We start from the raw sequence: 57,671 nt of genomic DNA on the forward strand, positions 1-57,671 counted from the left end.
CAGCAGGAAGAAGCGTTTGGCCGCGCCGCCGTCTTCACTCATCAGGTACTCGACCGCAGGGATGGCCTGCTGGTTAGGCGCTGCACCGGTGTAGAACACGTTTGGCGACATTTCTTCGCCTTCATACTGCACAGGGTAGAACAGCAGGCCATTGAGTTCTTCGAACACCGGCAGGACTGATTTGCGCGATACCGACGTCCAGCAGCCGAACACTACGGCGACCTTGTCCTGGGTCAGCAATTGACGGCCCTTTTCGGCGAACAGCGGCCAGTTGGAGGCCGGGTCGACTACCACAGGCTCAAGCATCTTGCCGTTGACGCCGCCCTTGGCGTTGATCTCGTCGATGGTCATCAGGGCCATGTCCTTGAGCGATGTCTCGGAAATGGCCATGGTCCCGGAAAGCGAATGCAGAATGCCGACCTTGATGGTCTCGGCAGCTTGAACGGTCCATGTAAGGCCCATGGCGGCGATGGACGCGGACAGGGTGAAAGCTTTGATCAGACTGCGACGCTTCATTGGGCTTGCTCCATTCTTGGATTTAGACAAGGCGTACTGGGAAACTCATCTCTCCCTGATCTTTAGCAAAGGCTGGGCCAACGGAAGAAAAGTCGTTGTAGAGCAGTAAGTTGACTGATCAGGCAGGATATATCGCACCAAGGTGGGACTTGGGTGTGGTGCATGGATGTTAGAGCGCGCTCCGATGGTGCGTCGGGGGGGCTGGCTTTAGCCGGGAAAGCGTATTCCCGGCTAAAGCCGGTCCCACAGGGTTCAAGTTTTACCGTTTGCGCATCAACCCGATAAAAAACAACCCGCCAATCGCCGCCGTAGCCACGCCTATGGGCAGGTCTTCCGGCGCTATCAGAGTGCGGGCGGCGACGTCGACCCAGATCAGGAACAGGCTGCCCAATAGCACGCACACCGGCAGTAGACGCCGATGCTCGGCCCCGACCAGGCGCCGGGCGATGTGCGGGACCATCAGGCCGACAAAACCGATGGAGCCGCTGATTGCCACCATGACCCCCGTCATCAGCGAGGCAATCAGGAACACCTTGATGCGTACATGACGGGCGTTCAGGCCCAGGGTCACGGCGGTCTGCTCGCCCGCCATCAGGGCATTCAAGGCCCGGGCCATGGCCAGCAGCAGGATCAGGCCGAGCAACACGCTGATGGCCGGAATGCCCAGCAGCTCCCAGCGGGCCAGACCGAGGCCGCCGAGCATCCAGAACATCACAGCTGAGCTTGCGCGATGGTCACCCAGAAACAGTAACAGGTTGGCCAGAGCCATCATCACGAAGGACACGGCGATACCGCACAGCAACAGGCGGTCACTGTCCAGGCGCCCGCTACGGCTGGCGATCAGCAACACCATGAACATGCTCAACATCGCGCCGATGAACGCCGCCAGGGGCAGAGTCAGCACGCCGATGATTTCACCGACATGCAGCACTACGATCACTGCGCCCAGGGTCGCGCCGGAGGTCACGCCCAGCAGATGCGGGTCGGCCAAAGGGTTGCGGGTCACCGCTTGCAGCACCGCGCCGGTCAACGCCAGCCCGGCTCCGACCAATGCACCGAGGAGCATGCGCGGGATGCGGATCAGCCAGACAATATGCTCCTGCCCGGCTGTCCAGGTCGGGGTGTCCGGACCGAGGCCGAACAGCTTGTGCAGCAGGATCTGCCCGACCACCTGGGCCGGCACCGGCGCCGGGCCAAAACCCAGAGACAGCACGCAGGATAGCAACAAGGCGGTGAGCAGGGCCAGGAGCAGCAGGCGGTAGCGGTTAACAACGCTCATATCAAACACAGCAAAACCTTAGGCTTGGAATTAAATCTTCCTGCAGGTCCGTGTTTGCTCCACGGCAAAGTTCCTCGGGGATTTGTGTCTGTCACCGTTGCGCTCCGTGAAACCCGGCCGCCAGGGTCTCAATGGCATCGATATTGTCGATTCCCGGCGTTGCCGCTACGTACGGGATGACGACAAAGCGCTTGTTGCGAATCGCGTCCACTGACTGCAGCGCCGGGTTGTTGAGCAGGAATTGCTCTTTCTGCTCGGCGGTGACTTCGCCGTAATCGACGATGACGATCACCTCGGGATTGCGCTCCACCACGCTTTCCCAGTTGACCCGGGTCCAGCTGGCTTCGATGTCGTCCAGCACATTGCGCCCGCCCGCTGCGCTGATCAGCGCCTGGGGCATGGCCAGGCGGCCCGAGGTCATGGCGCGGTCTTCGCCGCTGTCGTAAAGGAACACCCGTGGCCGGGTGGCGGGCAGGGCGGCGGTGATTTTCGCCACGCGCTGCTGCATGCCGGCGATCAACTGCTCGGCACGATCCTGTACGTCGAAGATCTGCCCCAGGTTGCGCAGGTCACCGTACATCATGTCCAGGCTGGCAGGCGGGCGTTTCATCACGAAGGCGCATGACTCGGTCAGCTCAAGGACCTTGATCCCCAGAGGCGCCAGAGTCTGCGGGGTCAGCTCGCCGCCAACGCGCATGCCGTAATCCCAGCCAGCAAAGAAGAAATCGACGTTGGCATTGAGCAGGGTTTCCACCGAGGGATATTTGCTCGCCAGTTCCGGCAGGCCGTCGAGGTCATGGAGCATTGTCGGCGGCAGGGTTTTCCAGCCGCTGATGCCACTGAAGCCGACCATGCGCGAGCGCAGCCCAAGGGCCAGCATCATCTGGGTCATGTTGATGTCATGGCTGACAGCGTGGCTGGGTGCATGATCAAAAGTCACCTGGCGGTCGCAGCTCTGCACGGTGACCGGGTAATGAGTGGCTTCGGCCATGGCCTGACCGGTCAGGCCCAGCAGGCTGAAAAATAAAACCGCGCGTAATGGTGCAGGCAGAATCATGGGCGGGTAATCCAGGTAATACGTGGGTAACCGGAAATCGGGTGATCGTCGACCAGGGCTTCGACGCCAAATACTTCGCGCAGCAGCTCGACGGTCAAGACTTCGCGAGGGCTGCCACTGGCGATGATGCGTCCGCCATCTATGACGTACAGGCGGTCACAAAACGCGGCGGCGAGGTTGAGGTCATGAATGCTGGCCAGGGTGCCGATGCCCAGGCGCTTGACCTGTTGCAGCAGCTCCAGCTGATAGCGCGGGTCAAGATGGTTGGTCGGTTCGTCAAGGATTAACAGCTGCGGTTGCTGGGTCAGGGCTCGGGCCAGGATCACGCGCTGTTTTTCCCCACCGGACAGAGTCGCGAAGGCGTGATCTTCGAAACCCTGCATACCTACGGCGTGCAAGGCCTGGCAGGCGATCTCCCGGTCGGCTTGGGTGTCGCCGTCGAACAACGCCTTGTGCGGCGTGCGGCCCATGGCGACCACTTCATCGACATTGAGGCCAAAGGCGTCGGGGAACTCCTGCAGGACCACGGCGATGCGTTGTGCGGCCCAGCGTGGGGATTGGGTCCACAGATCGACGCCATCGAGCAAAACCTGCCCTACCGTTGGTCGGGTAAAACGATAGGCGCAGCGCAGCAGGCTGGTTTTGCCACTGCCATTGGGACCGATCAAGCCGACAAATTCGCCCGCTGCCACCCGCAGGCTGACATCGCGCAATTGGAACTGATGATGGCAATGATCCTTTTCCAGGGGCGACCAGCATAGATTGGAGAGTGTCAGAGAGCTCATTCGAGGGTGTTCTATTAGTCGCAATTAACAGCAGGACAGCATAGAGATGGCTCTATTTCGCGCATCTCGGCGTGCTCATACTGAACATGAAGTGGCTTCACGTCGGTCGGCCGGGAGGAGGAGACGGGGCCAGAAGCAAGCCGGGAGAGGAATTCATCACAAAACCAACCCATAGGCTTCTGGCCCCGCACCTCGCAATTTAGGCTTGCGCGGGAAATTTAGCAAAGCGCGAAAGGACTATACGATCGAGTAGTCCGACCACGATCAGCGACGCGCCCACCAATGGAAACGCTACCGCCAGGCCAAACATGATGACGATGGCGGTTTTCCAGCGCGGCAAATCATGGCGTAACGGCGGCACACCCAGGCCACCTTGCGGACGACGCTTCCACCAGATCACCAGGCCGCTGACCGAACCGAGCAGCACCATCAGGCACACCAGCAGGATCAGCAACTGATTGATCCAGCCGAAAAACTTGCCTTCATGCAGCATCACGCCGAGCTCGGTGGCGCGGGCGACCGTGTTGTAGTCCTGGAAGCGTACGTCGGCCAGGACTTTGCCGCTGTATTGGTCGATATGCAGGGTGGCGTCGTTGCGCGGGTCGTCGGCGAACACCGATACGGTGAATACGCCATCGGCGGTTTTGGGCGCAGTGATGCTGTAGCCGGGCTCGATGCGTCGCTCTTTGGCGATGTCTACCACCTGTTGCAGTGACAGCTTTGGCGCGGCGGGGGCGGTGGACATATTACCGTGGTGCATGTGCTCGGCGTGATCGCCGCCGGAGACGGGCATCGGCGTGTTTTCCATGGCCCAGGGCACGGTCTGCACGCTGGCGGTGTTCAGTTCACCGGCCTGTTTGTCGGATTGCGGGACGTTATCCCACATCGCCGCCGGAAAGGTATTCCACACCGCCGCGTATTGCTTGCCCCACATGCCGGTCCAGGTCATGCCGCTGATCAGCATGAACAGCAGCAATGCCGAGCCCCAGAAACCAGTCACTGCGTGCAAGTCACGCCACAGCAGCCGACCACGGCTGGTCAAGCGCGGCCAGAGCACCCCCGCCCCGGAGCGACCTCGTGGCCACCACAGGTACAGGCCGGAGACCACCAGCATCACGCCCCAGCCGGCGGCCAGTTCTACCAGTCGATCACCGACGGTGCCGATCAGCAGTTCGCCATGCAGGGCACGGGCGAGGGCCTGCAGGTTGTTCTTGGCGTCCTGAGTGCCAAGGAGCGAGCCGCGATAGGGGTCGAGATACACATTCACTTCGCGGCCGTCCTGCATCACCACGAACTGCGCGCTGCCTTCGGCATTGATCGGCGGCAGGTATTTTTTCACTGTGGCCTGCGGATAGGCCGTCAGCAGGCGGCGCTGCAATTCGTCAGCGCTCAGGGGCTGGGCCTGGGACGGTCGCACGCTCAGCAAGTCGCGATACATCAGGTTGTCGAGCTGGGGTTTGTACAGGTAGATGATCCCGGTGATCGACAGCAGGATCATGAACGGTGCGACGAACAGCCCGGCATAGAAATGCCAACGCCAGGCCAGGTTATAAAACGACACATTGGATTTGGACACGTGAAACGCTCCCCTGCGGGACAACACACGACAGCGCCCGCCCACAGCCGGGGCTGAGGCGGGGCACAGAAACAATCAGGTTTTATCGCGTGAGGGAGAGCGGCGGGGCACGGCTGCGGGCGTTGGCGAACACGCTTTGCCGGGCGTGGCCCTGTTGCGGGCTGGCGCTGAACAGGTCGGATTGACGCGGTGGCGCCGGGGCGAAAAAGGCCAGGGCCTTGGGCAGCGCCGGGCAACCGAACAGCAGGGTGCAATAACCGCACTTGGCCCACAGCACATGATCGGCTTTGCTGGCGCCGTCCTGCTGATCGGTACTGGCGTGGTGCATGTCCATGTCGGCGGACATCGACATGTCCATGGACATACCGGCGTGCTGATCCATCGGCATCGCCTGGGAAATCAGCGGACCGATAAAGATCATCAACATGGCGAACAGGCTTAGCCACGAGCCTGGGCGTCTAGCGTTCAAATGATTACTCGTTGGAGCGAGGCTTGCCCGCGAATAGGGCCGGGAAAGATGATACATATCCTGAGCCTGGTATATCGTTTTCGCGGGCAAGCCTCGCTCCAACGGTTACTTCATTTCGTGATTGGGCGCCTGTTTCAGCACCTGGACCTGCACAGTCACATCCCCGGCCTTCTCGAACTGCAGAGTCAGCGGGAAGTGCTGGCCTTGGACCAGCTGCGAGCGGTCTTTGAGGTCCAGCAGCATGACGTGATAGGCCATGGGGGCGAAGATTGCATCCTGGCCGGGGGCGATGTCTACCTCCGGCACCTGCTGCATTTTCATCAGACCGTCGACATGTTGGTGTTCATGCAGCTGCGCACTGCCTGCGACGGGGCTTTGTACGCTGAGCAGGCGATCCGGGGTCTGTCCAGCGTTGTGAATCACGAAGTAGGCGGCGACGGTTGGTGCATTGGGTGGCAGCTCCAGGGACCAGGGCGCCTTGATCTGCAACTGGCCTGCCTGATAGCTCATTTCGTGGGCGTGGCTAAAGGCGGCGGGCAGCAGCAAGGCAACCAGCATCAGCAGTTTCTTGAACATGACAAATCTCCAGACGATCCATTGACAGAGTTAGAAGGCGTGACCTGTCAGGCGTTTGGAGAGGCGCGGGGATTCAGGCTGGGCCAGTGCTGGCGTGGCGGGCCGTACAGCAGAAACCGTTGCGGTGCGAAGCGTTCCGGCTCGACCTGCACGAACAGGCCGCCATTGAGGCCGCTGGGCAGAATAACCACGACATGCCCGGAACAGCAGCCGCAATGCTGCATGGCGCCGTGTTCATCGTGGTCCGACGGGGCCTGTTTGACATCCTCGAGGACTATCGCCACCTGTCGAGTACCACTGCCAGTACAAAAACTGCCCCACAGCAGCCTCTCCCCCGATGCCTGAGAGGGCATGGGCGCAAGGGGCATGACCAGCAGGCTGAACAACACTGCAAAGCAGGCTATCCAGACAGCGGTGGGCCGGCGTGACGACATGGGCGATACCGTGATGAACAATGGTCGCTATTTAGCCTGAACAGGCTGCCGATGTAAAAAGCCGGTGCCGTGACGGGTTGTCGCGTGGCATTGAAAGATGCAGCTAGCCGGTCCCGGAAGCTTGCATTTATTCAGGTCTGATCGCGCAAGGCCGCCAATAAGTCCTCTACCGAAACGAATTCCCGATTCACGGCAGGCAACCCCGGTCGCTGCAATATCAGCACCGGGATTCCCCGCTCCCGCGCCACTTGCAGCTTGGGTTCGGTGGCGCCGCTGCCGCTGTTCTTGCTGACCAGCACGTCGATGCGGCGTTGCTCGAACAAGGCACGTTCATCTTGCAGATTGAAAGGGCCGCGGGCGCCGATTATTTCGCAGCGCGCGTTGCCCGGATAACTGTCCAGGGCGCGCAGAGTCCAGAACTGCTGCTCGGGGATTTCCTCCAGGTGCTGCAAGGGCTCGCGACCCAGGGTGAACAGCGGACGCTGAAAGGGCGCCAGGGCGTCGATCAGTTCGGCCCAGTCGCGCATTTCGCGCCAGTCATCATCCGGCCCGGCCTGCCACGCCGGTCGCCGCAAGGCCCAGCACGGCACGCCGCTCAGTTGTGCGGCAAGGGCCGCGTTCTGGCTGATCTGTGCGGCGTAGGGGTGAGTGGCGTCGAGCAGCAGGTCGATGCCTTGTTCGCGAATGAACGCGGCCAGTCCCTCGGCGCCGCCGTAGCCGCCGACCCGCACCTCACAAGTGAGATCGGTGGGCACCCGGCCAACGCCTGCCAGGCTGTAGATATGTTGCGGGCCGAGGGTGCGGGCGATGACCAGGGCTTCAGTGACGCCGCCGAGGAGCAGGATGCGGTTCATGCGATTTTATCCGTTGGTGGTTCCGATGCTGCGCTATGTGGGACCGGCTTTAGCCGGGAAGGGAATATGCCAGACAATAGAAACGTACCGGCCATACCTGCGTCTTCCCGGCTAAAGCCGGTCCCACACAATCGCGTCAGTTCAACTGATCAGGGTGTGTGCCAGATGCATGGCCGACAATCCCGCCCTGTCGATCAATCGCAAACACCTCGACCTCAATCTGCGCCGGAACCACGCTACGGGCAAAGTCCAGGGCATGCCAGCAGACGATATTGCCCAACTCAATACCCTGCGCCGCACTCAATGCCAGGGCCTGTTGGCTGGTATTGGCGTCGAGAATCGCCTGTTGCAGGACTTCGTCGGCGCCGCCATCGGCTGCCCAGCGAGCCAGTTGCGGCAGGTCGATGCTGGAGTGGCGGCTGTGCAGGTCCATATGCCCGGCCGCCAGTTTGCTGATCTTGCCGAAGCCGCCGCACAGGCTGAGTTTGGCCACAGGCACTTTGCGCAGATGCTTGAGTACCGCGCCGACGAAATCGCCCATTTCGATCAGGGCGATTTCCGGCAGGTTGTAGACCCGGCGCATGGTGTCTTCGCTGGCATTGCCGGTGCAGGCGGCGATATGGCTGTAGCCGTTGGTGCTGGCGACGTCGATGCCCTGATGGATCGAGGCGATGTAGGCCGCGCAGGAAAACGGCCGGACGATGCCGCTGGTGCCGAGGATCGACAGCCCGCCAAGAATGCCCAGGCGCGGGTTCATGGTTTTCAGCGCCAGGGCCTCGCCATCCTCGACGCTGATCGTGACCTCGAAACCACCGCTGTAGCCCTGATCGGCCGCCAGTTTGAGCAGGTGCTCGGTCATCATGCGGCGTGGCACCGGGTTGATCGCCGGTTCGCCGACATTCAGTACCAGGCCGGGGCGGGTGACTGTGCCGACGCCACGCCCGGCAATAAAACGCACGCCGGGCTGCCCGCTCAGGTGCACACGGGAAAACACCAGTGCGCCGTGGGTTACGTCGGGGTCGTCGCCGGCGTCCTTGAGGGTACCGGCTTCGGCGCCGCCGTCATGCAGGCGACAGAACTCCAGGCGCATCTGTACCTGCTTACCCTTGGGCAGGGTGATCTCTACCGCATCGCAGGCATCGCCGCCGAGCAACAGCCGCGCCGCCGCCAGACTGGTGGCAGTCGCGCAACTGCCGGTGGTCAAGCCACTGCGCAGCGGCGCTGGCTGTTCCGCGGTTTCGTCGCGCATCACGGCTTGATCACTTCCCACAAGGTGATGGGTAATGCCTGACGCCAGGTATCGAATTCACCTAAAGGTTTAGCGTGGGCGACCTGAATGCGGGTCAACTCGCCGCCGTGCTGTTCGCGCCAGGCCATGAGCGTCGTTTCACTTTGCAGGGTCACTGCATTGGCCACCAAACGACCGCCCGGGCGCAGTTGCTGCCAGCACTGTTCGAGTACGCCAGGGCGGGTCACGCCGCCACCGATAAAGATCGTGTCCGGCGTTTCCAGCCCGTTGAGGGCCTCGGGCGCACTGCCACGGATCAGTTGCAGGCCCGGTACGCCGAGGGTATCGCGGTTGAGTTCAATCAGTTGCTGACGGCCCTCGTCGGCTTCGATGGCCAACGCGCGGCAGGTCGGGTGGGCGCGCATCCACTCGATGCCGATCGACCCGCATCCGGCGCCGACATCCCACAGCAACTCGCCGGGCAGGGGCGCCAGGCGCGCCAGGGTGATGGCCCGGACATCGCGCTTGGTCAACTGGCCGTCATGCTTGAACGCGGTGTCCGGCAGGCCGGAAGCAGGCGACAGGCGCGGAGTGTCGGCATCGGCGCGGCAGTCGACAGCTACCAGATTCAGCGCAGCGATTTCGGCGTCGGTCCAGTCGCGGGCCAAACCATCTACGCGGCGTTCAGCCGTGCCGCCCAGATGCTCCAGTACAGTCATGGGGCTTGCACCAAAGCCGCGTTCACGCAGCAATTGGGCAATCGCCGCCGGGCTGCTGCCGTCGTTGCTGAGGATCAGAAGACGCACACCGTGATGCAAATGCAGGTTCAACGCCGCCAAAGGCCGTGCCACGACTGACAGTGTGACCACTTCCTGCAATGGCCAACCCAAACGCGCGGCCGCCAGGGAATACGAGGAAGGTGCTGGCAGAATCAGCATCTCGTCGTTGGCCACCACACGACTGAGGCTGGCGCCCACGCCGAACAGCATCGGATCGCCGCTGGCCAGTACACAGACTTCATCGCCGCGTTGTGCCAACACGGGCTCCAGGGAAAACGGGCTTGGCCAGGCCCGCCGCTCGGCATTGATGCATGGCGGCAGCAACGCCAACTGCCGCGCCCCGCCAAACACCTGGCTCGCCCGCAACAGCGCATGCCGGGCATTCCTGCCCAGCCCCTTGAAGCCGTCTTCACCGATTCCCACGACCGTCAGCCAGGGCGACATTTACTTACCTCGATCCGATCCGGGGAATAAAACGGCATGATACTGCGCTGTCGTGCAGCAAGCACGGAACGGAGCCGATTGTGGAGGCGAATTCTGTGGGAGATTCTATGTTTGCTGTAAAGCCAGAGCAGCCCCTTCGCGGATGAATCCGCTCCTACAGATCCGACGATATGCACGCGCTACCGTGGGAGCGAATTCATTCGCGAAAGCTTTATTCCGGACACCGCTAATGTGTTGGATGTACTGGCCCCTTCGCGGATGAATCCGCTCCCACAGAGCCGACGATATGCACGCGCTACCGTGGGAGCGAATTCATTCGCGAAAGCTTTATTTCGGACGCCGCCAATGTGTTGGATGTACTGGCCCCTTCGCGGATGAATCCGCTCCCACAGATTCGACGATATGCACGCGCTACTGTGGGAGCGAATTCATTCGCGAAAGCTTTATTTCGGACGCCGCTAATGTGTTGGATGTATTGGCCTCTTCACGGATGAATCCGCTCCCACAATTGGGCCCCATCGGTTTGAAGTCCGGCGACCGGGCAGGCCATCCGACAGAGCGTCTTTTCATGCCCACGGACAAAGCAGGCATAATGCCGTCCCACTACGCTATACATGCCGACCCCGTTGCCCGGTGATCCCTTGAACAAGTCGCTGTCTCATGCTGTTTCTGTACGCCCCTCGGCCTGTCCGGGGTTGTTGCGTATCGTCCCGGCGCTGGATGGCGGGATCTGTCGGATCAAGCTGGCAGGCGGGGTGATCAGCGCCAGGCAAGCCCGGGCAGTGGCTCGGGCGGCGCAGGATTATGCCGGGGGGGTGATCGAGGCGACCAATCGGGCCAATCTGCAGATTCGCGGCATTGGTGCTGAGCAGCAAGCGTTGATCGAGACGCTGCTGGCCGCAGGTCTCGGGCCGAACAATCCCGACAGCGACGATGTGCGCAACCTGATGCTCAGCCCCACTGCCGGGCTTGATCCCCGGATGCTGCTGGATGTGCGACCTTTAGCCGCGCAGATTCTTGGGGCTTTGGAAAACACCCCACGCTTCCACGAGCTGTCGCCCAAGTTCGCCCTGTCCCTGGATGGTGGCGAGGGACTGGTGATGCTCGATCATCCCCATGACCTGTGGCTGTCGGCATTGGAAGTGGACGGCGAAGTATTGCTGGCCTTCGGTTTGGCGGGCTGCCCGGCGCGGGACAAACCTCTGGCGGCGGTGCCGCTGGCATATGGCCTGGAATTGGTGCTGGGGGTGTTGAAGTGGTTTCTCGACACGGCGCGAGCTGATCAATCGCGTATGCGTCAGTTATTGGCCGAAGTACCTGCCGAACAACTGCTCACTGCTTTGGCATCGATTCCGTTGCGTACCGACGCAGACATCAGCGAGTGGCGTCGTCCGGCCACTGTCACCCACGGCCATATCGGTATTTATCCACAGGCTGAAACGGGTAAGGTCGCAGTCGGTGGCGTCACGCCTCTTGGGCGTCTCAATCCGGCAATGCTCAACACCATCGCCCGGCTGGCGGAGGCGTTCGGCGATGGCAGCCTGCGCCTGACCCCCTGGCAAAGCGTGCTGTTGCCTAATATTGCCGCCGCCGACGCACCCGCCGTGCTGGCAGGCCTGCAAGCCGCCGGCCTGCTCTGCTCGGCCGATCAGGCGTTGGCGCAGATTGTCGCCTGCACGGGTTCCAGCGATTGTGCCAAGGGCCTGGCCGACACCAAGGGCGATGCCCGTCTGCTGGCCGGTCAGTTGCAACGCAACGGCGTCAGCCGAGGGGTGCATCTGTCGGCCTGCCAGCGTTCCTGTGCAGCGGCGCACGTGGCCCCGGCGACCTTGCTGGCAGTGTCGCCCGGCCATTACGACCTTTATTTCCGCGATGCGGGCCAACCTGGTTTCGGTGCCCTGCAAGCGCGTGACCTCACTATTGAAGCAGCCGGCGCGTATCTGATCGCCGACTCACGGAGCAACACCCATGATTGATTACATCCGCGATGGTCAGGAGATTTATCGCAACTCCTTCTCGATCATTCGCGCCGAAGCGCGTCTGGACACCATCCCGGCGGACCTGGAAAAACTCGCCGTGCGGGTGATTCATGCCTGCGGCATGGTCGAGGTGATCGAGGACCTGCGCTTCTCCCCCGGTGCCGGCACTGCCGGACGCAATGCCCTGGCCGCCGGTGCGCCGATCCTGTGCGATGCACGGATGGTCTCCGAGGGCGTGACCCGCACCCGCCTGCCCGCCAACAATCAGGTGATCTGCACCCTCAAGGATGACGGCGTACCGGAGCTGGCCCGTGAGCTGGGCAACACCCGTTCCGCTGCTGCGCTTGAACTGTGGCGGCCGCATCTGGCAGGCAGCGTGGTAGTGATCGGCAATGCGCCGACGGCGCTGTTCTACCTGTTGGAAATGCTCGACGCAGGGGCACCAAAACCGGCGCTGATCCTCGGCTTCCCGGTGGGCTTCGTTGGCGCCGCGGAGTCCAAGGACATGCTTGCCGCTGACAGCCGCGGCGTGCCCTACGTGATCATGCGTGGTCGTCGCGGCGGCAGCGCCATGGCGGCAGCGGCGGTCAACGCTCTGGCCACGGAGATCGAATGATGCAGGCACGCGGTCGATTGATTGGCCTGGGCGTCGGCCCCGGCGACCCGGAACTGATTACGGTCAAGGCTCTGCGCCTGCTGCGCGAGTCGCCGGTGATCGCCTACTTTGTGGCCAAGGGCAAGAAAGGCAATGCCTTCGGCATCATTGAGGCCCATATACAGGACGCCCAGACTCTGATGCCGCTGGTCTATCCAGTGACTACCGAGGCGCTGCCCGCGCCGCTCTCTTACGAACAGGTGATCAGCGATTTCTACGATGCGTCGAGCGTCGATATCGCCGCGCAACTGGACGCTGGCCGTGATGTGGCGGTGATTTGCGAAGGTGACCCGTTCTTCTACGGCTCCTACATGTACCTGCATGACCGTCTGGCCGAGCGTTACGAGGCCGAAGTGATTCCGGGGGTCTGCTCGATGCTGGGCGGCGCTTCGGTGCTGGGTGCGCCGTTGGTGTATCGCAATCAGAGCCTGTCAGTGCTCTCGGGCGTACTGCCCCATGATGAACTCAAGCGCAAGCTGGCGGACGCTGATGCGGCGGTGGTCATGAAGCTGGGGCGCAATTTTCCCAAGGTGCGCCAGGTGCTGGAAGAACTCGGCCTTGCCGGGCGTGCGCTGTACGTCGAACGCGCCACCATGAGCAATCAGAAGATCGTGCCGCTGGCGCAAGTCGACCCGATGTCGTCGCCGTATTTCTCCCTGATCATCGTTCCCGGCGAAAGGTGGCAAGGCTGATGGCGCAACGTATTCCAGCCATTGTCATCCTCGGGCAGGGCAGCCTGTCGACGGCGCGGCGCATTCAGCAACTGTATCCGCACTCGCTGATCCACGGCCTCACCGGCCGAGTTGACGGGGCTGATCGTACCTACCATGCCTTCGGCGCGACCCTGCGCCAGCTCTATCAACAGGACACGCCGATCATCGCCCTGTGCGCGGCGGGCATCGTCATTCGCACCTTGGCGCCTCTGCTGCTGGAGAAGGGTGCCGAGCCTGCCGTGCTGGCCGTGGCCGAGGATGGCAGTGCAGTCGTGCCATTGCTCGGCGGCCTGGGCGGGGTAAATGTGATGGCACGGGAAATCGGCGCGGCATTGAATACCGAGGCGGCCATTACCACCACTGGCGAGCTGCGCTTCGGTACCTGCCTGCTCAACCCGCCGCCCGGCTATGCCCTGGGTGATCTGGAGCTGGGCAAGCGCTTCGTCTCCGACTTGCTGTCCGGCGAAAGCGTGCGCATTGAAGGTGCGGCTCCATGGTTGGCCGACGCACAACTGCCCGAGGCTGATGATGCTGCTCTGGCGATCCATGTGGGCTACGCCGAGCGTGATCCCTGTGTCAATGAACTGCTGATCTATCCACGCAATGTGTTGGTGGCCGTTAGCGCCATCGTGCCCGACCTGGCCAATAGCGTGAGGGTCGCGCTGCATGAGTCTCGTATCGCTCTGCAATCCCTGGCCTGTCTGTTGGCCAGCCACAACGATATGGCCGATCCGGCTTTGCACGATGCCGCTGAAATGCTGGGCGTGCCGTTGCGCTTTACCGCCGGTTCCTCGGCAGCCGAGATGGCGCAACAGGTCCTGCCGCAACTGCTGTCACCCATCACGCCAATGGACGGAATTGCCATCGCCGTCGCAGCCGAGCCATTGGATGTTGACCGCATAGGCCACAAGCGTGGACGCCTGGCGGTGATCGGCCTTGGCCCCGGCGCTGCCGAATTCATGATTCCTGCGGTGAAAGCTGAACTGGCCAGGGCCACCGATGTGCTGGGCTACGAAACCTATGTGCGCATGGCCGGGCCGTTCCATCCTGATCAGATGTTGCACTGCACCGATAACCGCGAAGAGATGCAGCGTGCCCGTCATGCCTTCGAACTGGCGGCCCAGGGGCGTTCGGTGGTGGTCGTATCATCGGGCGATCCGGGTGTCTTCGCCATGGCGTCGGCGGTTTTGGAGGCGTTGCATGAGTCAGTCAACCCCGAGTGGCATGCGGTCGAACTGGAGATCCTGCCGGGGGTTTCCGCTTCGCTGGCCACTGCGGCTCAGGCCGGCGCGCCGTTGGGCCATGACTTCTGCGTGATGTCGCTGTCGGACAACCTGAAACCGTGGGACGTGATCGAAAAACGTCTGGACCTGGCCTGTCAGGCTGATCTGGCCCTGGCGTTCTACAACCCGATCTCCCGTTCGCGCCCGTGGCAATTGGGCCGCGCCCTGGAAATCGTGCGTCAGCACCGCAGTCCGCAGACGCCAGTGACCCTGGGCCGGGATATCGGTCGTCCGGGCCAGACCCTTCGTGTGGTTCGTCTGGAAGAACTGACTCCGGAGCAGGTGGATATGCGCACCATGGTGCTTATCGGCTCCTCGACTACTTGCACCATTGCCCGGCCCGACGGCAGTGAGTGGGTTTATACGCCGCGCTGGTATCCAGCCAAGCCCTGAGTTGGCTTATAACGGGACATAAAGGTCATGTGCGCTCGTTGAGCGTACTGACCTTATATGTTTGTGTAGGTCAATGAGCATTATTTATGTAGCTGTTTTCCGGAAATCGTGTTGTTCATTGTGCGGGTGAAAAGAACTGACTAATGTCCTGTTTTTAAACTAACAAGATATACGAGTCATGACGGATTTTACCATTGATGCTTTGATCGCTGAAAATAATATGCTTGCATTTGGCCCGGAAGTCGTGGAGCAGGATCGTCAAGATATTGCCGATATGCTGATGTATGCTGACTTCTTCGCCAGCCAGAGTTATCCCATGCAGGACAGCTGGATGGGGTGGCTGGAGTACTATCGGAGCCAATTGATCAAGGCCGGATGCAAGTTGACGAGTCCACTGGTCAAAGAACCCATGTTTATCACCGATGCCCGTGAACTGGACACTATAGGTTTCGGTCTCAAAGGTGCAGTTCGCGCTGCCAACCTTATTGCACTGGCCCATCGTTCGCTCAAGGCGGCCCGGCTTAACGACTACGCCAGCCATTTCTTTCAGTACGCTACTGAGTCGGGGTCCCTTGGCCGCTTCCAGGTTCTGCCGTGCGAGGCCATTGCTGGCACGGATATAGTGCGCATCCTGCTGCTTGGCGTACATGTCAGCGCCACGCTGAACTCGGGGTGGGTAGGCGGGGACTGGCGCAAGAGCCGGGAAATGGTGGTTCGCCTTGGGGGCGGTCTTTATGAGTTCAATCGTTCTGCGTATGCCGCGCACCGGGCGCGTATTCGCGCGCGTTTAAGCGAGGTCAGCAACTTCAATATTCGTCGGGTTTCTATTTAGGCGAATACCTAAGTGGGAAAATTCTTCATGGTACTGCGGAATTTAATACGCGCCTTTTGTGAATAGTTCCGGATCGGCGTTGGATAGATGAAGTTGCTCTTTAAGAAAAATAAAGAGATTGAAATGCCGGCGTGGGGGAGTCCAATGTTTATTTGGGGTTTCTCGCGCTTTCAGGCGTTGATCGAGAGATCTTGTTGCGTTGCGAAAGGGTCTTTAGCTGAGTTGTCGCGTAGGTTTGCGGGGTGGAAGTAAATTACGGATAGGGCTAACGTGAAATCGGTCCATCAGGGGCTTGATTAAAAAAAACAAGGAATTCTCATGTTGTTGAAAAGTATTGAAGAGAGCCGTCTGGCTATTTCCGAGTGTGAGCTAGCGAACTGCGATCATGGTTCGCACTCGCTGAGTATGATGCAATCGCTCAAAAGCTTGGAGGTCGATGAGAAAAACAGGGAGGCAGTTGTTGCCAACGACGTGGTTGTTTCAATTGTCGCAGGGATGAGCAAGGAGAATAAACAGATTCTAAAAGATACCGTTCTATTGTCGTCGTTAGTTGCAAACAAAAGATTCCCCGGTGGTGGCGTGTCCTGGTACAACGAATTCCGAAGCATGATGAGCTACTGTGGTTGGGTATCGCAAACCCGGGATATGTCGAATTACAAGACCGATAACAGTAGCTTCACCATGGAGCAGGAAGGCATCAAGATTCTCGCCTCCGCAATTGCTGCCATGGCGGTGCCGACCAAGACCGCTGAGCTGATGCTGAAGGTCGCCAAGGATACCCTGGAGGTGCTGCAAGGCAGTGAAAAGCCGCTGCGCCTGTTCGAGTCCTCGAGCAAAACCCATGACGGTGCCAAGTTCGCTATCGCCTCAAGTGTGGAATCCCCTGACGGCGAGGTGCTGATCGGGCTCGGCGCAGTGGACTTCACAACCTCTCTGAAAGTCACCAATGTGCTGTTTTGGGAATGGAACAGCTCGTCGGTCGCCATCAAGCGCGCCGAGGGCCATATGTTCTTGAATCATCGGCATTTCAAGGAAATGGAGCCGGATATCATGAGCAAGCTGACGGAAGGGCCGCGTAAGGCGCTGATGGAGATCCCGGACTTATGAGTCATGTGGGTCGTGGCTCGCCGCGACCCGTTTTCTTTGAGACAGTGACAGGTGATGTATGCGCAAAGGAATGCAAAATTATATTAATGCAGGCAGTTTGTTCTTTTTTGCAGACGAAGTTGCACCCACATTCAGGGATGATGTCTTGGTGTGCATGTTGTCCGGTCAATTGGTGGCATCGGGCAAACATCAAAAAAATGAAGAGTACGCGGCCTGGTGCCAGACGTATCTCCACACCTTGACACGATTAAGGCTGGATACCGCGTATCGCAATGTTGCGAGTATCCCTGTCGAGACCGAGGGTTCGATCTGGACGGATGTCAGGCAAGCGTTGTTCAAACGTGTTTCGCCTGAACTGGTCACGCGAGCGAGCAACCTCCTTGAGGAATTTGCCACAAATACTCAAGACCAGGGAATTTCTGCACTATTGCATGAGCAGACTACCCGGCTGATTCGCCCGGCGCGCATGTCGGAGCCATCATCGCCTGATGATGCCCCCGATATCGAGATCCCCGCGCTATCGAACGTCGTGTTGCAGCTGGGTTTTATTGATGTGCAGCCGTTCGTTCATCTGATCCTGTTGTCTTTTGACAGCCACCAGCCCTGCAACATGCTGCCATTTTCCCAGTTGTTCACCCAGGTTGATCGGCCAGGGAATCTGGAGTTGACGATGGTTTCGGTCAAGCTGGAGCAGGATGATTTCAGTCGCTTTCGCGCCGATATGATTGAGCGACTGGGACCGCGACGTGAGCAACTGATCAAGCCCGTGAGTGAGGTCAGGCCGTGAGCAGTCTGTTGTTGGGCACCAATCTGGTGTCTTTCCATTCCAATATCACGACGTCTGTCAGGGACGACATCAAAGACTGTCTGTTGCTTGCCCAGCTACGGGCGTCTGAGCAGTTCGATAGTGAACGATATTGGCCACAATGGGTTGATGCTTATCGACGAACACTGATAAGCGTCGGGAGCAATCTCTCGGAGGTCATTGATCGCCCGCAGGTCAAAGTCAAAAAGCAGAAGTACTTTCAGGTCGAGGCCGCAAAGCTTGTTGCCAGCATGCCCTCGCCATCATTGTCGGTAGCAGCAAACGATGCGCTTGATGCCATGTACCAAAGTGCCCATGCAAAAACGTTTTACGAGAGCTGGTTCAGTTCCGGGCGCTCCGACAGCTTTCAGATTATCCCTTGCGAGAAAACCCATGCGGGGGATATCGACATCATGCTGTGTGGTCTGCAAATGACCACTCGTACCAAGGTGACCGATATCCGCCCTGTCTTTTTTCCGATCTGGCCTTTCAGCTATGAGCTGACATTGCTGCTGAGAGGTGGCAGGTTTCTGTTCAGCGAGGCGGCCTACGGTCCGTATCGGCAAAGCGTCAGAGCCGAGTTGCGGGAGAGAGGGGCGCAGAGCATCAAGGCCATCGAGCTTTGAATCTGGCTTACTGAACCAGGTAACCGCGTACCCCGGTAAAAATGATCTGCGCTGCCAGGGCGCAGACGAACAGGCCCATCAACCGGCTGACAATCTGCAGGCCCTGGTCGCCGAGTATGCGTTCGATACGGTTGGCGAGGTACAGCACCACGCCAACGGTGAAACTGGCGAGGGCGATGCTGACGATGGCGGTGAGTTTGTCATCCCAGTGCGGCTGGCTGACGCCCATGACCAGCAGCGCACCGATGGTGCCGGGGCCAACGGTCAGGGGAATGGTCAGCGGCACGATGGTGACGTCTTGCTGCACGTTGTCGGTCTGTACCGCTGATTTGCCCTGAGCCATGCCCAGTGCCGAGATAAACAGCACGCTGCCCGCACCAATGCGGAAGGCGTCCACGGTGATGCCGAAAACGCTGAAGATCACTCGCCCGAACAGATACAGCAGAACACTGGAAATCAGCGTCGCCAGGGCAACCTTCCAGGCGAGGCGGCGTTGTTCCTTGCGGGAATGACCACGGGTGAGGCTGATGAAGCAGGACAGGACGAAGAACGGGCTGTAGAGCACCAACATCTTCAAATAAACGCTGAACAGCACGTGGAGCATGATTTCGGCTCGCGCAGAGGGGCAGACGGGCGGAGTCTACCAGTTGGCCGCAGCGCGCCAATGTCAATTTTGCTGATAAAGATCAGCGCTGGAGGTGAGTTCCTGGATCTGTTTGCGCTGGGCGACCCAGTATTCGATCAGTTCACGCAGTTGTGACAGCTCCACCGGCTTGGCCATATGGCCGTCCATGCCAGCCTGCCGGGCGCGTTCCTTGTGTTCGGTGAGAATATGCGCCGTCAGGGCGACCACCGGGGTGCGAACCCGCTGGTTGCCCACCTCCCAGGCGCGCAGTTGTTCAGTGGCGGAGAAACCGTCGAGGATCGGCATCTCGCAGTCCATCAAGACCAGATCGTAACGTTGGGCCTTCATGGCGCGCAGGGCTTCTTCGCCATTGCTGGCCGTATCCGGGTTGAGGTTGAGCTTGCCCAGCATGCCGCGAATCACCTTGGTCGAAATGCTGTTGTCCTCGGCGACCAGAATGCGGAAATCACTGGGCACCACCACCGGCGTGGTGGGAGGCAGGCTGGCGGTGAAGGGCAGCACGCCGCCACCCTTGTTCAGTTGCGTCAGCTCATCGGCCAAGGTGGTTTTGAGGGTGTAACCGGCCACGGGCTTGGCAAGAATGCGTTTGATCCCGGCATTGCGGGCAATGATTTTGCTCGGTGCGTTGCTGATGCCTGTGAGCATGATCAGCAGGATGTCGTGGTTCAGGCTCGGGTCTTCCTTGATCTTGGCCGCCAGTTGCATGCCGGTCATGCCGGGCATGTTCTGGTCGAGCAGGACCACATCGAAATAATCGCGCAGGTGTGCCTTGGTCCGCAGCAGGGCCAACGCCTCTTTGCCCGAAGGCACGGCGCTGACGTTCAGGCCCCAGGCTGTGCATTGTTGCACCAGCACCTTGCGACAGGTGTCGTTGTCGTCAACCACCAGGGCCCTGGCGCCCTTGAGCGGGCCGTCGAGGTCGATGGTCGGCTGTTCCAGGCGCGAAGGATCCAGAGGCAGGCTCAGCCAAAGGGTGCTACCCAGGGTGCTGGTCTGGATGCCGAATTCGCCATCCATCAGACGGATTAGCTGACGGGCGATGACCAGCCCCAGATGACCGCCCAGCTTGCTTGCGGCCAGGAAGTTCTTGCTGTGCAACTCGGCGCTGAGCAGGGCTTCGCGTTCCTTTGGCTCCATGGGCTCGCCGCTGTCCTGCACCGAGATGCGCAGGCGCGGTTGTCCGGCGCGGGAGTCGAGAGCGACCACTACCAGGATCTCGCCTTCGTCGGTCTTCTTCAGGGAGTTTTCCAGCAGGCTCAGCAGGGTCTGGCGCAGGCGCGTCGGGTCGCCGCTGATGACCTGAGGCACCTGGGGCTGGATCAGGCTGATCAGTTCAACGTTCTGCTGTTCGGCCCGGGCCCGGAAGATATTCAGGCAATCCTCGATCAGTGCGCTGATATCGAACTGCACATCGTCCAGTTCGATCTGTCCGGATTCGAGCTTGGTGATGTCGAGAATCTCGTTGATCAGAGTCAGCAGTTCATTGCCTGCGCTGTGAATGGTCTGAACGTAGTCGCGTTGCTTGACCGACAGCGGCGTGCCCAGCAGCAGCTCGGTCATGCCCAGCACGCCATTCATGGGCGTACGGATTTCGTGGCTGATCTTGGCCAGGAACTCGGCCTTTGCATTGATTTCGGCAGTGCTGGCCGCCAGATCGCGGCTGATGCTGAAGTTGTCTTCGGTGATGCTGCGATGACGCTCACTGAGGGCGACACTCATCAGCAGCCCGGTGATACAAGCGAACACCAGCATGCTCATGACCATCCACTGCGGTGGTACCAGGGTCAGCCAGAGCATGGCGGGCAGGATGACCAGGCAACCGACATTCAGCACCAGCATGCCCGCGATAAAGAGGCGCGCAGGCCAGAAGTTGCGCTGCCAGTGGCTGACCGCAATCATCAGCATGGTCAGGGTAGCCGGGGCGATCAGGACGTAAGTCATGACGTTGAGCGGCAAGGTATCGACAAACAGCATCAGCAGGCCGCCAAGGGCGATCAGGATGATATTGGCCAGCAGCAGGCGGTTATGGAAAGGGATGCTGCGGTGGGAGAAAAAACAGCCCGTATAGATCAGTGCGCAGAGCATCGCCAGCAGCAGGGTGAGATGGGCGCCAGGCGTCTGGCTGATATGCCAGCTGACCATCCAGGGCGCTGGCAGGTTGAGCAGCAGCGCGGCGCTCATGACCAGCAAGGCTTCGCTGCCGGCCAGCCACAGGTTGCTGCGTGCGCGGGTGTGGGCGTAGCGGGTCAGGTTCTGCAGGATCAGCATCACCAGCGCGCCGAAGATCATGCCGAACAGCAGCGGCTGACGTTCGTCGGCGGCGCTTTGTATCGCTGCTTGCAGGGTGATATTGGGCCGTAGCTGTTGGGTCGAGACCAGGCGCAGGTAAATATCCTGGGGGGCATCACTGGCCGGGATCGGTAACAGGAAATCGCTGCCGGACAGCAGCTGGTTATGGCGGGGGACGCTGTTGCCGCTGCGTGAATGATTGACCAGGCTGTCGCCGCTCAGGACGTACAGATCGAGATTGGCCAGGTCAGGCGCGAAGACCCGCAGCAATTGCTCGTGGTCATCGGGAGGTAGGCGGTAGTGCAGCCATAACGCGCTGTTGCGGCCGGCGGCGGTGACTTTGGCCAGCTCGATGGGACTGAATTGATTCTGGTAGCGCGCTGAACGGATATCGCTCAGTTGCAGGTCGGCCTGATCATCAAATAAAGCGGACCAACCCGCACCTTGCTCGGCCTGGGCCGAAAGCATGAAGAGCAGGGTCAGCAGACCCACTGTGGAACCTATGGCAATCCTGAGCCAGCGCACGGCGAAATCCCTTCGTAGATAAATGCCTTTGCCTCTGTGCGGTGCTGGAATGGCCAGACCTGACCCGACCTTATGAGAGGTGCAGGTACAGGTCTGATCGCCAGACTATTCCAGGCTTTCACCACGTTCGCGGGCAATGGCGCGATAGCCGATGTCCTTGCGATAGAAGCAGCCTTCCCAATCGATCTTTGCTGCCAGCTCGTAGGCACTTTGTTGCGCTGCGCCGACGCTTTCACCCAGTGCTGTAGCACAGAGTACACGACCGCCGCTGGTCACGACCTGACCATTTTGCAGCGCGGTACCGGCATGGAACACTTTGCCCGGCAGCTGTGCGGCTGCGTCGAGCCCGTTAATGGCAGCGCCCTTGGCGTAGTCACCTGGATAACCGCCGGCTGCCAGGACGATGCCCAGGCTTGGACGTGGGTCCCACTGTGCTTCGACCTTGTCCAGGGCCTGGGCCAGCGCGGCCTCGACCAGCAGGACCAGGCTCGATTGCAGGCGCAGCATTACCGGCTGGGTTTCCGGGTCGCCGAAGCGGCAGTTGAATTCGATGACTTTCGGGTTCCCGGCCTTGTCGATCATCAAACCAGCATAGAGGAAGCCGGTGTAAACGTTACCTTCATCGGCCATGCCTCGGACGGTCGGCCAGATCACCAGATCCATGACGCGCTGGTGGACTTCGGCGGTGACCACCGGGGCCGGGGAGTAGGCACCCATACCGCCGGTGTTCGGGCCGCTGTCGCCGTCGCCGACGCGCTTGTGGTCCTGACTGGTAGCCATTGGCAATACATTCTTGCCGTCGACCATGACAATAAAACTGGCCTCTTCGCCATCGAGGAATTCTTCGATGACGACGCGGGAGCCGGCTTCACCAAAAGCGTTGCCAGCCAGCATGTCGCGCACTGCGTCTTCGGCTTCGGCCAGGGTCATGGCGACGATCACGCCCTTACCGGCGGCAAGACCATCGGCCTTGATCACGATAGGAGCGCCTTTTTCGCGCAGGTAAGCCAGGGCCGGCTCGATTTCGGTGAAGTTCTGGTAGTCGGCAGTCGGGATCTTGTGCCGGGCCAGGAAATCCTTGGTGAAGGCCTTGGAGCCTTCAAGCTGGGCAGCCCCGGCGGTCGGACCAAAGCAGTCCAGGCCACGGGAACGGAACAGATCGACGACACCGGCAACCAGTGGTACTTCCGGGCCAACGATGGTCAGCGAGACGTTCTTCTCGGCGAAGTCGGCCAGTTGCTCAAGGGCCAGTACGTCAATGGCGACGTTTTCGCACTTGGCTTCGATGGCTGTACCGGCATTGCCCGGCGCGACGAAAACCTTCTCGACACGCGGGTCCTGTGCGACTTTCCAGGCTAGCGCGTGTTCACGACCGCCACTGCCGATGATCAATACGTTCAAAGGGAGACTCCTTCGGAGAAGCTGCAAGCTACGAGCTGCAAGCTAAAAGCACAATAACGGAGTGCTTGCCTGCAGCATGTTGCTCTGAATTATTTGGACTGCAATGGCAAGCAAGATCGATATAGAACTGCTCTTGCTTGCCGCTCGCAGCTTGAAGCTCGTAGCTGCACTCAGTGCCTGAAATGACGCATGCCAGTAAACACCATGGCAATGCCCGCTTCATCAGCGGCGGCGATCACTTCTGCGTCGCGCATCGAGCCGCCTGGCTGGATCACCGCAGTGATACCGACCTTGGCCGCGTTGTCGATGCCGTCGCGGAACGGGAAGAAGGCGTCCGAAGCCATGACCGCACCCGCTACCGCAAGGCCAGCATGCTCGGCCTTGATGGCGGCGATGCGCGCCGAGTTCACACGGCTCATCTGGCCTGCGCCGACACCGATGGTCTGGCGGTTCTTGGCGTAGACGATGGCGTTGGACTTGACGTACTTGGCAACTTTCCAGGCGAAGATCAGGTCATGGATTTCCTGTTCGGTCGGTGCGCGTTTGGTCACGACTTTCAGGTCATCGGCGCTGATCATGCCGATATCGCGGCTCTGTACCAGCAGGCCGCCATTGACACGCTTGTAGTCCCACGCAGCGCCACGCTCGGCTGCCCACTGGCCGGTGCTGAGCAGACGCACGTTGGCTTTGCTGGCAACAATGGCCTGGGCTTCGGCGCTGACGCTCGGAGCAATGATCACTTCGACGAACTGACGCTCGACGATGGCTTTGGCCGTCTCAGCGTCCAGCTCGCGGTTGAAGGCGATGATGCCGCCGAAAGCCGATTCGGTGTCGGTGGCGTAGGCCAGCTCGTAGGCCTGACGGATGCCGCCTTCGCTGTCCGGGCTGACCGCCACGCCGCATGGGTTGGCGTGCTTGACGATCACGCAGGCCGGCTTGACGAAGCTCTTCACACATTCCAGCGCGGCGTCGGTGTCGGCCACGTTATTGAACGACAGTTCCTTGCCTTGTAGCTGGGTCGCGGTGGCTATGCCCACTTCGGCCGGCTTGGCTTCAACGTAGAACGCCGCGCTCTGGTGCGGGTTCTCGCCGTAGCGCATTTCCTGGGCCTTGACGAACTGGCTGTTGAATGTGCGCGGGAACTGGCTGCGACCTTCTGTAGTCAGGGTCTCGGCTGTCTGGTCGATGCTGCCCAGGTAGTTGGCGATCATGCCGTCGTAGGCGGCAGTGTGTTCGAATGCCTTGAGCATCAGGTCGAAACGCTGGGCGTAGGTCAGGCCACCAGCCTTGAGGTTTTCCAGCACCTGGCTGTAGTCGCTGGCGTTGACCACGATGGCCACGTCCTTATGGTTTTTTGCTGCCGAACGCACCATGGTCGGGCCGCCGATATCGATGTTCTCGATGGCAGTCGGCAGATCGCAACCTGGCTGGGCAACGGTGGCTTCGAACGGGTAGAGATTGACGGCAACCAGATCGATCGGCTTGATCCCGTGCTCGCTCATGATGGCGTCGTCGATGCCGCGACGGCCGAGGATGCCGCCGTGGATCTTCGGATGCAGGGTTTTTACCCGACCGTCCATCATTTCCGCGAAACCGGTGTAGTCGGCGACTTCGACTGCAGCGACACCGTTGTCCTTGAGCAGCTTGAAGGTGCCGCCGGTGGAGAGGATCTCGACGCCCAGGGCTTCGAGTTCACGGGCGAATTCAAGGATCCCGGTCTTGTCGGAAACGCTGATCAGGGCGCGGCGGATCGGCAGGCGGGTAGTCTGGTCGGTCATCTCAATTTCCATCAAAAGCAAAAGGAGTCAATCAGCAAAAAAGGCGACCGCGTTCGGCGCGTCGCCTTTTCTGTCATGGAATGCTTAAAGCAGATCGTACTGCTTGAGTTTCTTGCGCAAGGTACCGCGATTCAGGCCCAGCAGCTCGGAGGCCTTGGTCTGGTTGCCCTTGACGTAGCTCATCACGCTTTCGAGCAGCGGCGCCTCGACTTCCGACAACACCAGGTTGTAGACATCCGTGACGGCAGCGCCTTCGAGGTGGGCGAAATAATTGTGCAGCGCCTTCTCGACACTGCCGCGCAGGGTCTGACCCTCTTCGCTCGGCGTGTTGAGGTGCTGTTTCAAATTGACGTTGTCGCTCACGGGTGTTGTTCCACTCACTAAAGTCTCGGTCATCATCGTCATGCGGCCACCTCGTCTCCGTTCGTTACGCGCGGCGTTCTGTCGCCTTGGCTAAAGAACTCCCGAACGTGGGCGCACTGCGCTTGCGTATCCTGCAAAGCATTGAACAGGGCGCGAAACTCCCTGGCGCCCGGCAATGTTGCGAGATACCAGCCGACATGCTTGCGGGCAATACGTACGCCCAGCACGTCGCCGTAGAAAAGGTGGAGGCTTGCCAGATGCTCTAGCAGGATGCGTTCCACTTCACTGGACGGCAGTGCCGGCAATGTTTCCCCGGTCCGCAGGTAGTGCTCTATCTCACGAAAAATCCATGGACGCCCCTGGGCGGCCCGGCCAATCAACAAACCATCGGCACCGGTCGCGGCAAGGACGCGCCGGGCTTTCTCGGGTGAATCGATATCGCCATTGGCAAAGACCGGTATCGACACCGCCTGCTTGATGGCGGCGATGGTGTCGTATTCGGCTTCCCCGGTGTACAGATCGGCGCGGGTCCTGCCATGGACCGCCAACGCCTGTATGCCGGCCTGTTCGGCGATCTTCGCCACAGTCAGGCCGTTCTTGTTCTCCCGGTCCCAGCCGGTGCGGATCTTCAGGGTGACCGGCACATCGACCGCAGCCACTACGGCCTGCAGGATCTCGCTCACCAACTGTTCATCCTTGAGCAGCGCAGAACCCGCTGCCTTGTTGCACACCTTCTTGGCTGGACACCCCATGTTGATGTCGATGATCTGGGCACCCAGTTCGACGTTGGCACGGGCCGCGTCTGCCAGCATCTGCGGGTCCCCACCGGCGATCTGTACCGAACGGGGCTCGGGATCACCTTCGTGGATCATGCGCAGGCGCGATTTGCGACTGTTCCACAGGCTCATGTCACTGGTGACCATTTCCGAGACCACCAGGCCTGCGCCCATCTGGCGGCAGAGCTGACGGAAGGGCTGGTCGGTGACGCCCGCCATAGGGGCGAGGATCAAGCCGTTCTGCAATGTATATGGACCGATGCGTACCGCCGACATAGGTGTGCTCGTTTTGCAGCCCGTGTGTGGACGAATCATCCGCGGATCGGGCGCGACCGCTGCAATAGTCGCTTCAACCGATCCGCCCGGAACCGGCCCGAAAAGTGCTTTCGCGGCGTTTCAGACAGGACCCGGAGTATCAAAAAGGGTTGGCATGATACCCGCTCTCGATGACTGGATAAAGGCTGAATTGGATAAAATCTGAACAGCTGCATTCTTGTCACGAACGGTTCTGCCAGTGACGCGAAGTCATAAAAGTATCGGTGAAAGCCGCAGGCGTTTTTTGTCGTTGATCATGGAATGGTCAGATCATCTGGCTGCAACCCATGCCGGATCAGGGTTTCACTCCGGCGAGCGGAAACTCAGGCTGTAATTGACGGCCTTGGCGCCAGGGTCAAGGATGTCCAGAGCGATATGAATCGGCGTTTGCGGCGGCATCTCTTCCTTGCCCGCCATTTCGCCGCTCAGGTATTCGCCCGGCTTGAACCGACGACTGGCAATCAGTTGACCATTGGTATCGGCAAAACGCAGTTCCAATAGCGGGAACGGCTGGGAAAAGGGTGCACGGTTATAGATGATGGCATCCACTACCAGCGCGCCTTTGAATTCAGGATGGCTGCGCACCACCAGATTACTGCTCTTGAGCAGGGTGATATCGACTTTCGATGGCACCTTGCAATCAATCTGCGGGCAAATCTGCTGAAACCACGGGCGGTATTGATCCTGCCGTGCCAGTTCATCGAAGTGATACCAGACATACTGACCGAGCAAACCGGCCAAAGCCAGTAGACAAAGAAATGCCCAGGCCAGCCGGCGTCCCCAGCGTGGCTTGGGCCGCTGCCAGTCCAGTTGCAATGGGTCGTCGGTCAGGTCGAGCAGGGTCTGCTCGCGCACGTCCGGCTCATTGCGACCGCGCCGGGTGCGGCTGGTAGTGAGGACCGGTTCGTCGTCATGCTCGTCTTGGTCGTCATCCAAGGCCGACCAGCGGCTGGGCTTTTCCACGATCTTGCGCGGTGGCGGCAGCGGTGGCAGGGGCCTGCCATGTTCATCCAGCTCTTGCTCCGGCTCCTCTGCAATCAAAGAGAGCGATGGCTCGGTGCGACCGCCGGGCTCGGCTTCGGCTCTGGCAGGTGCGTCGAACTCATCGTCTTCTTCGGGCGACGGTTCCTGGGCATGCAGCTGCGGCAGGTCGGCGACATCATCGTTGCGCAAGCTGCCGACCCACTCATCCGGCTCGCTGCGTAGCTGGTCGCGACGGGCGGTCAGGGCTTCACCGTCAAACTTGTCGGCGTACGGTTCGGCCTGTTTGTTCTCGCGTTTTTCCAGGCGGGCCAGTTCCTCGTCGAGATCGAGGCTGTCCAGATCCATTTCAGTGATTTGCCAGGGATCCTGCTCGGCCTCAGGCTCTATCGGTGCTGGTGCTGGTGCTGGTGCTGGTGCTGGTGCTGGTGCAGGGGAATCGATCGGCGGCAGGACCGGCGGTGCGGTAACGGGTGGCGCGGGCTTCGGAGCCGGAGTCGGTGGTGGCGCCGGAACCGGAGTCGGCGCCGGGGCAACAGGGTTGCCTTCAGACGCAGTCTTGCCGGCACGTTGTTCCAACAGTTGTTTCGCTGCGTTGAAGACTTGCAGACAGGCCCCGCAACGTACCACGCCGCGGGCCACGCTCAATTGCGCGTGGCTGACTCGGAAACTGGTCTGGCAGTGGGGGCACTGGGTGACAAAACTGTCGGTCATGCGGGTATCCGGTTCAAGCGGCGGTTAGCGACGACGGCCCGTGATGCGTACCCAACCTTCACGGTTGGCGATCGGGTCCAGATCGAATGTTTCAGCATAGGCGGCGGCGACTTCTTCGCCTTGTTCGGCGAGGATGCCCGACAGCGCCAGGCGACCACCGGATTTGACCAGTGTTGCCAGCTGAGGTGCCAGTGAAACCAGCGGCCCGGCGAGAATATTTGCCACCAGCACGTCAGCTGGCTGTTGCGGCAGGTCTTCAGGCAGGTACAGCGGGAAGCTTTCGGCGGCAATATTGTTGCGTCCGGCGTTATCGCGGGAGGCCTCCAGGGCCTGCACGTCGATATCGGTGCCGACCGCAGTCTTGGCGCCGAGCAACAAGGCGGCAATGGCCAGGATCCCCGAACCGCAACCGAAGTCCAGGACTTCACAGCCTTTGAGGTCCTGGCCGTCCAGCCATTCCAGGCACAGGGCGGTAGTCGGGTGAGTGCCGGTGCCAAAAGCCAGGCCCGGGTCCAGCAGCAGATTGACCGCGTCCGGCTCCGGAGCGGCATGCCAGCTTGGCACGATCCACAGGCGCTGGCCGAAACGCATTGGCTGGAAGTTATCCATCCAGCTGCGCTCCCAGTCCTGATCGGCGATCACTTCGTGCATGTGCTCGGGCAGTTCTGCATCGGTCAGCAGACGCAGGTGGGCCAAGACCAGATCTGCATCGGTATCGGCCTCGAACAGCGCCAGCAGGTGGGTGTGCGACCACAACGGCGTGGTGTTGAGTTCCGGCTCGAAAATCGGCTGATCTTCCGCGTCCATGAATGTAACCGATACGGCGCCCACTTCAAGCAGGGCATCTTCGTAGGTTTCGGCTTGTTCAGGACTGATGGCGAGACGGACTTGCAGCCATGGCATGGCGTGTTACCTATGCAGAGAGCAGGAAAGCGGCGAAGTTTACTTCAGGTTCGCGGCAAATGCTCGCGGGCCGACGTCGCTCGCTGCCCGCCGGCGAAAAAGCAGAAGCCCCGACGGGTCGGGGCTTCTGGGTTGGAGCACGTGTCAGCGGAAATTACTTCTCTTCTGCCAGCTTGTGTTCCAGGTAGTGGATGTTGACCGCGCCAGCGCAGAAGCCTTCATCGCGGGTCAGGTCGCGGTGCAACGGGATATTGGTTTTGATCCCGTCAACCACGATTTCGTCCAGGGCATTTCGCATGCGTGCCATGGCTTCGTCGCGGGTTGCGCCCCAGGTGATCAGCTTGCCGATCAGCGAGTCGTAGTTCGAGGGAACCTTGTAGCCGCTGTACAGGTGCGAATCGACCCGCACGCCGTTGCCGCCTGGCGCATGGAAATGCTTGACCAGACCTGGGCTCGGAATGAAGGTTTTCGGGTCTTCGGCGTTGATCCGGCATTCCAGCGCATGCCCGTGAATGACCACGTCATCCTGGGTGTACGACAGTTTGTTGCCGGCGGCGATGCTGAGCATTTCCTTGACGATATCGATACCGGTGACCATTTCCGAAACCGGGTGCTCCACCTGAACACGGGTGTTCATTTCGATGAAGTAGAAACGACCGTTCTCATACAGGAACTCGAAGGTCCCGGCGCCACGGTAGCCGATGTCGATACAGGCCTTGACGCAGCTGGCCAGGACTTCCTTGCGTGCATCTTCGTCGATGTACGGTGCCGGAGCTTCTTCCAGGACCTTCTGGTGCCGACGCTGCAAGGAGCAGTCGCGGTCGCCCAGGTGGATCGCATGGCCCTGGCCGTCGGAAATGACCTGGACTTCCACGTGGCGCGGGTTGGTCAGGTATTTTTCCAGGTAGACCATCGGGTTGCTGAACCAGGCAGCCGCTTCGGAGCGGGTCTGCTTGGCGGCTTCGATCAGGTCTTCTTCCTTGTGCACGACGCGCATGCCACGACCACCACCGCCACCGGCGGCCTTGATGATCACCGGGTAGCCGACTTCACGGCCGATGCGCAGCGCGGTTTCTTCGTCTTCCGGCAGCGGGCCGTCGGAGCCAGGTACAGTCGGCACCTTGGCGCGTTTCATCGCGTCCTTGGCAGAAACCTTGTCACCCATCAGGCGAATGGTTTCGGCTTTCGGGCCGATGAAGGCGAAGCCGGATTTTTCCACCTGTTCGGCGAAATCGGCGTTTTCCGCGAGGAAACCGTAGCCAGGGTGAATGGCTGTGGCACCGGTCAGCTCGGCCGCCGAAATGATGGCCGGGATGTTCAGATACGACAGATTGGCGGGCGCCGGGCCGATGCAGACGGTTTCGTCAGCCAGACCCAGGTGCATCAACTCGCGGTCAGCCGTGGAATGCACGGCGACGGTCTTGATGCCCAGTTCTTTACAGGCACGCAGGATTCGCAAGGCGATTTCGCCGCGGTTGGCGATCAGGACTTTTTCCAGCATCGCAGGCTCTCCCCGGTTCAAACGATGGTGAACAGCGGCTGGTCATACTCAACCGGCTGACCGTTTTCTACCAGGATGGATTCGATCACGCCGCTGACTTCAGCTTCGATCTGGTTCATCATTTTCATTGCTTCAACGATGCAGATGATGTCGCCTTTCTTCACAGTCTTGCCAACTTCAACGAAGGCTGGCGAGGTGGGTGAAGGGGTGCGGTAGAAGGTACCGACCATCGGCGATTTGACCACGGAGCCATTGTGCTTCGGCGCGGCGGCCGGAGCTTCGGCGACGGGGGCGGCGGCGACTGGGGCGGCAACCGGTGCGGCGACTGGCGCCGGAGCATAGTACTGCTGTGCTGGAGTCTTGCTGTGACGGCTGATCCGTACGGATTCTTCACCTTCACGGATTTCCAATTCGTCGATGCCGGACTCTTCCAGCAGTTCGATCAGTTTCTTGACTTTACGGATATCCATTAATTCTCAACTCCCAAGGGTCGGTCAGGGGTATATCGACAGCCGGTCAGGGCCATGGGGCTCAGCTTCAGGCTGCGCCGGTCATGGTTGGGTACTGACGGCCAATTGTTCCAGGGCGGCCTCCAGGGCCAGTCGGTAACCGCTGGCGCCAAGGCCGCAGATCACTCCGACAGCAACATCGGAAAAGTAGGAGTGATGGCGGAAAGGTTCGCGTTTGTGCACGTTCGACAGGTGCACTTCGATGAATGGGATGCTCACTCCCAGCAGCGCGTCACGTATTGCAACGCTGGTGTGTGTAAAAGCGGCCGGATTGATGATGATGAAATCCACGCCTTCATCGCGTGCCGCGTGGATCCGCTCGATCAATTCGTATTCGGCGTTGCTTTGCAGGTACATCAGATGGTGACCGGCTTCACGGGCGCGGCGCTCCAGATCCAGATTGATCTGGGGCAGAGTGATCGCGCCGTAGATTCCAGGTTCGCGGGTGCCAAGCAGGTTCAGGTTGGGTCCGTGAAGAACCAGAAGAGTCGCCATCATGTATCCCTTGTTGTTCTGTGAGCCACAGTGCGGCGACTATGCCGTAAGGTCGACGGACTGTCCAGTTAACAACAGTAGCCAGCACGATGACCGATATTCACGCAAAATTTGTGACTCAGGCACTAAATTTGGTCATTTGCTCTAATCAGCCGCTCGGCAAGGCCCTGAACGTCGATTTCGCCGACGATGCGTATCGATGCCTGTTCGTTGCCGTTCTTACTGTAGAACACCAGCGCAGGAGGGCCGAACAATTGGTAGCGATCAAGCAGGGCACGCTGTTCGGCGTTGCTTTCGGTCATATCGAAGCGGATCAGCCGATAACCCTTGAGTAGGGCGACCACCTGCGGGTCAGGCAGTACATCGTGTTCGAGCACTTTGCAGCTGATGCACCAGTCGGCGTAGAAATCCAGCAGCAGCGGTTGACCGATGTTTTTGGCTTCGGTCAGGGCCTGATCCAGCGCGGCAGTGGTGGTCACGGTTTGCCAGGCGGACGCCGCAGGTTGGGTGCTGGTCGGGCTGTTGCTGGCCGAACCGAGCGGGCGAAAAGGATCGCTTTGCCCGCTCAGGGCGCCGACCCAGCAACAGATTGCGTAGACCAGTAGAAACACACCTGAAAGCTGGGCAAGGCGCTGGCCGGTGGTTTTCTCGGTCAATTGCAGCGTGCCCAAGAACAGCGCCACACCCGCCGCCAGCAAGCCGATCAACAGCAGCGTGACCGGCCCCGGCAGCACCCGACTGAGCAGGGCAATGGCCAGGCCCAGCAGCAGGACGCCAATGGCGTTTTTTACCGTGACCAGCCATGGCCCGCTTTTCGGCAGCCAGGCAGCGCCGCCGGTCGCGACCAATAGCAAGGGCGCGCCCATACCCAGGCCCAGGGCGAACAGTTTCAGAGCGCCGCCCAGGGCGTCACCGCTGGCACTTATATAAAGCAGTGCCCCGGCCAGTGGCGCTGACACGCAAGGCGAAACCAGCAGGCTCGACACTACGCCCAACACCGCCGCGCCCCATAGGGAGCCGCCTTCAGTCCGGCCAGCGATACGGTCGAGGCGATTGCTGATGGCTTGAGGCAGACGCAGTTCAAACGCGCCGAACATGGCCACGGCGAATACCGCAAAGAACAGCGCAAACGGCACCAGTACCCAGGCCGATTGCAACCGAGCCTGCAGATTCAGCCCGGCGCCGAATACCCCCATCAGTGCGCCGAGCAAGGCAAAGCAGGCGGCCATCGGTAGCACATAGGCCAGGGACAGGCTCAGGCCACGCAGGCCGCCGACCTTGCCGCGTAACACCACGCCGGAGAGGATCGGCAGCATGGGCAATACGCAGGGCGTAAAGGTCAGGCCGACGCCGGCGAGGAAGAACAGCGCCAGCTCCTTCCAGCTCCACGGGCTTTTTCCTGCCGAAGGCGCTTGCGCAGGTGGGCTGGCGGCCACGTCGCCGATGCTCAGGCGCTCGGTTTCCGGTGGGTAGCACAAGCCTTTATCGGCGCAGCCCTGATAAGTAACGGCGAGTGTGAACGGGCGGTTATCGCCGGGTTTGCGTGGCAGTTCGATATCGAGAATGCCGTGATACACCTCGACATCGCCGAAGTAGTCATCGTGCCTGGCTTCGCCCTTGGGCAGTTGTGCCGCACCCAGGTTGATATCCGCTGGCTCGGTGCGGAACTGGAAGCGGTGGCGGTACAAGTAATAGCCTTCGCTGGCGACAAATCGCAGCTTGATCGACTGCGGCGTCGTTTCCATCAGGTCCAGCTGAAACGCCTGATGGACCGGGAGGAAATCCTTGCTGTTATCGAACGAACTGCCGCCGAGAGTGGCACTGGGACGGCTGTCCAGCAGGCTCGCACTGTAGGCGGGCAGGGCAAGAAACAGCAGTAACAGGCAGAACAGGCGGCGCATGGTGGTCTCGCTTTTTCAGAGTCCGCGCATCATATCGGAGTCATTGCGGCTGTGCAGGTGTGGGACGATCTGCCGCAGTGCGAGTATTGATAATTAACATCGTCGTTGTGGGAACGGATTCATCCGCGAAAGGAAAGGCGCATTCGGTACATATGCGGCGCTTGAAATGCCGCTTTCGCGAATGAATTCGCTCCCACAGGGTTGTCTTTTCGCAGGGGGGCTAAACCGCCGTTTCCGGCAAGGCAATCATATAACTGGTCCCCGGCTTGCTATCTCGATTGGAATGTACCTGGTTACGCCCGGCATGCTTGGCCCGATATAGGGCGTTGTCGGCCATGGCGGCCAGGCTCAGGCTGTCGTCGGTGTCGCCCAGTTCGACCACCCCGGCACTGAAGGTGCAGAACAGGTCGGCCGGTTCTGCCGGGTAGTGGATTTCGGCGAAGCGGCGGCGGATTTCATCGAGCACGTGGTGGGCGTTGTGCAGATCGGTGTCGGGCATGACGATGGCGAACTCTTCGCCGCCGTAACGGCCAATGAAGTCGCTCTTGCGCAGGCGTTGCTTGAGAAACAGCGCCAGACTCTTGATCACCCGGTCGCCCATGGGGTGGCCGTGGCTGTCGTTGACCTTCTTGAAGTGGTCGATATCCAGCATCGCGAAGCACAGTTGCTTGTTCTCGCGGCGACTGCGCAGGCAGCAATCCTCCAACAATTGCAGGATATGGGTGTGGTTGTACAGCCCGGTCAGGCTGTCACGGATCATCCTGGCCTTGAGGTTGCGCGCACGGCCGGCGCGATTGCGCACGGTGGTGATCAGATGACGCGGCTGGATCGGCTTGGTGAGGAAGTCATCGCCGCCTTCGCTCATGGCGTCCAGTTGTTTGTCCAGATCGTCCTCGGCCGACAGATAAATGATAGGCACACTGACATAACGGTCGTTGTGGCGAATCACCTTCGCCAGCTCCGTGCCAGTACAGCCGGGCATGTACATGTCGAGGATGATCAGGTCCGGCTGGAAGTCGGCCAGCTCGGCCATGGCCTGGATCGGGTCCAGCAATACTCGGGTGACGATCCCGGCGCTGTTGAGCAGGCGCTCGGTGTGGGTGGCCTGGGCGCGGGAGTCGTCAATGACCAGCACTTTATAGGGCTCGTATTGCGCCACGCGAATCAGCACTTCAAGTTTTTCCAGCAGGCTTGATGCTTCCAGGGTACCGGTGAGGAATTCCTCGCCGCCCGCGCGCACGGCCGCCAGGCGGGTCGGCGTATCGGTTTCCTGTCGACTGAAGAACAGCAGGGGCAACTTCTGTTCCAGGCTGGCCTGAACCTGGGCGGCCAGTTTCAGACCCTCACCGGGCCCGGAAAAATCCACATCCATGACAATGGCAGCCGGATGGCGTTCGGTCATGGCGTCGTTAAACGCGTCAGTATCAGCCAGAGATCGCGCCAGCAGACCGAAGAACTCCAACTGCTTGGCCAGGCGCTCGGCGCGTTCGCTATCGTGCAGCACTATATAAATAGGTTTGCGCAGCGGTGGCAGAGCCATCTGATCGAGGCGGTCGCCTTGACGCAGGCCGGTACGGGACAGGCGCTGCATCAGGCGGTTGAGTTCGGTAATGGATGCACTGCTCAGGCGGCCGCGATTGGCTTCTACGGTTTCCAAAGCATCAGTCAGCTGGCGGGCCAGATCGGTATGTTCGACCTGCTCGAAACGCTCGGCAAAACGCAGCAGGCGCTGGGTCGACTCCTTCAACTCTGCCAACTCCGCGACTGACCATTCGTATTGCTGCAAGCGCTGCCACACCTCAAGAATCTGACGGGCTTGATGGATGACGCGCTGGGCAAAATGGTGCTTGAGACGATCGCGGCTGGGGTCTTCTGGTTCGGCCATTATCCTGACTACTGTTATTTTTCGCTGAGGATGAGTGCTGGCGCTATGCTAGCACCTCTTCTTTGCGCCGAGAGTGCCGTAAGTCAAATAATTGGCAACAAGTTCCCGTCTTTTGTTGCGTTTTAATGACCAGAAGGCGGATTTGCGGGGAGTAATGGCATCATCGGCGTATGCGGCCGATGAACGGCAAGCTGTGCCGCCCATTCAGCTCGCCGTCCTGCCAATGCGGGCGCGCTCATCCCAAGATTTGGACAGCGATCTTGTAGCTGGCTTGCGGGCGATGGTCTTGAGCCACTGCTGCTTGAGAGCGCTTCGCACTCGATCGCTACCTGGGCGGCTTCTGCGGGTTTTTGGTGGACGTACGACCCGGTGTTGTCAGGTAGGATGACCTCCCGGCTGAAGCCGGTCCTGCAGGTTTGGTTTCGTTACTTATCCTGCCAGTACATCCCGAAAAACGTCCGGGCGAATGGCTGCTATATGCAGCAGCGAGCGGGCGGCGCCTGACGGCGAGCGGCGGCCTTGCTCCCATTCCTGAAGTGTCCGCACGGACACGCCCAACAGCTCCGCAAAGCGAGGTTGTGACAGGCCGGTCTTGCTGCGCGCTTCAGCGGCTTCGGTTGCTTTCACTTGGTGAACATCGCCGTAGTACCCGGCTCTCACTTCCTGGATCGCCACCAGCAGCTCTTCACCGATATTGCGTTTGGCGTCGCGCTCCAAGAGCTCTTTTTCAGTCAGGGGCATGATTAAACTCCTTGGCGATTTTGCGCAGGATATGCGCGGGAATATTCTCAGTCGCGCCTTTGCTGTAAATCAGCAATGCGAGCAGTACACCGCTGGCTAGCTGGGCGGTATAGATGACTCGTACCGAGCCGCTTTTACCCCGACAATCCAGGTTCCAGCGGACTTTGCGGCAACCTCCTGAGCCTGGAACAACTGCTCCGGCATCAGGATCGTTGGCTAGAAATGTCATGAAGGCGCCACGTTCTTCTTCTGTCCAATAGTCCGGCCAGAGCTTTGTGAACAAGGGGGATTCAATAATCGTCAACATTGAATTCTACGTCTCTGACGTATATGCGGCAAGCTGCGATGAGAGGAGAACGTTGCGTTGGCAGGAAATCGCTACCTTGCGTTATGAAAGTCAGGGTTGGTTGATTTATTTGTGCGGGGTTGCAATGGTTAAAGCGGGGGAGATCGGGGTCAATGGGCGGGGGTGTAGGGCTTTTCTGATAATTCTGTGGGTACTCGATTTGTGGGAGCGAGCGGACGGCGTTCCGACTTGCCCGCTAAGGGACTATTACATCCGGCACATTGTCTGTGGCAGAAACATCGCCTTCACTGGGAGGCTCGCTCCTACGGGTACGAATGAATGATGAATATATCCAGAACGACAGGCCTTAACTATTGCGGCCCTACCCAGATTCGTAGCAGCGTGGCCGTGCAAAACTTAAAGAAACATCCCTCAGCTTCCTGAGATTTGCCCTACAGAACCCTCCAGCACATTCCTTTAGCGTTCGTCTCCTCAAAGACGTCACCCAAGGAATGGCATGATCCCCGTTACCCGACTCGGCGACAAACACGTCTGCCCCATCCCCGGCCATGGCACCTCGACTATCGTCAGCGCATCGTCTGATGTCCAGATCAACGACCTGGGCGCCGCTCGCGTGGGCGATGTCTGCGGTTGTGGCGCGGTGATCACGGCAGGCTATCCGCGCATCATCATCAACCACCGGCCGGTCGCGCATCTGGGTAGCCCAACCAGCCACGGCGGCTTCATCGTCTCGGGCAGCCACGATACCTTTGGCGGCTATCAATTCGAGGGGGAATGCACCGAGACCGTCATCGACTTCGCCAAACTCGGCGCCGTGCGCCCGGACGGCTCGGTTGATGAGCCACTCATGGCGCAACTGCTGGCCGACCCGCAACTCAAGCAACGCGCTCTGCTTTCGGGAGCGCTGGTGCAATCCAAGGCTGCGCCCCAAGCAGCCAAGGAGTTGCTGACACCCGAACTGATTGCGGTCGCCGGCAGCCAGCACGATAACGGCTCCGGCAACAAGATGATGTTCATCGCCCAGGCTGTGCGCGAACTGGCTGAATTCCAGTCCGACAAGCCCGGCCTGACGCGCACATTGGTGGTGTTCACCCCGAGCTACAACGACGCCATGCTCAGCGCGGCGCGCGCGTCTGCCGACCACTACGACGCAGCCTTCATCACCGTTGGCAACGCTCAGGAGCTGATCCACTACCTCAATCAAGGCAAAGACCGTAAGCAATCCCCTATCGAACACCTATCGCTGTTCAGCCACGGCGTACCCCAGCGCATTGCCTTTGGCTACCAACTGGCCGAAGACCAAGAGCTGTCCCTTGATGTACTGAACTACGAACAGCTTTCCGCCCTCGCGTTTGCCGGTTCCGCGCAAATCGACAGCTACGCCTGCCGCACGGGTATGGGCAACGCGTATGACCTTGCTATCGAAGGGCTTTTCCAGTTCTCCTCGCAGACCGATGAAAGCCTGGCGCAGTTATTGGCCGATCATCTGCAGATCAAGGTGCGCGCATTTATTCGGCGCTCGGATTACAAGAATACCTGGGGGTCGTTTGAAGATCGGCAGCGGGGCAAGTTATGTGAAATCAATGGTAATGCGGCGCCACGGGAGAAGTGGTGTAAGAGATGGAAAGAGTTGGAGGATGAGCGCAAACAGCAACATGAAGAGTTTAACTTCACCTATCAAAAGTTTGGGGCTGTCCATCCTGTAATCTCAGGCATCACGCCCGTCGGTGTCTCCGGAGATCACTTTGAATTTCTACCGAAGTAAGCTTATCCGGATTTCAACGGTCGTTTTTTCTTCGCTGCTACTAATGGCGAGCTATTACGGATACAAGGTAATGACTAGCGTATATAAAACAGATTTTGGTAACGGCGTGGTGATCTATGCTGATGACTACGTAAAGACGGGTCAGTGGGTGTACGACTGTAAATACTCACGGCTGATCAACCGCCGACCACTGTCGGCGCCTATAGCCGAGCTTGAGAAAACCGGAATGCTGACTATCGGTAATATGTACTCCCTGAATAATGCCGACGAGGCACAGGCAAAAGAGTCAATCCGAGCGATAACGGGTATAAATGGGTGGCATAAAAAACTGCATTATCTTTACACTGGTCTGAATGAGAGTAGTAATATTGCCGCCCATGTTTTCTATTTGTTGGGTCGTCATAATGGCCGGGATTGGGTATTGACGATTCGACATAGAGTTTACCTGGGTGAGTCTATCTTCACTGTAACCGCCAAGCCCTACCAATCCGAAACTTTTATAGATCACACCAAGATGCTCCAACTCGCCGCCCAAAGCTGCCCTGTTTCATAGTAAAAGCGTCCATCAGTTGAGCGGTAAGTGCGGGTGGGAGGCGGTTTTCTGAGTATGGGACCGCCTTGATGGCGACCGAGTACGCAGCGCTGGCAATGGCCTCCGGGACGCGATCTATCACGGATAAAGATAGTTAAGAATTTAGAAAGTTGGGGCGTTGGCTGTCGGTGTGGTTTATTGTGCTGAAGTGCTTGATATGAGGTTTGGTGGGGCTGGAGTGCTGTGATTAAGGGTCGTTATAGGCTTGGTTAGCAGCTGAGGTGTATTTTGGCGTTGCTCGTGCTAGTTGTTTTTCAAAGGATGTTGTTGATGGGGTTTTTAAAAAATGCGCTTGACTGTAAATTATTTCTATATGTTTTGGGCGATATTTGATGCGTTTTACATACTGATATATTGTGTTTATATGGTAGGTTATAATCGATTTCCATATGTTTACGATTTTCAGGGGGTTCAAACAAGCTCGCTGGGAATTGAACTGCCAGTTTTCTATTTTTTATTCGGTTTGGTTCTCGATACGGGTTTTAGGTCTTGGCTGTTTAATGTGTCTTTGGTTTTCTCGTGTCTTCTATTTTTGATGCGATGGAGAGTCGTGAAGTATGTGACAAATTTTCAGGCGGTCTTGCTTCTGATTTTTTCTTTTGAAATTGCTACGTCATCTTTTGCAGGTATGTTGCTTCTGCATAAAGCGATATTTGCCGCAGTTGCAGTGCTGCCACTTGCGTTGTTGATAGCGCGAGCAAGAACCGTTAGTTATATAGAACGTCATAAAAAATAGCGAGCCCGGAACAATAAGCTCTCGTCATGCATGCCAAAGAGGCTCCTTGTGCCGGCCAGCCCAGTTTCCGCCTTGCTCTGTAACGCTTCCTGTCGTGGCGCAAGCTCGGCACAGTCCGCAAGCGCACCTCATTTCGTTATTCGGGATGAGGCTTGTGCGAGATTGCTGACGATGACATCCGTTCAATCGCTGATGCTTGCGATGCTACGTACTCGATCGCCACTAAGACGGCTCTCACGGGGGGGGCTAGGTGGCAGCGCGGTGTCAGGCGCTGGCCCTCACGAACAGGTTCGCTCCTGCCGGTTTCGTGTGTGCTCGTTCACAGCGACGCTTTTTCGTGGGAGCGAGCGGGCGGCGTTCCGACTTGCCCGCTAAAGGGCCATTATATCCGGCACATTATCTGTGACAGAACCATCTCCTGCGCGGGGAGGCCTCGCTCCTGCGGAGTGTGTGGTGGCTGTGCGACAGTGGGGCGCCAGGTGTTACGTGTCGCGAACAAGTCCGCTTGCAGCCATTCAGCCATGACGGCGGCTTTCACTGTGCCAAGGGCGACACCTTGGAAACAAAACCTCGCGCATCGCGTGCCTGCACAAGGCACCTTGCTGTAAGGTTGCGGTCCAACCGACTCACACTCCGGGATTGAAAGGACAACGCCATGCTGGATTGGAAGAACCGCGCGGGCAGCGCAAGTGAACCTGCGGCTGCTACCGCCCCAGTCAAGGAACGCGGCTACTTCGGTGGTCTGTTTTTCAGTCGTGCCGTGGGTACTCTGGTCGGCATTTATCTGTTGGTGACCATTGCCATCGGTTGGTACTGGAGCCAGGAGCCAGCGCTGTTTCCGGTCCAGCAGAACGCCCAGGCCGCCGCCGAGCGCCAGGGTCGGCAGATGGTGATCGGCTTTACCACCATCGAAACCCTCAAGACCGTCGCCCAGACCCTGCTCGACAAGCCCGGCGGCTATCTGTCCAACGACCGTATGCCGCCTGGCCTGTGGCTCGATAACATCCCTAGCTGGGAATACGGCGTGCTGGTTCAGGTCCGTGACCTGAGCCGCGCCCTGCGCAAAGACTTCGCCCGTTCCCAGTCGCAGTCAGCTGAAGACAGCGATCTGGCCCGTGCCGAACCACTGTTCAACTTTGACAACAAGAGTTGGGTGCTGCCTTCCAGCGAGTCGCAGTACCGCGAAGGCATTGCCGCCCTGAGCCGCTATCAGGCGCGCCTGTCTGCACCGGATCAGAAGAACGCGCTGTTCTATGCGCGCGCCGATAACCTGAACAACTGGCTCGGCGATGTCGGCACGCGCCTGGGTTCGCTGTCGCAGCGTCTTTCCGCCAGTGTCGGTCGGGTCAAGCTTAACAGCACCCTGAAAACCGAGACTCTGGCCAGCGTCAAGCCGGGCGAAGTGCCTCAGGTCGACGAAGAAATCGTCGAGACGCCATGGTTGCAGATCGATAACGTGTTCTACGAAGCCCGCGGCCAGGCCTGGGCCTTGTCTCATCTGCTGCGCGCCATCGAAGTGGATTTCGCCGACGTGTTGGCGAAGAAGAACGCCACGGTCAGCGTGCGCCAGATCATTCGTGAACTGGAAGCATCCCAGGAGCCGATGTGGAGCCCGATGGTGCTCAACGGCGGTGCCTTTGGCGTGCTGGCCAACCACTCGCTGGTCATGGCCAACTATATTTCCCGGGCCAACGCGGCGATTATCGACCTGCGTCAATTACTTTCCCAGGGCTGATGGATGTCCATTTCCTCCAATGAAGTCGCGCATCGCGCGGCTTCCGATGCCGAACAGATCGCCTGGGCCGACGAGCAGGACCAGCTATTGGGCGCCATGCGTCGTTCGGACCTGCGCGAGCAGGGGTTGATCGGTCGCGGCACCTATATCCTGCTGTTCAATTCGACGGGCGAGCTGTGTGTGCATCGGCGCACCCTGAGCAAGGCCATCTATCCCGGCTATTGGGATGTGGCGGCCGGTGGCATGGTCCAGGCCGATGAAAGCTATGCCGAGTCGGCCACCCGGGAGCTGGAAGAAGAACTGGGCGTCAGCGGCGTGCCGTTGCGTGACCATGAACGGTTTTTCTTCGATCAGCCGGGCAATCGCCTCTGGTGCGCGGTGTTTTCTGCCGTCTGGGACGGGCCTTTGGTGTTGCAGCCGGAAGAGGTGCTTGAGGCGCATTTTCTACCCGTCGCCGAAGTGCTGCGCCAGACCCACGAAATACCTTATTGCCCGGACTCTCTGGCTGCACTCAAGCGGTATTTGGCGCACGTCGCAAAAGTTGATTGATTTAGCGCAATTTGCCGCTTAGCAACAGGGAAATTTGCCGTTACACTGCGCGGCCTTTTCACGCTGGACCGGTTTGCCGGTCCAGTTGCGCTGCCCCTGCCTGAGTGGGGCTTCGCGGTCGGTGTTCACCGGCCAATCTTCAGTCCTCAACAAGAGGATTTCCCGTGGCCAAGAAAGCCGCATCCTTCGCCGCCCTGGGCGGTCTGGTGTTTTCCACCGACGCAGGCAGGCACTGCCCTGACTGCCGTCAGCCCGTCGACGCCTGCACTTGCAAGCAAAGCCTGATTCCCGAAGGGGATGGCATTGCCCGTGTGCGTCGCGAAAGCAAGGGCCGTGGCGGCAAGACCGTGACGACCATCACCGGCGTGCCCTTGCCCGAAGACGGACTCAAGGACCTGGCCAAGACGCTCAAGCAGCGTTGCGGCACCGGTGGCTCGCTCAAGGACGGGGTGATCGAGATTCAAGGCGATCACGTCGAGCTGCTGCTGGCCGAACTGGTCAAGCAAGGGTTCAAGGCGAAGAAGTCCGGCGGCTGAAGGCCCCCGCACTTTGAGCAAACTCTGCGGCGTCCACTGGGTCTATTACCCATCGGCACTGTTTACGGCGAACGGCACCAAACCGTCATTTGCACTCTTTACACTGCGCCCACCGGTCACGGCCGGGGCTATCTGACTTTTTATAGGGGACTTCGATGTCCGTACGACGCACACGCAAAGACGATGGCAGTCAATGGACAGCTGCGGACAGCCGCAGTGTTTATGGGATTCGTCATTGGGGCGCCGGTTATTTTGCAATCAGCGATGCCGGCCGGGTTGAAGTTCGTCCCAACGGGCCGAACAGCACACCCATCGATCTCTATGCCCAGGTCGATAACCTGCGCAAGAGCGGGCTGTCCCTGCCGTTGCTGGTGCGCTTCCCCGATATCCTGCAAGACCGCGTCCGCCAGCTGACCGGTGCCTTTGACAGCAACATCGCGCGCCTGGAGTACCAGAGCAAATACACCGCGCTGTATCCGATCAAGGTCAACCAGCAGGAAGCGGTGATCGAGAACATCATCGCTACCCAGGATGTTTCCATCGGCCTGGAAGCCGGCTCCAAGCCCGAGCTGATGGCCGTTCTGGCCTTGGCACCCAAGGGCGGTACCATCGTCTGCAACGGTTACAAGGACCGCGAGTTCATCCGTCTGGCGCTGATGGGCCAGAAACTGGGTCACAACGTTTTTATCGTGATCGAGAAAGAATCCGAAGTTGAACTGGTGATCGAAGAAGCTGCCGAGCTCAAGGTCGCGCCGCAGGTTGGCCTGCGCGTTCGTCTGTCGTCCCTGGCCTCGAGCAAGTGGGCGGATACCGGTGGCGAGAAGTCCAAGTTCGGTCTCTCGGCGGCGCAATTGCTGTCCGTGGTCGAGCGCTTCCGCAAGGCTGGCCTGGACCAGGGCATCCGCCTGCTGCACTTTCATATGGGCTCGCAGATCGCCAACCTGGCGGACTACCAGCACGGTTTCCGTGAAGCCATCCGTTATTACGGCGAGCTGCGCAACCTCGGCCTGCCGGTGGATCACATTGACGTTGGCGGTGGCCTGGGGGTCGACTACGACGGCACCCACTCGCGCAACGCCAGCTCGATCAACTACGACATGGACGATTACGCCGGTGTCGTGGTCGGCATGCTCAAAGAGTTCTGCGACGCCCAGGGCCTGCCGCATCCGAATATCTTCTCGGAAAGCGGTCGCTCCCTGACCGCGCACCACGCCATGCTGGTGGTGCAGGTGACTGACGTCGAGCGGCACAACGACGAAGTGCCGGTGATCGATGACAAGGACAGCCTGCCGGAAACCGTGCAATGGCTGGTGGATCTGCTCGGCCCGACCGATATCGAGATGGTCACCGAGACCTACTGGCGCGCCACGCACTACATGAGCGACATCGCCACCCAGTATTCCGAAGGCAAGATCAGCCTGGCGCAGAAAGCCCTGGGCGAGCAATGCTACTTCGCCGTGTGCCGTCGCTTGCACAACTCACTGAAGGCGCGTCAGCGTTCCCATCGTCAGGTGCTGGACGAGCTCAACGACAAGCTGGCCGACAAGTACATCTGCAACTTCTCGGTGTTCCAGAGCCTGCCGGATACCTGGGCCATCGGCCAGGTCCTGCCGATCATCCCGCTGCATCGCCTGGACGAAGAGCCGGTGCGTCGCGCCGTGCTGCAAGACCTGACCTGCGACTCCGACGGCAAGATCAAGCAATACGTCGACGAGCAGAGCATCGAGACCAGCATGCCGGTGCATGCCCTCAAGGAGGGCGAGGACTACTTGCTGGGTATCTTCCTGGTTGGTGCCTATCAGGAAATTCTCGGTGACATGCACAACCTGTTCGGTGATACCGACTCGGTGAACATCTACCAGAACCCGGACGGCAGCGTGTACCACGCCGGTATCGAGACCCACGACACCATTGAAGACATGTTGCGCTACGTGCACCTGTCGCCAGAGGAGTTGATGACTCACTACCGCGACAAGGTCGCCAGCGCCAAGATCACCGCCCGTGAGCGCACGTATTTCCTGGATGCGTTGCGCCTGGGGCTGACACGGTCTTCGTACCTGTCCTCTTAAAGGCGGTGTAATACTTTGTGGGAGCGGATAAATCCGCTCCCACAATGGCTGGGCTTTTAGCCGTCCTACAAGGGTTTGCCTATTACTGCGTAGGCAACGTCCGAATCTGCATTTCCCTCATTGCGCCCCCAGGTTTCTCGGCCAGAATTTCCGGCCCGTCAGAGGAACCTGTCATGTCTACTCCCGCCTTCAAACTGCATATTGTCCGCGCACCGGTTGCATTCACCGTGCAGTCATTCACCGGCTTCGAAGCGATCAGCCAGCCCTTTGTCTTTGAAGTGGACGTCACCTGTCGTGACAACGCGCTGGATATGCGCGGTCTGATGTACCAGTCGGCATACCTGGCATTCAGTAACGGCAAGGGCGGTTTTCACGGGCAAGTTCATGGTGTTGAGCGCCGCCATTTTCTACCCGGCCCCGCCTGTTATCGGCTGACTCTCGGGCCGCAGCTGGCATGCCTGGGACAGCGGTACAATCAGCGGATTTTCCAGGACTGCACGGCGTTGCAGATCATCCGCCGTGTGCTGCAGGAGCATGGCATCCGCCGTAACAATTATCGCTTTGACCTCAAAACCGAATGCCAGCCGCGCCGCTACTGCGCGCAGTACCGCGAAACCGATTTGCAGTTCCTTCAGCGGCTGTGCGCGCAGGAGGGCATTCACTATCACTTCCGTCATTCGCGACAGGGTCACGAACTGGTGTTCGGTGACGGCCTGCGCAGCTTTCGCCGGGTTCCCGAGGCACCGTTCCAGAGTGTGCCGAATGTCGAGGGTGTGCGGCGTTTTGCCGTGAGTCACGAACAGGCTGAGACTCCCGGCTCACGTATGCAGCAACTCGCTGAAGGCGAAAGCACTCTGCCGTTCCTGGGGGCTGGCCAGTTATTGCCCCTGACCGGGCACCCACAGCAGGAGTGGAATCATTTATGGCTGGTGACCGAGGTGCGTCATCAGGGGGCTGGCGGCTACCTCAATCAATGGCAGGCAACGCCTTGGGAAGTCGGCTTTCGCGCCCCGGAATCGCCGAACCCGGAGCGCCTGCCGGGTATGCAGCAGGCGCGGGTGGTCGAGGCTTGCGCCGATGCTGACGGGCGGGTACGGGTGCAGTTCGACTGGGGCGGTCATGGCCAAGGCGCGGCGCTTAGCCAGTGCTGGTTGCCGGTGGCGGCACATCTGCAAGAGCGAGCGCACTGGTATGAGGGCATGCCGGTGGTGGTGAGTTTTCTCGAGGGGGACGCAGACCGGCCCTTGATCAGCGGTTGCATGCCGGTTGGGCCGTTATCGTTACCGGCTGCGCAGTTACCTGCGCCGATGGATGAGCGCCACACGCTTGCGGCCTGGCTTGATCCGCAGATATTGCTCGCCGAGGAGCGCGGCCTGCAGATCAATGACGGCCTGAAAGTGAGTTTCGAGGAGGGTTGCCAGCTACTGTTGCGGGTGGGAAGCAGCACCGTGGAGCTGGATGGCAGGTCGCTGATGCTGACTGCGCCCCGACTGGATCTGTCCCCTGAGCCAAAATGAGACGGGTGGGATCCTATGGGACCGGCTAAAGCGGTCCCACAAATTCGACAAATCAGAATTGCGCTTCAGCGTGAAAACCATCCATCGGTGCGACTCAACCGCCACGCAATCATTCCCAGGCTGAGGCTGCGCAGCACCATGAACAGCATGAAGCTCAGCCACAGCCCATGATTGCCCAAGCCCTGGGCCAGCCACGCCGTCGGTGCAATCAGCAGCACGCTGAGCAGCATGGCGTTGCGCATTTCCCGGGCACGGGTGGCGCCGATGAACAGGCCGTCGAGCAGGTAGCTCCAGACCGCTACCAGCGGCAGCGCCGCCAGGTACGGCAGGTACTCGAAGGCAATGGTGCGGACCTCATCGATGTCAGTCTGCATGGCGATAAAACCGCGCCCGGCAAACAGGAACAGCAAGGCAAAGGCGACGCTGCAAATCAGCGACCAGCCTCCTGCCACGGTCAAGGCGCGACGCAGGGCCGTGCGGTCACGAGCACCAATGGCGTGGCCGCACAGGGCCTCGACGGCATGGGCCAGGCCGTCGAGTGCATGGGCAGTGAGCAGCAGCCCATTGAGCAGCAGGGCATTGGCCGCCACCGTCGCATCGCCGAGCCGAGCGCCCTGAACAGTGATCAGGAAGAACACCGATTGCAGGGCCAGACTGCGAATGAATATATCGCGGTTGACTGTCAGCAGCGGCCGCCAGTTGCTCCAGCGTTGCAACGCCGCCCAGCACATTTGACCGGGGTAGGCCAGCAAGCCTTTGCGGGTCAGTGCCAGGCCCAATAGTGCGCCGAACCACTCGGCGAGCACCGACGCCCGCGCCGCGCCGACCACGCCCCAATCCAGTCCGAGGACAAACCACAGGTTGAGGGCGATATTGCTCAGGTTGGTCGCCAACAAAATCGCCAGCGGCGCCCGGGCATTCTGCAGGCCCAAGAACCAGCCCACCAGGGCATAGCTGGCCAGTGTGGCGGGCAGGCCGAGCAGGCGGGTATGGAAAAAGTCCTGGGTCAGCTGATTGAGATCCGCCGAAGGTTGCATCATCGCCAGAGCCAGGTGGCTGAAGGGCAGGGCGATCACTGCCAGGAAAAATGCCAGCAGCACTGACAGCGACAAGCCTTGCAGCAATATCTGCCGCAACGCCGCGCCATCACTGCGCCCGGCCGCCTGGGCGGCGAAGCCGGTGGTACCCATGCGCAGAAAACCCATGGCCCAGGCCAGGAAGGTATACAGCGTCGAACCCACCGCCACGGCGCCGAGCTGATGGGCGTGGGGCAGGTGGCCGATGACACTGCTGTCGACCAGTGCCACCAGCGGCACGGAGATATTCGACAGAATCATCGGCGCGGCCAGCGCCCAGACCCGGCGGTGGGTGACGCGATGGTGCCAGTCGTTCAGCAGGTTGGACATGAGAGCCTCTTGAGAAGGCGATCATTCTATCCTCGCTCCCAGTTTTCTGGGTGGGCTAAAGGCCACTATTACGGCTGAGAACAAAGTCTCATTCCCGCTGTCCTATCGCTCGGCCCCTGCCATATGGGCCAATGACTGCTATATAGTCAGCACCCTCCCTAAACCGTTGCCGATTGAGTGCCCCATGTTCAACAAAGGATTGTTTCTGGCTTGCGCGCTTGCGCTGCTCAGTGCCTGCGATTCCTCCACCCCCGATAAACCCGCTGCTGCTGCGACGCCGAACACTCAGGCAACGGTCGCTACGGCGAGCAAGCCCAAGCCTGCTGTCGATCTGCCGGCACTGGCCAAGCGTTATGCCGGCCGTGAACTGAGCGTGATCGACGTCTCGGAAATTCAGGTGGACGGTGCCAGCACCCTGTCGGTGAGTTTCTCCGCGCCCCTGGACCCGGAGCAGAAGTTCGCCGAGAAGCTGCATCTGGTGGACAGCAAGGATGGCAAGGTCGACGGTGCGTGGGAGCTGTCGGATAACCTCATGGAGCTGCGTCTGCGTCATCTGGAGCCCAAGCGCAAGCTGGTGCTGACCGTTGATGCCGGGCTGGTTTCGGTGAACAAATCCAAACTGGCCGCCGAGTACATCAGCCGCCTGGAAACCAAGGACCTGCAAGCCACCGTTGGCTTCGCCAGCCGTGGCAGCCTGCTGCCGACCCGTCTGGCCGAGGGCCTGCCGGTGATTGCGCTGAACGTCGACAAGGTCGAGGTCGAATTCTTCCGCATCAAGTCGGATGAGCTGCCGACGTTCCTCAATCAGTGGGAAGGCTCATCGAGCATTTCCAGCTATGCCTCCGAAGATCTGCTGACCATGGCCGAGCTGGTCTACAGCGGCCGCTTCGACCTCAAGCCTGCGCGCAACACCCGGGAAACCGTGCTGCTGCCCATCGGCGGGATCAAGCCCCTGCAAGAGCCGGGTGTGTACCTGGCGGTGATGCGTGTGGCCGGTGGTTATACCTACACCTACCCGGCGACCCTGTTCACCCTCAGTGATATCGGTATGTCGGTGCACCGCTACGCCAACCGCCTGGACGTCTTCACCCAGGCGCTGGAAGGCGGCAAGGCCATGAGCGGCGTCGACGTCGATCTGTACAACAATGCCGGTGCCGTGGTCGGCCAGGCCAAGACCGACAGCACCGGTCATGCGCAACTGCCAGTAGTGGCCAATACCGCGCTGATTCTGGCCCATACTGGCGACCAGACCACCATGCAGCGCCTCGACGGTTCGGCGCTGGACCTGGCCGAGTTTGATATCACTGGCCCGCAATCCCATCCGCTGCAGTTCTTTATCTTCGGCCCGCGCGATCTTTATCGTCCCGGCGAGACCGTACTGCTCAACGGCCTGTTGCGCGACAACGATGGCCGTGATGTGAAACCGCAGCCGATCACCGTCGAAGTGCGCCGCCCGGACGATCAGGTCAGTCGCAAGTTTGTCTGGGAAGCCGACAAGTCCGGTTTCTATCAGTACCAGCTGCAACTGGCCGAGGAGTCGCCAACCGGCCGCTGGCAGCTGGTGTTCGACCTGGGTGACGGCAAGCCGCAGATCTATGAGTTCAAGGTCGAGGATTTCCTCCCCGAGCGCATGGCTTTGGATATCAAGGGCAGCGATACGCCTGTAGCGCCGGCCGATGCTCCGGTATTCGAGATCAAGGGTCGTTACCTCTACGGCGCCCCGGCCTCGGGCAATACCCTGACCGGTCAGCTTTACCTGCGTCCGCTGCGTGAAGCGGTGGCCAGTCTGCCGGGCTATCAGTTCGGCTCGATCACCGAGGAAGATCTCAAGCAGGACCTGGACATCGAAGCCAGTACCCTGGATGCCAACGGTGAGTTGGAACTGTCCCTGGAAAGCACCTGGGGCAAGGCCAAGTCGCCGCTGCAACTGATCCTGCAAGCCAGCCTGCAGGAGTCCGGTGGCCGTCCGGTCACCCGTCGTGTGGTGCAGCCGGTATGGCCAGCCGAGCAACTGCCGGGCCTGCGTCCGCTGTTTGGCAAGAGCGCCGACGATGACGACGATTACTACGGTTCGGCCAAGGGCGAAGCCCAGACCGATGGCGACGGCCCGGCCGAGTTCGAAGTGCTGGTGGCCGATGCCGCCGGTAACAAACTGGCTGCGGACAACGTCAAGGTGCGTCTGGTACGTGAGCGCCGCGACTATTACTGGAACTACTCGGAGAGCGATGGCTGGAGCTATCACTACAACGAGAAGTACCTGAACCTCGACGAACAGACGGTTTCGATCAAGAAAGACTCCACCGTCAAGGTCAGCTTCCCGGTCGAGTGGGGCCCATACCGCGTCGAAGTGGAAGACCCGCAGACCGGTCTGGTCAGCAGCCTGCGCTTCTGGGCCGGCTACCGCTGGCAGGACAACACCGATGGCGGCGCCGTGCGTCCCGATCAGGTCAAGCTGGCGCTGGACAAAAAATCCTATGCCGATGGCGACACCGCCAAGGTCACGGTCACACCGCCTGCCGCAGGCAAAGGTTATCTGCTGATCGAGTCGAGCGAAGGCCCGCTGTGGTGGCAGGAAATCGACGTGCCTGCCGAAGGCAAGACCTACGACATCGCGCTGGACAAGAAATGGGCGCGTCATGACCTCTACGTCAGCGCCCTGGTGATTCGTCCGGGCGAGCGTAAGGCCAATGTCACGCCGAAACGCGCCGTGGGCCTGCTGCATCTGCCGCTGGATCGTGATCAGCGCAAACTGGCGGTGAGTGTCACTGCACCTGAGAAAATGCGTCCCAAGCAGCCGCTGAAAATCAAGGTGGCGGCGAAGAACGCCGATGGCAGCGTCCCGAAAGACGTGCATGTGCTGGTGTCCGCCGTGGACGTGGGCATTCTCAATATCACCAGCTACCCGACTCCCGATCCGTTCAGCGCCATGTTCGGCCGCAAGGAATATGGCGTCGATCAACTGGATGTCTACGGTCAATTGATCGAAGCCGGTCGCAACCGTATCGCCACCCTGGCCTTCGGTGGTGACGCCGCGTTGGCCAAGGGCGGCAAGAAGCCCGACACCAGTGTGACCATCGTTGCCCAACAAGCCTTGCCGGTGACCCTCAATGAACAGGGTGAAGGCGAAGTCAGCGTGGATATTCCGGACTTCAACGGTGAAGTGCGGATCATGGCCCAGGCCTGGACCGGTGATCACTTCGGCATGGCCGAGGGCAAGACCGTAATTGCCGCACCGATCGTGGCCGAGCTATCGGCACCGCGCTTCCTCGCTGGTGGCGACCAGACCTCCGTGGCCCTGGACCTGTCCAACCTGACGGACAAGGCGCAGAAATTGACGGTGAGCGTCAGTGCCGAAGGTCAGTTGGCTATTGCGAATGGCAACCAGTCCCGCGTCGTGCAACTGAACAAAGGCCAGCGCACCACCCTCAAGGTGCCGGTGCAGGCCCTGGGTGGTTTTGGCCAGGGTTCGGTCAAGGTGTTGGTGGAAGGTCTGGTATTGCCGGGCGAGACACTGCCGCCGTTTAACCGCGAGTGGAAAATTGGTGTGCGTCCGGCCTATCCGGCGATGCTCAAGCACTACCGCGCGGCGCTCAAGGATGATGTCTGGAGCCTGCCTGATGGCGCTCTGGATGTGTTCGAGCCGGCCGGTCGCGAGGCGATGTTCTCGGTCTCGAGCCGTCCGCCACTGAACCTGGGCGAGCAGATCCGTGCCCTTAAAGCCTATCCATACGGTTGCCTGGAGCAGACCGCCAGTGGCCTGTACCCGTCCCTGTATGCCGATGCCGCGACCCTCAAGCGTCTGGGCATCAAGGGCGAGCCGGATAACGAGCGCAAGCGCAAGGTCGAACTGGGCATCGAACGCCTGCTGGGCATGCAGCGCAGCAACGGCAGCTTCGGCCTGTGGGGTTCCGACAGCGAAGAGGAATATTGGCTGACCGCTTACGTCACTGACTTCCTCATGCGTGCCCGTGACCAGGGCTATGCCGTGCCGCCGGATTCCCTGAAGAAAGCCAACGAACGTCTGTTGCGTTACTTGCAAGACGCCAATCAGGTGCAGATCAACTACAGCCGCAACGTCGAGCACAGCCGCTTTGCCGTACAGGCGTATGCCGCGCTGGTCCTGGCCCGTAGCCAACAGGCGCCTTTGGGTGCCCTGCGCAGCCTGTTCGACCGTCGTACCGATGCACGCTCCGGTTTGCCGCTGGTGCAGCTGTCGATTGCCCTGGACAAGATGGGTGACAAGCCGCGCGCCGATCAGGCGCTGCTGGCAGGGCTTGCCGCCCAGCGCAAGTCTGGCGAGTGGCTGGCCGACTACGGCAGCTCCCTGCGTGATCAGGCGCTGATCCTGGCTTTGCTCAACGAAAACAACCTGGCCGCGGACAAGCGCGATGACCGTCTGTTTGCCCTGGCGGATGAGGTAGCGGCCAACCGTTATCTCTCCACTCAAGAAAGCAACGCCCTGTTCCTCGCCGGTCGTGACCTGCTGAACAAGCCTGAGAAGGCCTGGGCGGCGAAGCTGGTCAGCGGTGCCCAGAGCTTCGATCTGAGCAACAATCAGACAGCGGTCAAGCTCGACGGCGATAGCCTGGCGGCTCCGATGACCCTGCAGAACCAGGGCAGCGACACGCTCTATCAGCAGATGACGATTTCCGGCTATCCGGTGCAGGCGCCAGCGCCTGGCGGCGAGAACCTGGAGATCAGCCGCGAGTACCTGGGCGTGGATGGCCAGCCGCTGAACCTCAATGCGCTGAAGAGCGGTCAGCTGGTGCTGATCCATACCGCGATTCGCGCCAAGGAGCGGGTGCCGGATGCGTTGGTGGTTGACCTGCTGCCTGCCGGTCTTGAGCTGGAAAACCAGAACCTGGCGCAGAGCTCGGCCAGCCTGGAAGATGCCAGCGAGTCGGTGAAAAGCTGGCGCGAGTCCATGGAGAACGCCAACATCAAGCACCAGGAATACCGTGGCGATCGTTATGTCGCGGCCCTGGACTTGAACGGCAGCACCACGGTGAACCTGGTCTACCTGGCCCGCGCCGTGACCCCGGGTGTCTACCGCGTACCGCCACCGCAGGTTGAATCCATGTACCGGCCGAACTGGCAGGCACTGGGTGCGACACCGCCGCAGTTGGTGGTCAAGGCCAAGTAACACCGATACCCCCACACGACGCAGGTTGTGTGGGGGTGATGGTGGGGGAATTGAGTTAACGTGGGAGCGGATTTATCCGCGAAGAGGCCCGTACATCCAATGAGTTTCTGTTGTGTGTAATGCCGTCTTCGCGGATAAATCCGCTCCCACAATTGTTTCATTCAGGTGTATTTGATTCAGACGTTGCTTAATGCACCACCCAACTCATGACCCACAACCCCAGCGCCAGCCAGATGATGCCCATGATGATCGAGGCGCGCATGAACGCGCGGATGGCCGAATAAAGCAGAATCAGGCCGATGATCAGCGCGGCGATGCTGATCAGCGAGGTGTCCATGCCCAGTGTCCGGGACAGGCCCTCGATAAAGTTGCTGCCGGCATGGGTGAACCCATGGAACAACCAATCCAGCCCGTCGACCACGAAGCGGATCACCGCACCGATGGCCTGGCCCAGCCCTTCGAAAAAGCCTTCTACCTGCATATGTGCGTCCTGATCAGTGTCATGAAAAAACGGTTTTCAGAGCTTTGGCTATCACGTGCCATCACGAGTTCCGTGGAGCATAGAGGTTCTGCGTGGTGATTCCCGGATTTGTTGCGCGCGGGCTGCCGCTCTTGCGTCGTTTTGGCCGCCGCTTGTGGGGCCGTCGCCTTGAGCCAAAGACCTGGCGCCAGGGCCTGGCATTGCTGTTGCGTCGCGCCGCGCTCGGCCTGTTACTGCTGCTTGCACTGTTGTGGCTGGCTGATCGCCTCTGGCCGTTACCGCTGCCCAAGGATGATTTGGCGCGAGTGGTCCTGGCAGAGGATGGCACGCCGTTATGGCGTTTTGCCGATGCCAATGGTGTGTGGCGTTATCCGGTCAGCCGCGATCAGGTTTCACCCTATTATCTGGAAGCGCTACTGACCTACGAGGATCGCTGGTTCTACAGCCATCCGGGGGTCAACCCGCTGGCGCTGCTGCGGGCCACCTGGCAGAACATGCACGGCGCCCGGGTGGTCTCCGGCGGCAGCACCCTGTCGATGCAGGTGGCGCGCTTGCTCGACCCCCACTCCCGCACCTTGCCCGGTAAGCTGCGCCAGTTGTGGCGCACGATGCAACTGGAATGGCATCTGTCCAAGGACGAGATTCTCGGCATCTACCTCGACCGGGCGCCGTTTGGCGGCACCCTGCAAGGCGTGGCGGCGGCCAGCTGGGCGTATCTGGGCAAGTCCCCGGCGCAGATGACCCGTGCCGAAGCCGCCTTGCTCGCGGTGCTGCCCCAGGCACCGAGCCGCCTGCGCCCCGATCGCCATCCCAAGCTGGCCCAGGCCGCCCGGGACAAGGTGCTCAGACGCCTTGCCGAGTTCAACGTCTGGCCGCAGCAGGCGGTCAGCGATGCCCTGGAAGAGCCACTCTTGCTGGCGCCGCGTCAGGAGCCAAGCCTGGCACCCTTGCTGGCCAGACGCCTGAACCGGCCTCGCAGCCCGACGCTGATCCGCACCACCCTGGATGCGGTGCTGCAACGGCGTCTGGAAGACCTGATCCTCGGGTGGCGCGCGCGCCTGCCGGAACGCACCTCGGCGGCGATTCTGGTGGTGGAGGCAGAGAATATGGCGGTGCGTGCCTACGTCGGCTCAGTAGATATCAACGACGTCAAACGCTTCGGCCACGTCGATATGGTCAGCGCCCTGCGCTCGCCCGGTTCGACCCTCAAGCCATTTCTCTACGGCAAGGCCATGGATGCCGGGCTGATTCATTCCGAGTCGCTGTTGCAGGACGTGCCCCGACGCTTCGGCGACTACCGCCCCGGCAACTTCTCGGCAGGGTTCAGCGGGCCGGTGGCAGCCAGTGCAGCACTGTCCCAATCGCTCAACCTGCCTGCCGTGCAACTGCTGGAGGCCTACGGGCCCAAGCGTTTTGCCGGTGAGCTGCGCAACGGCGGCGTGCCCCTGACCCTGCCGCCCCTGGCGCAGCCGAGCCTGGCGCTGATCCTCGGTGGCGGCGGCAGTCGCCTGGAAGACCTGGTCGGCGGCTACAGCGCCTTTGCCCGTGGCGGGCGCAGTGCCGATATACGCCTGCAACCGGACGATCCCCTGCGTGACCGGCCAATGATGTCGCCGGGGGCGGCGTGGATCATTCGCCGGATTCTCAGCGGCCAGTCCCGCCCTGACCTGGATACCCACGCCGACCTGGTACAACGCCCGCAACTGGCCTGGAAGACCGGTACCAGCTACGGCTTCCGCGATGCCTGGGCGATTGGCGTCGGGCCGCGCTTTATTGTTGGTGTATGGATCGGTCGCCCCGATGGCACTCCGGTGCCAGGGCAGTTCGGCCTGGCCTCGGCGGCACCCTTGATGATGCAGGTTCATGATGTACTGGTGAACCGCGACAGCCAGCGCAATATTCTCGCGCCGATCCAGCCGATGCCGATGAACGTCGGTGTCGCAGCGATCTGCTGGCCGTTGGGGCAGACCATGAGCAAGACCGATCCCAACTGCCGTCGCCAACGCTTTGCCTGGACCCTGGACGGCACCACGCCGCCAACCCTCATGCCGCCCGAACAACCATTGGGTTTGGGGCTGGAAGAGAAGGTCTGGGTCAATGAACAGGGTTTGCGCGTGGCCTCGGATTGCCCAGGTGCGCAGTTGCGTGAGGTCGCCCTATGGCCTTCGGCACTGGAACCGTGGCTACCGCGCAGCGAACGTCGCGATGCCCGCCTGCCCGCCAACGACCCGAACTGTCCGCCTCAGGCACTGGGGCTGGCGGCGCCGTTGGTCATCGTCGGCGTGCGCGATGGCGATAACCTGCGTTTGCCGGTCGGCAGTCGCCAGGCCCTGCGCCTGAAACTCTCCGCCTTGGGTGGCAGCGGTCGGCGCTGGTGGTTTATCGATGGCAGCCCCATGGCCGATACCGCCAACCAGGACTTCTTCAGCCCGACCCTCAGCCGCCTGGGCCGCTACCAGTTGAGCGTGCTCGACGAAAGCGGTCAGACGGCGCGGGTGGAGTTCAATGTGATCGACTAATCGCTGCGGTGATTAGCTTTGTGGGAGAGTCTATGTTTGCTTTAAAGCCAGAGCAGCCCCTTCGGGGATGAATCCGCTCCCATAGATCCGACGATATGCACGCACTACTGTGGGAGCGAATTCATTCGCGAAAGCGGTATTCAAGTCGTTGAAGACGCGTTGGATGTACCGGCCTCTTCGCGGATGAATCCGCTCCCACAATGAATCTGCTTGAGTCGATCAGGCCGCACGCGCCTCTTCCAGCGCGGCTTCGGACAACTGTCGCTTGTGCCGTGCTGCATAGTTCTCCGCCATCACCGAGCAGACGATCAACTGCATTGGGTGGTAGATCATGATGGGCAGCAGAATCAGGCCCAGCCCCGGATTGTTGCCGAAGATCAACGCCGCCATGGGCGCCCCTGCTGCCAGGGATTTCTTGCTGGCGCAGAACACTGCGGCAACCCTGTCGGCATGGTTGAAGCCCAGAGCGCCAGCGGTGCGGGTGGTCATGAACAGGATCACGGCGAGCAGGATAGCACTGCCGATAAACGCCGTAAGGATCACGCTGTTGCCCTGGGTCTGCCACATGCCCGAGACCATGGAGTTGCAGAACGCCGCGTAGACCAGCAGCAGGATCACCACCTTGTCGACGATATTGGTGTAGCGCTTGTGCCGGGCAAAGAACTTGCCCAGCCACGGCCGCACCAGTTGGCCCAGCACCAGAGGCAGCAGCAACATGGCGCACAGATCGAGCAGGGTCGAACCCAGGTCGATACCGCCCGCGCCGGTACCCACTACCAGGCTGCACAGCCATGGCGTGATGAAAATCCCGAAGACGCTGGACAGGCTGGCATTGAGGATCGCCGCCGGCACATTACCGCCTGCGCTGCCGGTCAGGGCCACGGACGAGGAAATGGTCGAGGGCAGGGCGCACAGGTAGAGGAAGCCGAGCATCAGCAGCGCCGGAATCTGGTTGCCCAAAAGCTTGTCGCAGATCAGCCAGATCAGGGGGAACACCACGAAAGTGAAGCCCTGAACCATGATGTGCAGGCGCCAGTTCTTCAGGCCATGGCTGATCTGTTCACTGGACAGGTTGACCCCGTGCAGGAAGAACACCAGGAACACCCCGCCGTTGATCACGTATTCGGCATGCATGCCGCCGCCGCTCGCGCCGAAGCCGGGGAAGAAGTACGCCAGCACGGTTGCCAGCACCATGCCGCAGAGGAACCAGTCTGTGACGACGCGCTTGAGGTGTTTGAGTGCTTGCATAGAAAGACCGGATGCTTGTTTGTAAAGAAGGGTGTCAGCAGGCTAACCTGTCTGACGATTTCCGTCTTGCGACATAAGGCCAAGCGATGCCGACTAACGGACAACCTGACTTACGGCGTGCTGACGCGCAGCGGCAGATTCCGGCCCTCAGCGAGCTGCCGCGTCCGCTGTATGCCCGGGCCGAGAGCCTTGGGGTCGGGTCGTGGACGCCGCCTCATCGTCACGATTGGGGGCAGTTCTCCTACGCGATCAGTGGCGTATTGGGTGTGCATACTGCGCAGGGCAGCTTTTTCGCGCCGCCTCAGTGGGGCGTCTGGATTCCGCCGGGGCTGGAGCATCAGGTGGTCACGTCGATGCAGGCGGAAATGCGCAGCCTGTATGTGCGCGAAGAAGATGCTGCCTGGGCGTCACCGGGCTGTCAGGTGCTGGAAGTCACGCCCCTGGCCCGGGAGCTGATCAAGTCCTTTTGCCTGCTGCCGGTCGATTACCCGTTGGGCAACAGCCATGAGGAGCGATTGGCGCAAGTGCTGCTTGATCAGCTGGCGCGCCTGCCCCAGGTCGGTTTCTCCCTGCCGCTGCCGCGTCATGCGCGCTTGCTCGGTCTGTGCAACGAACTGATCGAAAGCCCTGGCAAGCCAGTCAGTCTGCAAGACTGGGCCGAGCGTATGGGCGTGTCGGAAAAAACGTTGATGCGACTTTTTCAGCGGGAAACCGGTCTGAGCTTTCGCGGCTGGCGGCAGCGGGCTCGATTGCTGTCTTCGCTGGGGGCGCTGGAAAACGGCGAGAGCGTCACCAACACGGCGCTGAGCTGTGGTTACGATTCCACCTCGGCGTTTATTGCTGCTTTCAAAGGCCTGTTCGGCTTTACCCCGGGTGAGCTGTTTCGTCAGTAACAGTTTGTCGTGAATGGGCACGAAAGCTGCTTTGTCCGTTGTTACAGCGGCTTTACTGACGT

The 57,671-nt window shown here is 60.3% G+C and carries 47 protein-coding genes (1 of these 47 cut by a window edge); 18 read left to right on the top strand and 29 right to left on the bottom strand.

Translation table 11 applies throughout. The annotated features are described in order from the left end of the window. From urtA to cbiE, 11 genes are all read right to left on the bottom strand, one after another. Positions 1–516, bottom strand: the beginning of a protein-coding gene (urtA, locus tag ACCD02_RS21950; protein WP_259110862.1) for an urea ABC transporter substrate-binding protein. The gene continues 750 nt to the left of window position 1, outside the view; 516 of the gene's 1,266 nt are visible here — the first part of the coding sequence; the start codon lies at positions 514–516; its stop codon lies beyond the left edge, outside the window. A 259-nt stretch (positions 517–775) separates the two neighbouring features. Continuing rightward, entirely contained in the window at positions 776–1,795 is a 1,020-nt protein-coding gene (locus ACCD02_RS21955; RefSeq protein WP_413306469.1) for a FecCD family ABC transporter permease, read from the bottom strand. A gap of 91 nt (positions 1,796–1,886) precedes the next feature. Further along, positions 1,887–2,786, bottom strand: coding sequence for an ABC transporter substrate-binding protein (locus ACCD02_RS21960; RefSeq protein WP_413306622.1), 900 nt, complete (start codon positions 2,784–2,786; stop codon positions 1,887–1,889). Between the two features lie 62 nt (positions 2,787–2,848). Continuing rightward, positions 2,849–3,637 carry an ABC transporter ATP-binding protein gene (locus tag ACCD02_RS21965; RefSeq protein ID WP_413306472.1) on the bottom strand — a complete coding sequence of 263 codons (789 nt, stop codon included), beginning with the start codon at positions 3,635–3,637 and terminating at the stop codon, positions 2,849–2,851. Between the two features lie 199 nt (positions 3,638–3,836). Beyond that, positions 3,837–5,213 carry a PepSY-associated TM helix domain-containing protein gene (locus ACCD02_RS21970; RefSeq protein ID WP_413306474.1) on the bottom strand — a complete coding sequence of 459 codons (1,377 nt, stop codon included), beginning with the start codon at positions 5,211–5,213 and terminating at the stop codon, positions 3,837–3,839. Between the two features lie 82 nt (positions 5,214–5,295). Beyond that, positions 5,296–5,682: a DUF2946 domain-containing protein gene (locus ACCD02_RS21975; RefSeq protein WP_413306477.1), complete on the bottom strand. Its 387-nt coding sequence runs from the start codon at positions 5,680–5,682 to the stop codon at positions 5,296–5,298. 105 nt (positions 5,683–5,787) lie between these two features. Further along, positions 5,788–6,258, bottom strand: a complete 471-nt coding sequence (locus tag ACCD02_RS21980; RefSeq protein ID WP_413306480.1) for a copper chaperone PCu(A)C — start codon at positions 6,256–6,258, stop codon at positions 5,788–5,790. A gap of 47 nt (positions 6,259–6,305) precedes the next feature. Beyond that, positions 6,306–6,692: a DUF2946 domain-containing protein gene (locus tag ACCD02_RS21985; protein WP_413306482.1), complete on the bottom strand. Its 387-nt coding sequence runs from the start codon at positions 6,690–6,692 to the stop codon at positions 6,306–6,308. A gap of 131 nt (positions 6,693–6,823) precedes the next feature. Continuing rightward, on the bottom strand, positions 6,824–7,546 hold the full coding sequence (locus ACCD02_RS21990) for a cobalt-precorrin-6A reductase (protein ID WP_413306484.1): 723 nt from the start codon (positions 7,544–7,546) through the stop codon (positions 6,824–6,826). A gap of 136 nt (positions 7,547–7,682) precedes the next feature. Continuing rightward, a complete protein-coding gene (locus ACCD02_RS21995; protein ID WP_413306486.1) occupies positions 7,683–8,795 on the bottom strand; it encodes a cobalt-precorrin-5B (C(1))-methyltransferase in 1,113 nt (370 codons plus the stop codon). Beyond that, the gene (gene cbiE / locus ACCD02_RS22000; RefSeq protein ID WP_413306489.1) at positions 8,795–9,997 is read right to left on the bottom strand and encodes a precorrin-6y C5,15-methyltransferase (decarboxylating) subunit CbiE; all 1,203 of its coding nucleotides are present in this window, start codon (positions 9,995–9,997) and stop codon (positions 8,795–8,797) included. Before cbiE ends, ACCD02_RS21995 begins: the two co-directional genes overlap by 1 nt. 614 nt (positions 9,998–10,611) lie before the next feature. Between cbiE and cobG the strand changes: the two genes are divergently transcribed. The 8 genes from cobG (at position 10,612) to ACCD02_RS22040 (ending at position 18,390) form a co-directional block, all read left to right on the top strand. Further along, positions 10,612–11,973 carry a precorrin-3B synthase gene (cobG, locus tag ACCD02_RS22005; protein ID WP_413306492.1) on the top strand — a complete coding sequence of 454 codons (1,362 nt, stop codon included), beginning with the start codon at positions 10,612–10,614 and terminating at the stop codon, positions 11,971–11,973. Continuing rightward, entirely contained in the window at positions 11,966–12,592 is a 627-nt protein-coding gene (locus ACCD02_RS22010; RefSeq protein ID WP_413306494.1) for a precorrin-8X methylmutase, read from the top strand. The genes cobG and ACCD02_RS22010 overlap by 8 nt, the downstream gene beginning before the upstream one ends. Next, positions 12,589–13,323, top strand: a complete 735-nt coding sequence (locus ACCD02_RS22015) for a precorrin-2 C(20)-methyltransferase (protein ID WP_413306497.1) — start codon at positions 12,589–12,591, stop codon at positions 13,321–13,323. The genes ACCD02_RS22010 and ACCD02_RS22015 overlap by 4 nt, the downstream gene beginning before the upstream one ends. Beyond that, the gene (gene cobJ, locus ACCD02_RS22020) at positions 13,323–15,020 is read left to right on the top strand and encodes a precorrin-3B C(17)-methyltransferase (RefSeq protein ID WP_413306500.1); all 1,698 of its coding nucleotides are present in this window, start codon (positions 13,323–13,325) and stop codon (positions 15,018–15,020) included. Before ACCD02_RS22015 ends, cobJ begins: the two co-directional genes overlap by 1 nt. A gap of 178 nt (positions 15,021–15,198) precedes the next feature. Further along, positions 15,199–15,852, top strand: coding sequence for a hypothetical protein (locus ACCD02_RS22025; RefSeq protein ID WP_413306503.1), 654 nt, complete (start codon positions 15,199–15,201; stop codon positions 15,850–15,852). Between the two features lie 318 nt (positions 15,853–16,170). Next, positions 16,171–16,959 carry a hypothetical protein gene (locus ACCD02_RS22030; RefSeq protein ID WP_413306505.1) on the top strand — a complete coding sequence of 263 codons (789 nt, stop codon included), beginning with the start codon at positions 16,171–16,173 and terminating at the stop codon, positions 16,957–16,959. A 58-nt stretch (positions 16,960–17,017) separates the two neighbouring features. Beyond that, positions 17,018–17,746, top strand: coding sequence for a hypothetical protein (locus ACCD02_RS22035; RefSeq protein ID WP_413306508.1), 729 nt, complete (start codon positions 17,018–17,020; stop codon positions 17,744–17,746). Then, on the top strand, positions 17,743–18,390 hold the full coding sequence (locus ACCD02_RS22040) for a hypothetical protein (RefSeq protein ID WP_413306509.1): 648 nt from the start codon (positions 17,743–17,745) through the stop codon (positions 18,388–18,390). The genes ACCD02_RS22035 and ACCD02_RS22040 overlap by 4 nt, the downstream gene beginning before the upstream one ends. 7 nt (positions 18,391–18,397) lie before the next feature. Here the strand turns inward: ACCD02_RS22040 and ACCD02_RS22045 are convergent, their stop codons facing one another. From ACCD02_RS22045 to ACCD02_RS22115, 15 genes are all read right to left on the bottom strand, one after another. Continuing rightward, on the bottom strand, positions 18,398–18,994 hold the full coding sequence (locus ACCD02_RS22045) for a MarC family protein (RefSeq protein WP_413306512.1): 597 nt from the start codon (positions 18,992–18,994) through the stop codon (positions 18,398–18,400). Between the two features lie 63 nt (positions 18,995–19,057). Continuing rightward, on the bottom strand, positions 19,058–21,850 hold the full coding sequence (locus ACCD02_RS22050) for a response regulator (RefSeq protein ID WP_413306515.1): 2,793 nt from the start codon (positions 21,848–21,850) through the stop codon (positions 19,058–19,060). Positions 21,851–21,955: 105 nt separating this feature from the next. Beyond that, entirely contained in the window at positions 21,956–23,251 is a 1,296-nt protein-coding gene (gene purD, locus ACCD02_RS22055) for a phosphoribosylamine--glycine ligase (protein ID WP_413306518.1), read from the bottom strand. 170 nt (positions 23,252–23,421) lie between these two features. Continuing rightward, positions 23,422–25,029, bottom strand: coding sequence for a bifunctional phosphoribosylaminoimidazolecarboxamide formyltransferase/IMP cyclohydrolase (gene purH, locus ACCD02_RS22060; RefSeq protein WP_413306521.1), 1,608 nt, complete (start codon positions 25,027–25,029; stop codon positions 23,422–23,424). A gap of 84 nt (positions 25,030–25,113) precedes the next feature. Continuing rightward, a complete protein-coding gene (gene fis / locus ACCD02_RS22065) occupies positions 25,114–25,434 on the bottom strand; it encodes a DNA-binding transcriptional regulator Fis (RefSeq protein ID WP_259110901.1) in 321 nt (106 codons plus the stop codon). Continuing rightward, a complete protein-coding gene (gene dusB / locus ACCD02_RS22070) occupies positions 25,431–26,444 on the bottom strand; it encodes a tRNA dihydrouridine synthase DusB (protein ID WP_413306523.1) in 1,014 nt (337 codons plus the stop codon). The genes fis and dusB overlap by 4 nt, the downstream gene beginning before the upstream one ends. Before the next feature lie 342 nt (positions 26,445–26,786). After that, positions 26,787–28,178, bottom strand: coding sequence for a DUF3426 domain-containing protein (locus ACCD02_RS22075; protein WP_413306526.1), 1,392 nt, complete (start codon positions 28,176–28,178; stop codon positions 26,787–26,789). A 24-nt stretch (positions 28,179–28,202) separates the two neighbouring features. Further along, a complete protein-coding gene (prmA, locus tag ACCD02_RS22080) occupies positions 28,203–29,081 on the bottom strand; it encodes a 50S ribosomal protein L11 methyltransferase (RefSeq protein WP_413306529.1) in 879 nt (292 codons plus the stop codon). A 154-nt stretch (positions 29,082–29,235) separates the two neighbouring features. After that, entirely contained in the window at positions 29,236–30,582 is a 1,347-nt protein-coding gene (gene accC, locus ACCD02_RS22085) for an acetyl-CoA carboxylase biotin carboxylase subunit (protein ID WP_413306531.1), read from the bottom strand. Between the two features lie 17 nt (positions 30,583–30,599). Continuing rightward, entirely contained in the window at positions 30,600–31,052 is a 453-nt protein-coding gene (accB, locus tag ACCD02_RS22090; RefSeq protein ID WP_413306534.1) for an acetyl-CoA carboxylase biotin carboxyl carrier protein, read from the bottom strand. Between the two features lie 81 nt (positions 31,053–31,133). Continuing rightward, positions 31,134–31,586: a type II 3-dehydroquinate dehydratase gene (gene aroQ, locus ACCD02_RS22095; RefSeq protein ID WP_413306625.1), complete on the bottom strand. Its 453-nt coding sequence runs from the start codon at positions 31,584–31,586 to the stop codon at positions 31,134–31,136. 125 nt (positions 31,587–31,711) lie between these two features. Then, positions 31,712–33,487: a protein-disulfide reductase DsbD gene (locus ACCD02_RS22100; RefSeq protein ID WP_413306536.1), complete on the bottom strand. Its 1,776-nt coding sequence runs from the start codon at positions 33,485–33,487 to the stop codon at positions 31,712–31,714. A gap of 220 nt (positions 33,488–33,707) precedes the next feature. After that, on the bottom strand, positions 33,708–35,372 hold the full coding sequence (locus tag ACCD02_RS22105; RefSeq protein WP_413306539.1) for a diguanylate cyclase: 1,665 nt from the start codon (positions 35,370–35,372) through the stop codon (positions 33,708–33,710). Positions 35,373–35,801: 429 nt separating this feature from the next. Beyond that, positions 35,802–36,113, bottom strand: a complete 312-nt coding sequence (locus ACCD02_RS22110; RefSeq protein ID WP_413306542.1) for a helix-turn-helix domain-containing protein — start codon at positions 36,111–36,113, stop codon at positions 35,802–35,804. Continuing rightward, positions 36,100–36,420 carry a transcriptional regulator gene (locus ACCD02_RS22115; RefSeq protein WP_413306544.1) on the bottom strand — a complete coding sequence of 107 codons (321 nt, stop codon included), beginning with the start codon at positions 36,418–36,420 and terminating at the stop codon, positions 36,100–36,102. The genes ACCD02_RS22110 and ACCD02_RS22115 overlap by 14 nt, the downstream gene beginning before the upstream one ends. A 496-nt stretch (positions 36,421–36,916) precedes the next feature. On the opposite strand from ACCD02_RS22115, the gene ACCD02_RS22120 reads away from it, so the two are divergent. The 7 genes from ACCD02_RS22120 (at position 36,917) to ACCD02_RS22150 (ending at position 45,919) form a co-directional block, all read left to right on the top strand. After that, positions 36,917–38,185: a PAAR domain-containing protein gene (locus ACCD02_RS22120; protein WP_413306546.1), complete on the top strand. Its 1,269-nt coding sequence runs from the start codon at positions 36,917–36,919 to the stop codon at positions 38,183–38,185. Between the two features lie 70 nt (positions 38,186–38,255). Beyond that, positions 38,256–38,738, top strand: a complete 483-nt coding sequence (locus tag ACCD02_RS22125) for a hypothetical protein (protein WP_413306549.1) — start codon at positions 38,256–38,258, stop codon at positions 38,736–38,738. A 1,430-nt stretch (positions 38,739–40,168) separates the two neighbouring features. Then, entirely contained in the window at positions 40,169–41,248 is a 1,080-nt protein-coding gene (locus tag ACCD02_RS22130; protein ID WP_413306552.1) for a DUF2333 family protein, read from the top strand. A gap of 3 nt (positions 41,249–41,251) precedes the next feature. Next, entirely contained in the window at positions 41,252–41,797 is a 546-nt protein-coding gene (locus ACCD02_RS22135) for an NUDIX hydrolase (RefSeq protein WP_413306554.1), read from the top strand. A gap of 164 nt (positions 41,798–41,961) precedes the next feature. Further along, positions 41,962–42,333 carry a translation initiation factor Sui1 gene (locus tag ACCD02_RS22140; protein WP_413306557.1) on the top strand — a complete coding sequence of 124 codons (372 nt, stop codon included), beginning with the start codon at positions 41,962–41,964 and terminating at the stop codon, positions 42,331–42,333. A 155-nt stretch (positions 42,334–42,488) separates the two neighbouring features. Next, entirely contained in the window at positions 42,489–44,402 is a 1,914-nt protein-coding gene (gene speA / locus ACCD02_RS22145; RefSeq protein ID WP_413306559.1) for an arginine decarboxylase, read from the top strand. A 173-nt stretch (positions 44,403–44,575) separates the two neighbouring features. Continuing rightward, positions 44,576–45,919, top strand: a complete 1,344-nt coding sequence (locus ACCD02_RS22150; protein ID WP_413306562.1) for a contractile injection system protein, VgrG/Pvc8 family — start codon at positions 44,576–44,578, stop codon at positions 45,917–45,919. Between the two features lie 65 nt (positions 45,920–45,984). Here ACCD02_RS22150 and ACCD02_RS22155 read toward each other — a convergent pair whose 3' ends face one another. Beyond that, positions 45,985–47,325 carry an MATE family efflux transporter gene (locus ACCD02_RS22155; RefSeq protein ID WP_413306565.1) on the bottom strand — a complete coding sequence of 447 codons (1,341 nt, stop codon included), beginning with the start codon at positions 47,323–47,325 and terminating at the stop codon, positions 45,985–45,987. A gap of 184 nt (positions 47,326–47,509) precedes the next feature. Between ACCD02_RS22155 and ACCD02_RS22160 the strand changes: the two genes are divergently transcribed. Continuing rightward, the gene (locus ACCD02_RS22160; protein WP_413306568.1) at positions 47,510–52,468 is read left to right on the top strand and encodes an alpha-2-macroglobulin family protein; all 4,959 of its coding nucleotides are present in this window, start codon (positions 47,510–47,512) and stop codon (positions 52,466–52,468) included. 187 nt (positions 52,469–52,655) lie between these two features. On the opposite strand, the gene ACCD02_RS22165 is transcribed toward ACCD02_RS22160, so the two are convergent. Next, entirely contained in the window at positions 52,656–52,949 is a 294-nt protein-coding gene (locus tag ACCD02_RS22165; protein WP_413306571.1) for a hypothetical protein, read from the bottom strand. Between the two features lie 194 nt (positions 52,950–53,143). On the opposite strand from ACCD02_RS22165, the gene pbpC reads away from it, so the two are divergent. Next, the gene (pbpC, locus tag ACCD02_RS22170; protein ID WP_413306628.1) at positions 53,144–55,468 is read left to right on the top strand and encodes a peptidoglycan glycosyltransferase PbpC; all 2,325 of its coding nucleotides are present in this window, start codon (positions 53,144–53,146) and stop codon (positions 55,466–55,468) included. A 219-nt stretch (positions 55,469–55,687) separates the two neighbouring features. Here the strand turns inward: pbpC and ACCD02_RS22175 are convergent, their stop codons facing one another. Further along, positions 55,688–56,716, bottom strand: a complete 1,029-nt coding sequence (locus tag ACCD02_RS22175) for a bile acid:sodium symporter family protein (protein ID WP_413306574.1) — start codon at positions 56,714–56,716, stop codon at positions 55,688–55,690. 86 nt (positions 56,717–56,802) lie between these two features. On the opposite strand from ACCD02_RS22175, the gene ACCD02_RS22180 reads away from it, so the two are divergent. Continuing rightward, positions 56,803–57,609, top strand: a complete 807-nt coding sequence (locus tag ACCD02_RS22180; protein WP_413306577.1) for an AraC family transcriptional regulator — start codon at positions 56,803–56,805, stop codon at positions 57,607–57,609. The last annotated feature ends 62 nt before the right edge of the window (positions 57,610–57,671 follow it).

The sequence above is a fragment of the Pseudomonas sp. Pseusp88 genome (assembly GCF_047303955.1).
Lineage (GTDB): Bacteria > Pseudomonadota > Gammaproteobacteria > Pseudomonadales > Pseudomonadaceae > Aquipseudomonas.

What these genes read in the sequence shown, in the direction of transcription:
- ACCD02_RS21955 (WP_413306469.1), bottom strand. Translation starts at nt 1,795, where the DNA reads ATGAGCGTTGTTAACCGCTACCGCCTGCTGCTCCTGGCCCTGCTCACC.
- ACCD02_RS21960 (WP_413306622.1), bottom strand. Translation starts at nt 2,786, where the DNA reads ATGGCCGAAGCCACTCATTACCCGGTCACCGTGCAGAGCTGCGACCGC.
- ACCD02_RS21965 (WP_413306472.1), bottom strand. Translation starts at nt 3,637, where the DNA reads ATGAGCTCTCTGACACTCTCCAATCTATGCTGGTCGCCCCTGGAAAAG.
- ACCD02_RS21980 (WP_413306480.1), bottom strand. Translation starts at nt 6,258, where the DNA reads ATGTTCAAGAAACTGCTGATGCTGGTTGCCTTGCTGCTGCCCGCCGCC.
- ACCD02_RS21985 (WP_413306482.1), bottom strand. Translation starts at nt 6,692, where the DNA reads ATGTCGTCACGCCGGCCCACCGCTGTCTGGATAGCCTGCTTTGCAGTG.
- ACCD02_RS21990 (WP_413306484.1), bottom strand. Translation starts at nt 7,546, where the DNA reads ATGAACCGCATCCTGCTCCTCGGCGGCGTCACTGAAGCCCTGGTCATC.
- ACCD02_RS21995 (WP_413306486.1), bottom strand. Translation starts at nt 8,795, where the DNA reads ATGCGCGACGAAACCGCGGAACAGCCAGCGCCGCTGCGCAGTGGCTTG.
- cbiE (WP_413306489.1), bottom strand. Translation starts at nt 9,997, where the DNA reads ATGTCGCCCTGGCTGACGGTCGTGGGAATCGGTGAAGACGGCTTCAAG.
- cobG (WP_413306492.1), top strand. Translation starts at nt 10,612, where the DNA reads ATGCCGACCCCGTTGCCCGGTGATCCCTTGAACAAGTCGCTGTCTCAT.
- ACCD02_RS22010 (WP_413306494.1), top strand. Translation starts at nt 11,966, where the DNA reads ATGATTGATTACATCCGCGATGGTCAGGAGATTTATCGCAACTCCTTC.
- ACCD02_RS22015 (WP_413306497.1), top strand. Translation starts at nt 12,589, where the DNA reads ATGATGCAGGCACGCGGTCGATTGATTGGCCTGGGCGTCGGCCCCGGC.
- cobJ (WP_413306500.1), top strand. Translation starts at nt 13,323, where the DNA reads ATGGCGCAACGTATTCCAGCCATTGTCATCCTCGGGCAGGGCAGCCTG.
- ACCD02_RS22025 (WP_413306503.1), top strand. Translation starts at nt 15,199, where the DNA reads ATGACGGATTTTACCATTGATGCTTTGATCGCTGAAAATAATATGCTT.
- ACCD02_RS22030 (WP_413306505.1), top strand. Translation starts at nt 16,171, where the DNA reads ATGTTGTTGAAAAGTATTGAAGAGAGCCGTCTGGCTATTTCCGAGTGT.
- ACCD02_RS22035 (WP_413306508.1), top strand. Translation starts at nt 17,018, where the DNA reads ATGCGCAAAGGAATGCAAAATTATATTAATGCAGGCAGTTTGTTCTTT.
- ACCD02_RS22045 (WP_413306512.1), bottom strand. Translation starts at nt 18,994, where the DNA reads ATGCTCCACGTGCTGTTCAGCGTTTATTTGAAGATGTTGGTGCTCTAC.
- purH (WP_413306521.1), bottom strand. Translation starts at nt 25,029, where the DNA reads ATGACCGACCAGACTACCCGCCTGCCGATCCGCCGCGCCCTGATCAGC.
- fis (WP_259110901.1), bottom strand. Translation starts at nt 25,434, where the DNA reads ATGACGATGATGACCGAGACTTTAGTGAGTGGAACAACACCCGTGAGC.
- dusB (WP_413306523.1), bottom strand. Translation starts at nt 26,444, where the DNA reads ATGTCGGCGGTACGCATCGGTCCATATACATTGCAGAACGGCTTGATC.
- ACCD02_RS22075 (WP_413306526.1), bottom strand. Translation starts at nt 28,178, where the DNA reads ATGACCGACAGTTTTGTCACCCAGTGCCCCCACTGCCAGACCAGTTTC.
- prmA (WP_413306529.1), bottom strand. Translation starts at nt 29,081, where the DNA reads ATGCCATGGCTGCAAGTCCGTCTCGCCATCAGTCCTGAACAAGCCGAA.
- accC (WP_413306531.1), bottom strand. Translation starts at nt 30,582, where the DNA reads ATGCTGGAAAAAGTCCTGATCGCCAACCGCGGCGAAATCGCCTTGCGA.
- accB (WP_413306534.1), bottom strand. Translation starts at nt 31,052, where the DNA reads ATGGATATCCGTAAAGTCAAGAAACTGATCGAACTGCTGGAAGAGTCC.
- aroQ (WP_413306625.1), bottom strand. Translation starts at nt 31,586, where the DNA reads ATGGCGACTCTTCTGGTTCTTCACGGACCCAACCTGAACCTGCTTGGC.
- ACCD02_RS22100 (WP_413306536.1), bottom strand. Translation starts at nt 33,487, where the DNA reads ATGCGCCGCCTGTTCTGCCTGTTACTGCTGTTTCTTGCCCTGCCCGCC.
- ACCD02_RS22105 (WP_413306539.1), bottom strand. Translation starts at nt 35,372, where the DNA reads ATGGCCGAACCAGAAGACCCCAGCCGCGATCGTCTCAAGCACCATTTT.
- ACCD02_RS22110 (WP_413306542.1), bottom strand. Translation starts at nt 36,113, where the DNA reads ATGCCCCTGACTGAAAAAGAGCTCTTGGAGCGCGACGCCAAACGCAAT.
- ACCD02_RS22115 (WP_413306544.1), bottom strand. Translation starts at nt 36,420, where the DNA reads ATGTTGACGATTATTGAATCCCCCTTGTTCACAAAGCTCTGGCCGGAC.
- ACCD02_RS22120 (WP_413306546.1), top strand. Translation starts at nt 36,917, where the DNA reads ATGATCCCCGTTACCCGACTCGGCGACAAACACGTCTGCCCCATCCCC.
- ACCD02_RS22125 (WP_413306549.1), top strand. Translation starts at nt 38,256, where the DNA reads ATGACTAGCGTATATAAAACAGATTTTGGTAACGGCGTGGTGATCTAT.
- ACCD02_RS22130 (WP_413306552.1), top strand. Translation starts at nt 40,169, where the DNA reads ATGCTGGATTGGAAGAACCGCGCGGGCAGCGCAAGTGAACCTGCGGCT.
- ACCD02_RS22135 (WP_413306554.1), top strand. Translation starts at nt 41,252, where the DNA reads ATGTCCATTTCCTCCAATGAAGTCGCGCATCGCGCGGCTTCCGATGCC.
- speA (WP_413306559.1), top strand. Translation starts at nt 42,489, where the DNA reads ATGTCCGTACGACGCACACGCAAAGACGATGGCAGTCAATGGACAGCT.
- ACCD02_RS22150 (WP_413306562.1), top strand. Translation starts at nt 44,576, where the DNA reads ATGTCTACTCCCGCCTTCAAACTGCATATTGTCCGCGCACCGGTTGCA.
- ACCD02_RS22155 (WP_413306565.1), bottom strand. Translation starts at nt 47,325, where the DNA reads ATGTCCAACCTGCTGAACGACTGGCACCATCGCGTCACCCACCGCCGG.
- ACCD02_RS22160 (WP_413306568.1), top strand. Translation starts at nt 47,510, where the DNA reads ATGTTCAACAAAGGATTGTTTCTGGCTTGCGCGCTTGCGCTGCTCAGT.
- ACCD02_RS22165 (WP_413306571.1), bottom strand. Translation starts at nt 52,949, where the DNA reads ATGCAGGTAGAAGGCTTTTTCGAAGGGCTGGGCCAGGCCATCGGTGCG.
- ACCD02_RS22175 (WP_413306574.1), bottom strand. Translation starts at nt 56,716, where the DNA reads ATGCAAGCACTCAAACACCTCAAGCGCGTCGTCACAGACTGGTTCCTC.
- ACCD02_RS22180 (WP_413306577.1), top strand. Translation starts at nt 56,803, where the DNA reads ATGCCGACTAACGGACAACCTGACTTACGGCGTGCTGACGCGCAGCGG.